Source organism: Gordonia sp. CPCC 205515 (assembly GCF_048537925.1).
Taxonomy (GTDB): Bacteria; Actinomycetota; Actinomycetes; order Mycobacteriales; family Mycobacteriaceae; genus Gordonia.
Genome location: NZ_JBCLVJ010000005.1, coordinates 113,479 through 171,149, shown reverse-complemented (window position 1 = coordinate 171,149; position 57,671 = coordinate 113,479). Strand labels below are relative to the sequence as shown.

Below are 57,671 nucleotides of genomic sequence, written 5' to 3'. Positions count from 1 at the left end.
CCGAGGTACTGCGGGCCACGGTTACCGGGCCGGAGCTTGCCGAACCACGCCGCGACCTCCACCAATCCGAGCATGAAGACCGCAGCGGGACGGGCGATCTCCTCGTCGGGACGCGGCAGCATCTGCCCGGCGATCAGCTGACTTCCGTTCCCGAAGGCGCGTCGGACCGAGCTGATCCAGTCGGGTTCGGGCAGGCAGTCGGCGTCGGTGCGGGCCAGGTGCGTCGCGCCGTGGGCGATGGCGTACCGCATCCCGGTGTCGGCGGCGGCCCCGGTCCCCTTCTCGGATTCGGTGATCACCGCGATCGACATCTCGGGGTGCGCGGCGATGAAGTCGGCGATGATCGCGGCGGTCCGGTCGGTGGATGCGTTGTCGACGATCACCGTGTCGAAGTCCCGATCAGCCTGCGTAGCAAGGGACTCCAGGACCCCTCCGATCCAGTTCTGCTCGTTGAACGCCGGGATCACCACCGACAGCGTCATCCGGTCACCGCCAGTGCGTCGACGCCGCCGATCTCGTCGATCCAGCTCCGCAACCGGGCGATTCCCTCATCGCGGGTGACGGTCGGGCGGAATCCGAGGTCGCGGCGTGCGGCGGTGTTGTCGTAGGTGGCCGAGCGGGTCAGCAGCGCCAGCGTGTAGCGCGACACCGGAGGTGTGCGGTCGGCCGCCAACACCGGCAACCGCCACACCAGTTCGGCGATGCGGGCGGCGACGGTCACCGCGGGTAGCGGGAGGTGTGGGCCGGGTGGCGGCAGGTCGAAGCGTCCGGCGATGTCCCGCAGCATCGGCCAGATGTCGACTGGCTCGGTGTCGGCGATGAAATAGGCTCGGCCGGAAACGGTCTCGCCGGGTGCATCGAGTGCGGCGACGGCCGCGTCGACACAGTGGTCGAGGTAGCAGAGTGAGGCGAGAACCGGATGTCCCGGATCGAGATCGGGGAACCGCCGGTGAGCAAGCCGGTCGAGGACGATCGCGATGGGTCCACGGCGATCACCCGGCCCCCACACGGCGCGCGGGCGCAGCGCACAGCAGGTCATCGTCGAATCATGCTGGAGCACCAGCTGTTCGGCAGCAGCCTTGGTGGCGCAGTAGTGGTTGAAGAAGGTGTGCGGGTAGGGCAGGGACTCGTCGATGTCGTAGTGGTCCCCACCGTCGGGTGCCATCAACGCGCTCGGCGACGAGACAAACACGAAGCGCTGCACCGCGGATGCGGCGGCGGCCGCCAGCAGGCTGCGGGTGCCGTCGACGTTGACCCGCTGATAGTCCGCGGCCGGTCCGGCATCGCCGAGGTGAGCGGCGGCATGAAAGACGGCCTCGACGCCCGTGACCGCGGGCAGCAGCGTCGCGGGCTCGGTCAGGTCACCGATCGCGATCTCCGCGCCCCGCTGGCGAAGTGACTGCACGCGTGCGGTTTCCGGGTTTCGGACGAGTACTCGCACCGGGCGGGCGGCGGCGAGGAGCCGATCGGCCACCGCTCCCCCGACGAAGCCGGTCGCGCCGGTCACCAGTACGGTCACCGCGAATCCAGGGAAGGGCGCGTGTAGGTCATGGCCGCCGCTTCGGGTCCACCGCCGGCGGCGACGAGGGTGATCCGGTCGAGGCCACTGTCCCGCGCGGCGAGGAGACCGAGCACCGCACCACAGGTGTGGACCGAGCCATCTACGCGCACAACCTGTTCTGCGGTGATGTCGACATCCGCGGGTACCGCGGCAAACACCGCAGGCGTACGTTCCCCACGCGAGAGGACATCGTCGACGAGCGGTTGCAGCACGGTGGACGCGGTGGGTTCGACGACGATCGTGCGCCGTCCCGCAGGACCGACCTCCGGAATCCGTGCGAAGCCGACCGGAGCGGCCTGCTCCGCCGACGCGGTCATCAGTGCGCCCAATGTGCCTGTCCCCCGGCCGATGAGGACGGCGGCGCCGGTCGGGGTGTAGGGAAAGTCGGGCGACCGATCGGCAGCGTCCCCGCCGGGGTGGGCGTCGGCGGCGGTGATGAGCACCGTCGATGCGCCGGTCGCGAGCAGTGCGCCGCCGACCGACATCGCGGTGAGCACGCCGCAGGCGCCGTTCATCAGGTCGAAGGAATACAGGTGGTGGTCGCCGGGGCGGTAGTCGAGGCCGATGCCGATCTTCTTCTGAATCAGTGCGGCCACTGCGGGTTCCACGATGTTGTCGTCGCGGTAGACCCCGACGTGGATCAGCACGTCGACGGTGTCGACGCCGGCGTCGGCCATCGCGGCCCGGCCGGCCCGTGCCGCAAGGTCGATCGCAGAGGTACCGTCGTCGACCACTGCCAGACCCAGTACGGCAACGTCATCCACGGCGGACCGGGTCTGTCCCCGCATGATCACCGGCGCGGTCATCGTGCCACCTCCTGCTCGACGAGGTCATGCATCGTGGTCGAGATGAATCCGCCGACCACGCCGCTCGCGGCGGGGATCAGCAGTACGCGGGAGCCGGGTCGGATCTCCTTGTCCCGCAGATACTTTGCCAGCACCAGCAGATGGGAGGTGGACGCGGTGTTCGCGTATTCGTCGAGGACGTTGAGGTGGGGTGGCATGGGCGTGCCGAACTCGCGTTCGGCGATCGTCTGGACGAACGCGATGCCGGGCGCACTGACCTGGTGATGCACCATCACGTCGTAGCCCTCGTCGGCGAAGGTGCTGCCGCGGTCGGCGAGGAAGTCCCGGTGCCGGTTCATCCACAGCAGATAGCGCGACTCGTTGTGCATGACGCGGTTGTCGGTGTAGAGCGCCACGCCGGGCCGTTGATCGCTCGGCATGCCCAGACATGCCTCGGCGAACTCGGCGGCGGTGAACAGTTCGATGTACTCGATGCGGTCGGCGGGGTCGACGGAGACGTCCAGGATGGCCGCCGACGCCGCGTCGCCGACGGTCAGCGACGCGAACTGCGGGTCGTAGGGCAGGGTGATCTCGGCGATCGCGGTCTCGCTGATCGGGGTGATGTCCTCACCGCTGACCACCAGGCCGGTGCGCACTGCGCCGCTGCGGATCATCGCGTCGAGCACCTTGATCCCGGTGAGCACACCGGCACACGCGTTGGTGATGTCGAAATGCAGTGCGGCGGTGGCACCGATCTCCTGGCAGATCCGCAACGCCAGCGACGGTTCCAGGGTGAAGCAACCGGGTTCGACGGTGCGAGTGATGGAACAGGAGATCACCACGTCGAGATCGGCGGCCCCGTACCGGGAGCCGTTCAACGCGTCGTCGGCCGCCCGGAGTGCCAAGTCCAACGACGACGTGCCGGCCACCCGGCGCGAGTGAATACCGGTGATCGCCTCGATGTCGAGGGAGACCTCGTCGGGGAGGCGACCGAGCAGCTCGTTGGTCGACACCGCACGCTCGGGCACGTAGGCGCCGATCGATTCGATCCGGGAGAAATCGGTCATGGGGTCAACGTACTCATCGGGATCGTCGTTGAGATGAGTATTTCCCGCCATTTCGGCCAAGCATGTTCACTCAGATGACACGGACGGGACCAATGCTCGCGGCCGCGCGAGGAACAGTTCCCGGAAGTGATTGCGCACCACCGTGACGGTCGGGCAGTCGCAGCGGGCGGCGACGCCGACGGCGTCGATGCCGTGGCGGCGGCACAGCGCGATCGCGCGGGGCAGGTGGAAGTCCTGGGTGACGATGACCGCGCGGTCGAGACCGTACACCGAGCGGGCGCGGGCGCAACTGTCGTCGGTATCCATCCCGTCGGGGTCGTCGACGATCGCCGCCGCGGGCACGCCGTGCGCCTGCAGATAGTCGCGCATCACCGCGGGCTCATTGCCCGCCTCCGCAGAGCCATTGCCGGAGTTGATGATTCGCGTGACATGGCCGGATCGGTATAGGTCGATGGCGGTGTCGAGTCGCCCGCGGACGTAGTCACCGGGGACGCCGTCGTCGACCAGGGAGCCTAGAACGAGTGCGGTGGAGTGGGGCGGGACGTCGTCGGGTGCCAGTTCCCGTCCGGACGCCGAGACGTACACCCAGGTGGCCGCGATCGTCACGATCAGTTCAAGACCGACCAGTGCGATCAGCAGCAGTCGGGAGAGCAGATGCACCGCCCCAACATACGTAGGTCATTGGTCACGTTCTTGGGGAATCGCTGCTGCGATCACAGCTTGCGGCCGATACTGGACGGATGGATTACATGCCGGTCACCTCGTCGATGTTTCTCATCGCCGAAACACGAGAACAACCGATGCACGTCGGCGGCCTGCAACTGTTCATCCCACGGGAGGGCCAGACCGCGCACGAGCTCGCCGAGGAGATCTTCGCCAACTTCCACGCGTGCAAGAACGTCCGCAAGCTGTTCCGCAAACGACCCGCACCGCCGGCGTCGCTGCTGGGCAACTTCGCCTGGACCTACGACGACGAGATCGATTTCGACTATCACGTGCGGCGCACGGTGTTACCGCAACCGGGACGTGTGCGTGAACTGTTGCGCTACGTGTCGCTCAATCACGGCGCCCTGCTCGACCGCACCCGGCCGATGTGGGAACTACACGTCATCGAAGGCCTCGCGGACGGTCGCGTCGCGCTGTACAGCAAGATCCACCACTCGCTGATGGATGGCGTATCTGCGCTGCGGCTGCTGGAGAACTCGTTGTCGCGCGATCCGGAGGACCGCACCGGCACGGCCATGTGGGATCCGGCGTTGCGTCGTAAGCGGAAGCCGGCGCCGCCGTCGTCGGGTCGCCGTGTGCCCATCGTGTCGAATGTCACAAAGCTGGCCGGACAGACCATCAACGTCGCCGGGCAACTCGTCGGAACAGGCCCGGCCATCGCCAAGATCGCCTGGACAGCGGTCACCGACGACGACTTCACCTCGCCGTTCGTCCCGGCGCCGACCACTCTGCTGAACGGATCCATCGGCAGCGCCCGCCGGTTCGCCGCCCAGCAGTGGGAACGGGAACGCCTGCGCGCCGTCGCCGCGGAACTCGGCATCACGCTCAACGACGTCATCGTCGCGATGTGCTCGGGCGCGCTACGGGCCTATCTCATCGATCAGGATGCGCTGCCCGACGCGCCGCTTCTCGCAGCGGTTCCCGTCTCGACCCGCACCGACGACTCCGATGAAGGCAACTCGGTCACCCTGGTCCTGGCCAACATGGCGACCGATCAGCCCGATCCGGAACGTCGGCTGGCGACGATCGTGGCGTCGACCCGCAAGTCGAAGCAGGTCATCCGCGGCCTGAGTCCGCTGCAGGCGCTGATGTACGGCGCGGCGTCGGCCGCCCCGCTCGCCCTGGCGACCGTGCCGGGCTTCGTCAATTTCACCCCACCGCAGTTCAATCTGTTCATCAGCAACGTGCCCGGCCCGACCGATCACCTGTACTGGAACGGCGCCCGCCTCGACGGCTCCTACCCGGTGTCCATCGCGATGGAGGGCTTGGCGCTCAACGTCACGGTGACCTCGACCGGCGACCAGATCAATTTCGGTCTGATCGGCGCGCGCAAGGAGCTGCCGAGCATGCAGCGTCTCCTCACCCATCTCGACACCGCGCTGGAAGAACTCGAGAAAGTAGCCGGGATCACAGCCTGACGGCACATTCTGACTCGCTAGTAAGTTACTCGCGAGTATCATTCTGATCAGCGTCGCCCGGCCTGCGTCTAGTTAGGTCAGCCTTGGCAGCGCCGAAGAGCCGTGAGGAATTACGGTTACCTTCAAGCACACGTCGACCTTGCGCATCTCAGCCCTGCGTTAACCACCACGGTCGGCGAGGAGACCAGAGAGGGGCCGGGACGCCGTGAATGCCACGACGATCGCCATCGGCACGATAGCTGCGGTCATCAGCCTGTTCTGTTGGGCATTGTTCCTTCGCGGGGTCTGGACCATGGTCCGGGCCATCGGGCAGGGTCAACGCGTCGACAGCTCACGCTTCTGGCCCTTCGTCCCCCGCATGTGGACGATGCTCAAAGAGTTCATCGCGCACACCCGGATGGCGAAATTCCGCACGGTCGGGTGGGCCCACTGGCTGGTGATGGTCGGCTTCCTTCTCGGATTCATCCTGTGGTTCGAGGCATACGGACAGATCTTCGATCCGCACTTCCACTGGCCGATCATCGGCGCCTGGAACATCTACATCCTCGCCGACGAACTTCTCGGCCTGGGCACCGTGATCGGCATCATCGCGCTGATGATCATCCGCCAGCTCAATCACCCCCGGGTGCCCGAGCGGTTGTCGCGCTTCTCCGGGTCCCGGTTCGGTGCCGCCTACTTCGTCGAGTGGGTCGTCCTGCTCGAGGGCCTGGGCATGATCTTCGTCAAGACCTTCAAGATCGCCTCGGGCATCGAGGATCCGCCGATCTGGACGTCGTTCTTCACCCACTACCTCGCTCAGCTCTTCGAGGGCTGCTCGGAGTACTGGGTCACCGGCGCTGCAGTCGTGAAGCTGATGAGCGGCATGATCTGGCTGGCCGTCGTCGGCAGTCACATCGACTGGGGTGTCGCCTGGCACCGGTTCGCCGCGTTCTTCAACATCTACTTCAAGCGTGAGCAGGACGGCGGGGTCGCGCTCGGCGCCGCCAAGCCGATGATGAGCAACGGCAAGGTCCTCGACATGGAGACCGCCGACCCGGACGTCGACGCGTTCGGCGCGGGCAAGGCCGAGGACTTCTCCTGGAAGGCCTGGCTGGACTTCACCACCTGCACTGAGTGTGGCCGCTGCCAGTCGCAGTGTCCGGCGTGGAACACCGGTAAGCCGCTGAGCCCCAAGCTGCTCATCATGTCGCTGCGCGATCACGCGCAGGCCAAGGCCCCGTACCTGATCGCCGGCGGCCGTAAGGACATGGGCGGCGACGAGGTCGGTCTGGTCGACGCCGACGGCAACGTGCTCGACGACAAGCTCAACGCCATCCCGGCCGCCGCGCGCGCCGAGGCCGGCCGCCGGCTCGTCGGCGAGAGCGCAGGCACCGGTGCGATCGAGGACGGCGAACTGGGCGCGGTCATCGACACCGAGACGCTGTGGTCGTGCACCACCTGCGGCGCCTGCGTCGAGCAGTGCCCCGTCGACATCGAGCACGTCGACCACATCATCGACATGCGCCGCTACCAGGTGCTCATCGAGTCGGACTTCCCGTCCGAGCTCGCGGGCATGTTCAAGAACCTGGAGAACAAGGGCAACCCGTGGGGCCAGAACGCCTCGGCCCGCACCAACTGGATCGACGAAGTCGACATCGACATCCCGGTGTTCGGTAAGGACGTCGAGTCGTTCGAAGGCTTCGAGTACCTCTTCTGGGTCGGTTGCGCCGGCGCCTACGAGGACCGTGCGAAGAAGACCACCAAGGCCGTCGCCGAACTCCTCGACGTCGCCGCGGTGAACTTCCTGGTCCTCGGTGAGGGCGAGACCTGTACCGGCGACTCGGCTCGCCGTGCGGGCAACGAGTTCCTGTTCCAGATGCTGGCGCAGCAGAACATCGAGATGTTCAACGAGGTGTTCTCCACCGCTCCCGAGCAGCGCAAGAAGATCGTCGTCACCTGTGCGCACTGCTTCAACGCGCTCGGCAACGAGTACCCGCAGGTCGGCGGCAAGTACGAGGTCGTGCACCACACGCAGCTGCTCAACCGCCTGGTGCGGGAGAAGCGCCTGGTGCCGGTCGCGCCGATCGGCGAGGGCGTCACCTATCACGACCCGTGCTACCTCGGACGCCACAACCAGGTCTACGACGCCCCGCGCGAACTGATGGGCGCCTCCGGGTCGACGCTGACCGAGATGCCGCGGCACGGCGAACGGTCCATGTGCTGCGGCGCCGGTGGTGCGCGCATGTGGATGGAAGAGCAGATCGGTAAGCGCATCAACCTCGACCGGGTCGACGAGGCGCTGGACACCCTGTCCGGGGTCACGCAGGAGACCAAGAAGGTCGCCACCGGCTGCCCGTTCTGCCGCGTGATGCTCACCGACGGTGTCACCGCACGCACGGCAAGGACCGAGGACGAAGGCAAGATCGAGGTCGTCGACGTCGCGCAGTTGCTGCTCGAATCGGTCAGGCGCGGCCTCCCCGAGGTCGATCGCGGTGGGCGCCACCTGTATCCGGCCGCGGTGCCGGCCGAGGAGCCCGAGCCGGAGCCGGCAGCCGCCGAGGAGGCAGCACCTGCTGCGGCAGCAGCCGCGACGGCCACCGCCACCGAGGCGAAGCCCAAGGTGGGCCTCGGGATGAAGGGCGGCAAGAAGCCCGGTGGTGCGGCCAAGACTGCAGCAACCGCCGCACCTGCCGAAGCCCCGGCGGAGGACAAGAAGCCCGCCGCCAAGGGCTTTGGCATGAAGGGCGGCAAGAAGCCGGGTGCGGCCAAGACGGCCGAGCCCGATGCGCCCGCTGCCGAAGCCGCCGCGCCGGCTGAGGAAAAGAAGCCCGCAGCCAAGGGCTTCGGGATGAAGGGCGGCAAGAAGCCGGGCGCCGCCAAGGCAGCGCCGGCACCTGCCACCGAAGAGTCGTCGGAGGAAGTCGAGGCCGCAGCCTCGTCGGCTGAGCCCGTCGAAGAGAAGAAGCCGGCCGCCAAGGGCTTCGGTATGGGCAGCGCGAAGCGTCCGGGCATGAAGAAGCCGAACGCGGCGGCTCCGCAGGCCGGGGTCACCGCTCCGGCGGAGAGCCAGGTCGACGAGTCGGAGAGCGACGCCGGTGCGGCGGCCACCGTGGACACCGCGTCGTCGGCTGTCTCGGTGACCGAAGAAAAGCCTGCGAAGGCAAAGGGATTCGGCATGGCCGCAGGCAAGAAGCGGCCCGGCGGCGCAGGTGCGGCGAAGAAGCCGGCTGAGGCAACTTCGCCGGCTGAGACTGTCGAAGCCCCAGCGGAGCCGGCCGAAGCCGCGGCGGAGTCGGCCGAAGCCTCGGTCGATGAGGCACCTGCGGCGGCGGTGACCGAGGAAAAGCCTGCGAAGGCAAAGGGTTTCGGCATGGCCGCGGGCAAGAAGCGGCCGGGTGGCGCAGGTGCGGCGAAGAAGCCGACTGCAAGTGCGCCTGAGCCGGAGCCCACGCCCGAACCCGAACCCGAACCCGAGGTGCCCGCCGAGCCCGAAACCGCCTCTGCGAGCGAAGAGGCAACCCCGGCCGCCGACGACACCCCGTCGCCAAACGGTTCCTCGGCGCGCACGATCGGCGAAACCGGTGCGGCCAAGGCCAAGGGGTTCGGCATCGCGGCCGGCAAGAAGCGGCCGGGACACAGCTAGCCGTCGAAAATCGATTTGCGGCCTGCTGTCACAATTGAACTCGTGAGTAGACCGTACGTATCGCACCTGAACCAGAACCTCAAGCCACTCGAGCAGTCACTGAAGCTGCAGAACGTGTGCTACGAGATCCGGGGACCGGTGCACGCGCACGCGTCGCGCCTCGAATCCGAGGGGCACCGGATCATGAAGCTGAACATCGGCAATCCGGCGCTCTTCGGCTTCGAGGCGCCCGACGTCATCATGCGCGACATGATCCACGCGCTCCCCTACTCGCAGGGGTACTCGGAATCGGCGGGTGTGCTGTCCGCGCGCCGGTCTGTGGTGACCCGCTACGAACTCATCCCCGATTTCCCGTACTTCGACGTCGACGACGTGATCCTGGGCAACGGTGTGTCCGAGCTGATCACCATGACCATGCAGGCGTTGCTCAACGACGGCGACGAAGTCCTGATCCCGGCCCCCGACTACCCGTTGTGGACCGCCATGACATCGCTGTCCGGCGGTCGCCCCGTGCACTACCGGTGCGACGAGGACAACGGCTGGAATCCCGACATCGAGGACATCGCCAACAAGATCACCAGCCGTACCAAGGCGATCGTGATCATCAACCCGAACAACCCGACCGGCGCGGTCTACTCCCGCGAGGTCCTGCAGAAGCTCGTCGACCTGGCGCGCGAACACTCGCTACTGATCCTCGCCGACGAGATCTACGACAAGATCCTCTACGACGACGCCGAGCACGTGAATGTCGCATCGCTGGCGCCGGATCTGTTGTGCCTTACGTTCAACGGACTGTCGAAGGCCTACCGGGTGTGCGGATATCGCGCAGGGTGGCTGGTCCTGACGGGACCGAAGGACCACGCACGCGGCTTCATCGAAGGTCTCGGCATCCTCGCGTCAACCCGCTTGTGCGCCAACGTTCCCGGGCAGCATGCGATTCAGGTCGCCCTCGGCGGCTACCAGAGCATCGACGCCCTCGTCGCGCCCGGCGGCCGACTCTACGAACAGCGAAACGTGACCTGGGAGAAACTGAACGAGATCCCCGGTGTCTCGTGTGTGAAACCGATGGGGGCGTTGTACGCCTTCCCGCACCTCGATCCCGAGGTTCACGAAATCCACAACGACGAACTGTTCGTCCAGGACCTGCTGCTGCAGGAGAAGATCCTCGTCGTGCAGGGCACCGGCTTCAACCTGACCGACCACAACCACTTCCGCATCGTGACGCTGCCGTGGTCACGGGATCTCGGTGTCGCCGTCGAACGGATCGGGAACTTCCTCTCGTCGTATCGGCAGTGACATTCGGACTTCCATCCGTTATCGTCACAACATTCGTTGTCACATGAGGATGGGTGGGTCCGATGGTGAAGTGGGAGAAGCGCTACGTCGACTCGGGTGATGTACGGCTGGCGGTGTTTCGCCTGGTCACGGGTGATCGGGCCACACCAGGGACGCGTCCTGCGGTAGTCCTGGTGCACGGCTGGCCCGACTCCCATCACCTGTGGACCCAGGTGGCGCCGCTGCTCGCCGGCGCGTTCGACGTGTATGCCTACGACACCCGCGGTTACGGCGAGAGTGACAGCCCGTCGGGCGTCGAGGCCTACCGGCTCGACCACCTGGCGCGAGATCTGTTCGCGGTCATCGACGCGGTCGGTGGGGGTCGACAGGCGCATGTGATCGCCCACGATTGGGGATCGATCCAGGCGTGGGAGGCGGTGACCACGCCCGACGCCGAGGCGCGCATCGCATCGTTCGTGTCGGTGTCGGGTCCGAATCTCGATTACGCCGACGAATGGGTCCGCGAGCAGTGGCACCCGCCCACCGCGCGCAAGGTTCGCGACTACTTCGTCCAGCAGCTGCACATGGGTTACACGCGGCTGTTCCGCATTCCGGGGCTCTCCGACGTGCTGGTGCCCGCGACAATGTCGCCGGGCCGGTGGACCCGGTTCGTGGCCCTCACCGAACGCATGGACCGATCGCGGGTCGTCGTGGGTCCGACGTTCCGCCGGGATGTGCGATCGGGCCTGCGGTACTACCGTGCCAATCTGAGCCGACGTCGTCGACCGCCGAACCTGCGGCCGACGAAGATCCCGGTGCTCGAGTTGATCAATACCCGCGACATCGCTCTGCGGCCACCACTCTTCGCGCACACTGCCCGACACGCCGCGGTCCACGCGCGACGCGATTCCCGCACCGGACACTGGTTGCCGCTGGCCCACCCCGAGTATCTGGCGGACTGCGCAACCGAATTCATCCGCACCCACAGCGACCTCGACGGAAACCCCGATGTCCGCGCCCAGGCCTGACGCGACCGATCCGGGTCCGGTCGAACTGCACGCGCGCAACGTCACCTTCGACTGGACCGGCACTCCGCTGCACTGGATTCCCGGGCACCCGGTGGCGTCCAACTTCATCAGCGTGCTGAATCTGCTTCTGCCCGAGGGAGAACGGTGGTTTGTCGCCACCTACAACGAGGCGCTTCCGCTGGTGGCCGACGACGAACTCGCCGCCACCATGCGCGGTTTCATCGGTCAGGAGGCCATGCACGCCGAGGCCCACGACCACGTGTTGTGGGAGTTCCTCGATAGCAACGGGATCGATCCGCGGCCGTTCCAGCAACAGATGGAGTGGATCTTCCGAAAACTGGTGGGACCCATGGACGGCGGCACACCGGAAGCCCGCCGCAAGCACCTCATCGAACGCCTGTGGTTGATCGCGGCGCTCGAACACTACACCGCGATCCTCGGTGACTTCGCCCTCAACAGCACGTGGTTCGACATCGGTGCCGATCCACGGATGGCCGATCTGTTCACCTGGCACGGCGCGGAAGAGGTCGAACACCGGGCGGTCGCCCACGACGTGGCCGTCTATTTCGGCGACAGCTACCTACGGCGCGGGCGTGCCATGCTGCTGGTGCTGCCCATGCTGCTCAGCCTCATCCACCGCGGCTACCGCTACGTGATGATCAACGATCCGACGGTGTCCCACAACTGGTTTGCTCGTCGTCGGGAGTATCGACGCGGCGTGCGGGCGGGAGTATTGCCGCGGATGACCGATGTCGTGCTGGCCAGTTTCAGCTACTTCCGCCCGGGCTTCCACCCCGACGAGATCGGTAGCACCGCACAGGCGGTCGCCTACCTCGCGTCGTCGCCCGCGGCACGCAACGCCGACTGACAGGCGAGACGATGAACCAACGCGCACATCCACATTCGACCGCACTCACCGCGCCACCGCCCCATCTCTATGGCCGGTGGCGGCACGACCCGTACCTGATGGTGTGGACCGGGCTCTCGAAGATGTGGTGGCCGTTCTGGCGCGTGATGTCGCCGCTGCACCCGACAGCCGCCGACGACGGTGTGACCGTGGTCGAGGTGATCGACCGGGAAATGGTGGCCGGCGACGAGAACGTCGTCGCGCTGACGCTCGCCGCACCCGACCGGTCCGTGCTCGAACGATGGTATCCGGGAGCACATCTCGACCTGCTGCTGCCGTCGGGCCGAATGCGCGAGTATTCGTTGTGCGGCGATCCCGCCGATCCGCACACCTATCGCATCGCGGTCCGTCGGATTCCGGACGGTGGCGGCGGTTCGGTCGAGGTACACGACACCATCGGGGTCGGCGATCAGATCCGTATCAAGGGTCCGCGCAACGCTTTTCCGTTCACCGCACCCGGATTCGGCTCACCGGCGCGGTCGATCCGCTTCATCGCCGCCGGTATCGGGATCACGCCGATCCTGCCGATGCTCGCCGCCGCCGACCGCCTCGGACTCGACTGGTCGATGATCTATACCGGCCGCACCCTCGACTCCATCCCGTTCCGCTCCGAGGTGGCTCGGTACGGGGATCGGGTGCGCATCCGGACCGACGACGATGCAGGGCTTCCGTCGATGAAAGATCTTCTGGGACCGGTGGATTCGTCCACCGGGCAGGCGCCCGCGGGATTGGCGGTGTATTGCTGCGGGCCCGTGCCGATGTTGGAGGCGCTGCGTAAGCATCTCGGCGATCGTCCCGACATCGAACTGCACTACGAGCGGTTCAGCCCGCCACCGGTCCACGACGGCTCGCCGTTCGAGGTGGTCCTCGCGTCGACAGGGCAACGGATTTCGGTGGCGGCCGACGAGACGACGCTCGCCGCGATCCGGCGGGAACTACCGTCGGTGCCGTATTCGTGCCGCCAGGGATTCTGCGGCACCTGCAAGGTGCGGTCGCTCGCCGGCGCGGTCGATCACCGCGACAACATCCTCACCGAGCCCGAACGGGCCGACGGTTACCTGCTGACCTGCGTATCCCGCTGCGCCGGAAACGAACTCGTCGTAGAACTCTAGAGGTCGATGACCAACGACTCGCTCGCCGCCCGCGACACACAGGGGAGCATGTAGCCGTCGGCGCGTTCGTGGTCGGTGAGCACCGAGTCGGCGTGGTCGACCTCGCCGTCGAGGACTCGCACCTTGCAGGTGCCGCAGAATCCTTGCCGGCATGAGTAGGTGACCGACGGGATCTCGCGGGCCACCGCGTGCAGCATCGATTCGTCGGCGCCGACCTGGGTGCGTTGGCCGCTGGAGCCGAGGACGACGGTGAACTCTCGGCCACCGGTGACCGGGATGCCGAAGCGTTCGAAGTGCACCTCGGCGCCGGTCGAGGTCTTCTCGAGTTCAGCCAGCAGACCGTCGGTCAGGACCGGCGGACCGCAGAAGTAGACGGCCGCGTCGGGTCGGATGTCGGCGACAAGATCGGCGGCACTGGGCAATCCGTGCACGTCGTCGGTACGCAGGTGGACGCGGTCGCCGTAGGCGGCGAGCCGGTCGCGGTACGCGGCGGAGGCGACGGTCCGACTCAGGTAGGTCAGCGACCAGGAGACGCCGAAGCGCTCGGCGGTCTCGATCATCGGCAGGATCGGCGTGATGCCGATGCCACCGGCGATGAAATGCAGATGCCGTGCGGCAGAACCGTGTCCGGGCAGCGCGAGCGGAAAAGCGTTGAGCGGACGGGTGATCCGCACAACGTCGCCCACCTGGAGGGTGTGCACCTCGGCGGAGGCGCCGTCGGCGGAGAGTCGTCGGACAGCGATCCGGTAGGCGGCGGTGTCCCCGGGATGCCCACACAGCGAGTACTCGCGGATCCGCCCGGACGGCAGCATCAGCCGCAGGTGCGCGCCGGCCGTCCAGTCGGGCAGGGTGTCCTCGGGGTGGTGCGGCGCGAAGGCGAGTTCGACGACGCTGCCGTCCGCGGCGACCGAGGTGCGTTCCACCACCGCCACGTCGATCGTCGACGACTCGGGCTTGCGCATCTCGTAACGGAGCACCCGTTCCCAGATCGGCATCCACGCGCCGAGCAGCCACCGCGTGGAGACCATCGAGTAGTCCACGCGCTGTGCACCGTAGAGGTGTTCGGGGGCGGGGCGTCGGCCGAACACCGACTTACGCGCGTTCACAGCGCGGCCCTCGCCGCCGGCGACGATGCGAGGTACGCGACCGCCTGGGCGGTCGACCCGAAGTCGTCGGGTCGGTATCCCGGCTTGAGGTAGCCGATCAGCGACGTGAGGATCTCGAACCCGGGCACCAGCCCGGCCTTGGAGTCGGCGTAACCGGCCCGCCACAGGGCGACCTCCGATTTCGGCGCCTCCGGATCGTGATGGTTGATGAAGTGGGTGCCGCGGACCAGCAGCGAGAACAACAGCGGAAAGGCTCCCACCATCGCCCACACCCGACGGAAGTAGCTGTCGCCGAAGTACGTCGCGACGTCGTGCGCGACCGAGCGGTGCTCGACCTCCTCGGCGCCGTGCCAGCGGTAGAGGTCGCACAGCACTGGGTCGGCGCCGGCGTCATCCCAGTCGTTGTTGAGCGCGAAGTGCCCGAAGACGGCGGTGAAGTGCTCGACGGCCGCGATGATCCACAGTCGGGCGATCAGGCGCTTGCGGCGGCGACGCGCCGAGAGCTCCGGACGCGGACCGAGGACTCGCCGGAAGACCCAGTGCACCTGCCGCGCGAAGGGCGCGGGGTCGACGCCGTTGTCACGCAGAAATCCCCATTGCACGCCGTCGTGGACGCTGGAGTGTTTGGCCTCCTGGCCGATGAACCCGCGCATCGCCTCGCGCAGTTCGTCGTCCTCGACGTACGGGAGTGCCTCGTCGAAGGCCTCGACGAACCATCGCTCCCCCTCCGGCAGGACCAGGTTGAGGGAACTGATGAAGTTGGAGGCAACCGGGTGCCCGGGGATCCAATGCAGCGGGGTACCGCTGCAATCGAAACTGACGTTCCGCGGTCGGATCGCCACCTGGCCGGGGTCGCCCGCGGCCTCACTGAGGGACATCGCTGCTCTGCTCCACTGACATCGTTGAGCGCGGTCCCCGAACCGCACATCACCTGAACTGATGGACTTCAGAGTCCATCTCGTTCATCACCTTCATCGTTACTGCCGTCTACCTGTACCACCCCGATCGGGGGGTGGGACAACTCGCAATCCCCGTTCCTTCCGCCTTTCCTTCCATGACGTGGGACACCATGCCATACGGGTGTAACGAACACCACACGATTCGATGGCGGGGACGGCACGTCGATGGGCTCCTCGCGCAGTAGCCACAGCGCGGCGACGGCGGCCACCGCGGTGACCACAACCGCTGCCCAGACCGCGTGATGCAACCCTGTCATGAACACGTCCTGCACCGCGGTGCGGATCGCGTCCGCCACCCCGGCCGGAGCGCGTTCGGCGACCGCGACCCCACCCATCACCGACTGTTGCGCGATCTCGGTGACGGTGCGCGGGACACCGAGGTCGCCGAGTCGGCTCCCGACGCCGGTCACATAGGCCGAGGTGAGGATGGAACCGAGCACCGCGACACCCAGCGTGCCGCCGATCTCGCGGGTGGTGTCGTTGACCGCCGAACCCGCACCGGCCTGCTCAGGTCGCAAGGCGTTCATGATGACGTGGGTGCACGGACCGGAGATGCAGGCCAGGCCGGCCGCCATCAGCGACATCGACCACACGATCAATCCCCAGTAGGTCGACGACGATGTGGAGAATTCCACCAGGGCGAAACCGGCGGACATCAATGCCGCGCCGCCTGCGGTCACCATCCGGGGTCCGAAGCGGTTGGACAGCACCATCGCGACCGGCGACAGCACGGCCATGACGATGGCGAACGGCAGCGTCCGCACCCCGGCGTCGAGCGGCCCGTAGCCCTTGACCGCCTGGAAGAACTGGGTGATCAGGAAGATGAAGCCGAACAGGGCGAAGAACGCGACGCTGATCATGGTGGCCGCGGTGGCGAAGTGCCGGTTGGTGAACAGTCGGACGTCGAGGATCGGGTGGTCGGTGGTGAGTTGCCGCCGCACAAAGAGGACGAGCAGCAGGCCGGCGAGCACCAGGCCACCGATGGTTCGCACCGAGACCCAGCCGACGTTCGGGGCTTCGATGACGCTGAAGGTCAGCAGCCCCAACGTCAGGATCGACAGCACCAGGCCGGGGAGGTCGAAGCGGCCGACATGCTCGGGTCGCGTGGATGGGACGACGGCGAGGATCGCCGCGAGGGCGACGGCACCGATCGGCACATTGACCCAGAACACGGATGTCCAAGAGAAGTGTTCCAGCAGCCACCCGCCGAGCACCGGGCCGATCGCCACCGCGACGCCGGAGACCGCCGCCCAGATCCCTACGGCGGCGGCGCGCTGCCGAGGTTCGGTGAAGATCGTGGTGACCAACGCCAGGGTGGCCGGAAAGACCAGTGCCGCAAAGACTCCCAATCCGGCGCGGGCGGCGATGAGTTGGTCGAGGCCGCCGGCGAGGGCGGCCAGGATCGAGACTCCGACGAAGCCGACGATGCCCACGCCGAGCATGCGCCGGTGACCGAAACGGTCACCGAGGTAGCCGCCGGTGAGCAGCAGCCCGGCGAAGGCGAGGGTGTAGGCGTCGACGATCCACTGCAGCCCGGAGATCCCGGCGTCGAGATCGTGGGCCATCGTCGGCAGCGCGACGTTGACGATCGTGTTGTCGACCATCACGAGCAATTCGGCAAAGCACAGGGCGGCCAGCGCCACCCAGGGATTGCGGGTCAAACGATTCATGGCGAGCCTCCAGGGGCACCGTACGTATAGGACACTGATCTACAGTTATAGAACATTGTTCTTCTTCAGTAGAACACCGTGCCAGTAGGCTGTCAATATGTCTCCCGCGCGATCGACCACCCGCACTCCGGCCACCGAGGTCCGCTCCTCGCTGATCACCGCGGGCCGTCGACTTCTCGAACGCGAGGGCGCCGCCGCCCTGACGGTGCGCGCCGTCGCGACCGAGGCCGGGGTCGCGCCGATGGGGGTCTACAACCATTTCGACGGCAAGGTCGGGCTACTCAACGCGGTGGTCACCGATGGTTTCACCGAGTTCGCCCGGATGATCGCAGTGACCGACGCCGACCCGACCGAGCGGCTGCTGAGCAGTGGGCGGCGTTATCGCGAGTTCGCGCTCGCCAACCCGACTCTCTATCAATTGATGTTCTCGGTGGAGTGCGAGCCGGACATCGACGCCGCCTCCGACGCCTTCGGCGAACTCGTCGAGATCGTGCGCTACGGGCAGGCCGCCGGCACGATCCGTGTCGGCGATGCCGCCGAGATCGCCGCACAGGTCTGGGCGGGCGTGCATGGCGCGGTGTCGCTGGAACTCGCGTCGACGTATCCGCCGATCGTGGACGCGACCCGCGTCTATACCGAGTTACTCGACCTCATCGCTCGGGGCATCAGGCCATGACGCACGCCCCGCATCTGCGAGAATGTCGCGATGACTGAGTACCGGATCGACGATCTGGCGCGCGCCGCGGGCACCACGACCCGCAACGTGCGCGGCTACCAGGACCGCGGACTCCTCCCCCGCCCGGTCCGCCGGGGCCGCATCGCGATCTACACCGACGCGCACCTCGCACGCCTCAAGGTCATCAACGATCTGCTGCGTCGTGGCTTCACCATCCGCCACATCGCCGACTTCCTGACCGGCATGCAGCGCGGCGACGACCTTGCCGACGTGCTCGGGCTGGATGAGCTGGTGTCCGAGCCGTGGTCGACCGCGACCTCGACCACGATGTCGGCCGACGACCTCAAGGACCTGCTGAACTCGGGCAACCCCGCGCATTTCGAGCGGCTGATCGAGTTCGGACTGATCGCACCGAAGGGCGAGGGCAAGCACCCGGACAAGTACACGATCCTCGACCAGGAGACGGTGTCGGCCTACGGGCGACTGGTGAAGCTGGGCCTGCCGCTGAGCGGCATCCTCGACGTCCACGGGAAACTCGACGCGGAGATGGCCGCCGTTGCCAAGACGGTGATCTCGGCCGGGCGACGCGCTATCACCGAGGGCCACACCGACGGCTGGCTACCCCAAACTCAGGCCGAATCCGATTGGGCGACAGAGCTTCTCCGCGAGATGCGGCAGGCCGGGTCGGTGTCGGCGCACAACGCGCTCGACCGTGCTCTCGATCGCGACCTGGCCCGCCAGCTCGACGACTATCTGCGTCGATCGGCCGGGTCTTCGGGATCAGCCGGGTCCGCCGGGTAGCCGCGGGATCACGATCGGCGGCAGACCAGGGATCGGGTTGGGCACCGACCGGACGCGCGGCGGGGCCGGAGCCGGTCGGGGTCGGTTCTGCGGTTGTTGCGCGCCTCCGCCACCGCCGCCGCCAGTTGTCGTGTCCTGGGTGGTCACCGGAGGGGGTGGCGGGGTGTAGCGCACGGCCGGCACCTGCGCTGCGGCCAACGCGGCCGGATCGGCGAAGGTGGTCGGCGCAGCGACAGCCGGCACCGAGGTCGGTATCGAGGTCGGTGCCGACGAAGGCGCCGACGTTGAGGGGAACAGGCCGGCCGTCGGGGTCTCGGGAGCGTCGTCGTCGCCGGACATGGCCAGCGCGGTGGCGGTGCCGACCGCGATGATGGCTGCCGCGATGGCCGCCATGGCAAGGATCAGACGACCCGGGCGGCGGCGCGGGGTGGTCGTGGATCGCTGGGTGAGTGGGACGACCGGTTCCGGGTCGGCCGGCGCGTCGTCGGGTTTCGTCTCGGCGGCGCTCGAGCGGAGGGGCTTTGCGGACGCCGACGCGGCTGCGGCGGTCGCCGCGACGGGAGCTGCAGCTGCGGATGCGGGCTCGGCGAACTCGGGCGGCAGGTAGCTGGGTTCGTCGTCGTCGCGGACCGGGTGGTCGGCGGGGGCGTGCGACACGACCACCGGCAGGTGCAGGTCGCGCTCGAGGACCTTGTCGAGGCCGGGCCAGTCCTCATTGTCGTAGCCGAGGTAGACCGAGGCGGCCGAGAACTCCTTGCCCATCTCCCGCAGGGTGCGCGCGAGTTGGTCGGCGGCCGGTGCGGTGGCCTCGTCGAGGTCGCGCTGGGCGACGCGGAAGAATTGCACTTCGCCGTGGCCCATCACGAAGGTGCCGTCGGTGGAGGCGAGCTTTTCCCGCCCGCGGCCGGCCAGGTCGCGCAGTTCGTTCCACCAGACATCGTTGCCCGGTGCCTCGACCCGGCCGATACGGACGAGGTGTTCGGCGAGTGCCTGGTCCAGGGCTCGCGGATGGATCGCCCACAGCACGCGCTGGTCGACGATGTCCCCTTCGTCGGGGTCGACCGCAGAGATGAGGAGCCCGTCGTCGGCAAGGTCGACGAGCAGGAAGAACTTGTCGGCCGGCACTCCACTGGCGAGTTGCCGTCCGGCGATATCGGCCAAGCGCGTGGAATCCACGATTGATCACGACTCCCCGAGTGCGCTTACGGACATTCGGGGTACCAAACTAGCACGCTGTCCACCGGATCGCACCGGACCGCCGAGAGCGTGGTAGCGCCATCCGGCTGACCGCCAGGTCGTGGCGTCGAGGCAGCGGCGACCGTCGACGATGACACGATCGCGCACGACGTCGGCGAGTTCGTCGGGTGTCATGTGGACGAACTCGGCCCACTCGGTCGCGACCATCACCGCGTCCGCATCGGTGCACGCCTCGGTCACGTTCTGCGCGTAGGCGAGCATCGGGAACATCCGCCGGGAGTTGACCGCCGCCTTCGGGTCGAACACGGTGACCGACGCGCCCCGCAGTGCGAGCTGGCCGGCGACGTTGAGCGCAGGGGAATCGCGGACGTCGTCGCTCTCCGGCTTGAACGCGGCTCCCAGGACGGCGATGTTGACGCCGAGGACGTCGCCGCCGCAGGCATCGGACATGAGGTCGACCATGGCGGTCCGCCGGCGCATGTTGATGGAGTCGACCTCGCGCAGGAAGCCCACCGCGTCGGACGCACCCACCTCGGCGGCCCGGGCCATGAACCCGCGGATGTCCTTGGGCAGGCAGCCGCCGCCGAAGCCCAAGCCGGCGTTGAGGAATCGTCGGCCGATGCGCTGGTCGTAGCCGATGGCGTCGGCGAGGGTGGAGACGTCGGCGTCGACGACCTCGCAGATCTCGCTCATGGCGTTGATGAACGAGATCTTGGTGGCGAGAAAGGCGTTCGCTGAGACCTTCACCAATTCGGCGGTGGCCCAGTCGGTTCGGATGAACGGGACGCCGGTGTCGAGGATCTCTCGATAGACCTCGGCGACCACCTGTTCTGCCGATCCGGACTTGTCGGCGGGATTCGTGCCCAGGACAAGGCGATCCGGTTCCAGGGTGTCCTCGACGGCGAACCCTTCCCGCAGGAACTCGGGATTCCAGGCGAGTTCGACGGTGGAGCCGGGTGCGGCGAGGACCGAGATACGTTGAGCCAGTGCGGCTGCAGTGCCGACCGGCACGGTCGACTTGCCGATGATGAGGTGGTTTCCGCGAAGGAGCGGGGTCAGGGCGTCGACGGCGGATTCGACGTGGGAGACGTCGGCGGCGTAACTGCGCGTCTGCTGCGGAGTGCCGACCCCGAGGAAATGCACTGCGGCAAACGATGCGACCTCGCGGTAGTCGGTGGTGAATCGGAGGCGATCGGCGGAGATGTTGCGCCGCAACACGTCTGCGAGACCGGGCTCGAAGAACGGCACCTCACCGGACTGCAGTAGCGCGACCTTGTCGGCATCGACGTCGATCCCGAGGACGTCGTGCCCGAGTTCGGCCATGCAGGCGGCGTGGGTCGCACCGAGGTATCCGCATCCGATCACCGTGAGCTTCATGTCTCGATGGGTACGCGCGGTTTCCTGCGGTGCCGCAACGACGACGTTGCCCGGGGTTTAGGACTGGGTGAAGTTCAGATACGCCTTCGACGGCGTGGGCCCGCGTTGGCCCTGATACTTGGAGCCGACAGCGGCGCTGCCGTACGGGTGCTCGGCCGGGCTGGAGAGCCGGATGAGGCAGAGCTGTCCGATCTTCATGCCGGGCCACAGGGTGATCGGCAGGTTCGCCACGTTCGACAACTCCAGCGTGATGTGGCCGGAGAACCCGGGATCGATGAAACCCGCGGTGGAGTGCGTCAGCAGTCCAAGCCGTCCGAGCGACGATTTGCCTTCCAGTCGGCCGGCGAGGTCGTCGGGCAGGCTGCACACCTCGAGGGTGGAGCCGAGCACGAACTCCCCCGGATGCAGCACGAACGGCTCCCCCTCGGTCGGTTCGACGAGGGTGGTCAGTTCGTCTTGTCGTTGCGCCGGGTCGATGTGGGTGTACCGGGTGTTGTTGAACACGCGGAACAGGCTGTCGAGCCGGACGTCGATACTCGACGGCTGGACCAGCGCCGGGTCGAACGGCTCGACGGACAAGCGGCCGTCGGCGATCTCGGTGCGGATGTCGCGGTCGGAGAGCAGCACGTCCCCGAGGTTATCGGACGGCGCCGGGCCTACCGCGTTCAGCGGAACGTTTCAGGCGGCGATCGGCTCCTCGGTGTGTTCAGTGGCGTCGGCGGCGTCGGCTTTCAGCGCCCAGATGGCGTAGAGGACCTCGGTGGCGTACCCGAGTTTCAGGCGACCGCCGCCGACCGGGGCCGGTGCATACGGGTCGATGCTCTGATCCGGTTCCCATCCGCCAGGCGCGTGGGTGTCAGGCGCGATGTCGATCACCGATCCGCTCGGCCGGTGGAAACTGAACCGCTGTTTGCCCAGGGCTTTGATGCCGAACTCGCCGCGATGCAACGCCCGATGATGGGTGGAGCACAACAGGATCAGGTTGTCGGGCTCGGTCGACCCCTGCTGCCCCCACGGGACCACGTGATGCACATGGAGATGCCGCGTGCGTCCACACCCGGGGTGGGCACACCCCTGATCGCGCATCGTCACGATCCGGATCAGCGCGGCGGTCGGTACCCGACGCTTGCGCCCGTACTTGAGGACCGCACCCTTGCGGTTACTGCGCACCTCCCGCAACACCGCGGCACAGGAGGCCTCCTCGACCTCGACGTCGGCGAGCACCGGCCCGTGGTCCAAGTGCGGGTCGGTCGCGATCGGCTGGTCGTCGATGTCCTCCCAGTCCTTGGCGTGGGTGTGGACCAAGATCTCCGCACCCGGCGCGGTCTCCGGGATCTCTACCGCGGTGTGCAGGGTGTCTGCCATCGCCACCACCGCTGGCGCGATGTCGGTCGGTACTCCGCGCCACAGGTCCCGCTGTTCATGGAGGTCTGCATCTGGTGCTTCGGCGTCTGGCGCTTTGGGTTCGCCGTTCTCGTCGGGTGCGTGCAGCGCGTTCAGCGGAACGTCGTCGTCGCCGGCGATGCGGGTGCGTTCGTACTCCGAGCGCACCACCGCGGCCAGAAACCGTGCACCATCCAGCGGCGACAGGCGCAGTGACACCCTCAGCGAACCGTCGAGCTTCCACTCCCACCGACCACTGGACTCGATCAGCTCGGTGACGCCGTCGCCCTGCCCGCGGTCGATGTCTCGCATCGACTTGACCAGCCGCTCGACCTGTTCGGCCGTCGCCGACAAGGCGAAGTTCAGCAACTGCTGCTCGCGATCAGGGGTGGCGACCCGGGTCAGCGCCCGCACCTTGGAGTAGGTGACCCGCCCCTGACCGAATGCCTCCTGCAGGACCGGCAACTCCGCCAGTGCGTGAGCGACACGAACATGGTCCTGGGCAGTGCGCAGCGACATGCCCACCCGCCACGACAACCAGTGCGCGCAACTGCGGATGCCTTCTCCGCTCCAACCGTGCCGGTCGTCGAAGGCGACCAGCAGCTGCAGGAACCGCGCGGTCATCGCCGCCAACTGCCCGGCGTAGCCGACCACCCGGTCCCTTAGCTGGTCATCGGACAAGTCGCCGATCGGGGTGTCATCGAACAGACTCGCCCCGGCTACTTCGCTTGAATCTTTTGCGCCACCAACCGAATCCAACGACACAACAGTCATCGCAACCCCCCGACAGGTCAGAACCAACTGGACTACCTGCAGGTTATCGCGGGGTACCGACAAAAACGTTCCGCTGAACGCAGCCGATGGGATCGACACCGCGGCCGCGTTCCGCTGAACGCGTTTGCTACTCTGGCCGTCGCGAGGTCGCGAGGTCTCGCACGCCGATGTAGTTCAATGGCAGAACATCAGCTTCCCAAGCTGAATACGCGGGTTCGATTCCCGTCATCGGCTCCCCATGCCGATCTGGAGTGTCGCGAGTCACGGGTGAGCGTTGCGCTTGTTCAGCCAGACCTGCGGGTTGATTGCGTTGCCCTTCTTGTCCCGAACCTCGTAGTGCAGGTGGGGACCAGTGGACTGGCCGCGGTTACCGACGGTGCCGATCTGCTGGCCAGCGATGACCTTCTGGCCGGCGCGCACGAAGCTCCGGTCGACGTGGCCGAAGATGCCGGTCGTGCCGTCATCCTGCCGAACCCGGATCCACTGGCCGAAGCCTGACGCCGGCCCGGACTCGAGGACGACTCCATCTGTCACTGCATAGACGGGAGTCCCGATCTTGTTGGCGATGTCGACGCCTTTGTGGCTGGCGTTCCAACGAGGACCGAAACCCGAGGTGACGGTGCCCTTGGTCGGAGCAACGGCGCGGCCGGGACCGAGCCGGGGCGCAAACAGGTGCGGCGGAATGATGCCGCGCGCCAGATCGTCGAGTTGCGGCGGAAGGGTCAGATTCACCGGCGCGTTGGGCACTGCGGGAGCGGGCTGCGCCGTCGCGTGGGCTGCGCCGCCAACGGACAGTCCGATGGCGCCGACGAAGGCTGTGAGTGCACCGGCCTTGATCCTGCGAGTGACGCGCGGCTTCGATTCGTAAGTGGTCAGTTGGTGTCGTGGCACGTCGATGTCCATTTCGTATTTGGTAACAATTCGGTATCGGCAAGGACACGGCGAGGCTACACGCCGACGCGCGGCCGAGCCAGCGAGAGGCGCCGGAACGTGAGGGGGCTCACCCGCAACGCGGGGGAGCGACTCGTATTTACGATCGGGCTGAAATGGCAGTTGGGCTTCTAGCCCAGAACTTCCGGCAAGCGGCCGGTGAGCACGTGCAGTATCCTGCACCGGCACGATGGATTTGGTTTACGAAGTACACGACCTGATAGGAGCACCCGAATGGGTTCTGTCGCTCTCGACCTCGCTGGCACTTGGCTGGAAATGATTGTCAACGTTCTCAAGCTCCCGATTGACCTGGGAAGTAGCATCTGACACCGAGCGCACCGTAATTGGCTGACTTCGCTTCCCGTCGTCGGCCCAGCTGAAAGCCCTGGTCAAAGGAATCTGACCAGGGCTTTCGTGCTGCTCGAGCACACACTGGGGCGCGTCACCCGGTTGTCGCGGCGTACACCACCAAAGCAACCCCATTGCTGAACGACCGCGCATTCAGCAGCGACAGTTTCGACACCTCGAAGCCCTCGGGAAAGAGCCGACGCCCCCTCCCCTGCACCGTGGGATAGACGAACAGACGGTACTCGTCGACGAGGCCGGCGCTGATCAAGGTGTGGGTCAGCGTGATGCTGCCGGTGACGACGATGTCCTTGCCGTCACGCTGCTTGAGCGCACGAACCTCATCGAGCACGTCCCCGCTCAGGATCGTCGAGTTCTGCCACTGAGGTTCGGTCATCGTCGACGACACGACGTACTTGTCCACGGTGTTCAGGTAGTCGGTGACACCGGTCTTGTCGTTCTCCTGTTCGGGCCAGTAGCCGCGGAAGTCCTCGAACGTCTGGCGACCGACCAACAGCGCGTCGGCCTCCCGGTCTTGTCGGTGGCTCTCCTCCAGGAGATCTGGGGCTTCTTCGGTCGGGTCGAACCAGGTGGTGAGCATCTCGATCGAGCCGTCGAGCGTCATATTCTGCGTCACAACGAGTTTGCGCATCATTCTCCTCCGTACGTGCTTGCACTCGTACAGAGACAGACCACCTCAGCGCCGGAAGATCATCGGAGCCCCGACCCAGCCGCTCGCTGCTTCCGCAACTGAATCGCCTTGTCGACGCCCACGAACGCCGGAGTGATCAGCGACAGGCCGAACACGGTCAGCCACTGGCCACCGCTGAGGGACACGGTGTCGAGCAGGCGTTGCAGCATGCCGAGTTCGACGGCGGCCCAGGTGAGGATCCAGCCGGCGATGAGCCACCCGAAGTACGGGAACATCGGTTGCGACCACGGCACCTGACGCTCGCGCCGCATCACCACACCCAGGTTCACGCCGGTGAGCGCGACCACCGCGAAGGCCATGGTCATCGAAACGGACCCGTGGTCCGCGGACGGCTCGTCGGGTCCCCACTGCAGGAGCGCCAGCGCCGTGACGGCGACCAGGAAACCGCTGATGACCCACCGCACGATCTGCGGGCCGACGACGATTCGGGTGCCCGGGGGACGCGGCGGTCGCTGCATGACGCCCGGGTCGGACACGTCGACGATGAGGCCGACCACCACGGTCACGACGACGAACAGCTTGCAGAACAGCAACTGCATCGGCAGCATCGCGACACCGCCGTTGACGTTGAAGATCGTCGCGTACACCATCAGCTGGAGCACCGACGACAGAATGGTCAGCTGCAGCCGGATGTAGGTCGAGATGCGGCGGTAGATGTCGCGCCCGAGTTCCACCGCGCGCACCAGGGTGGCGAAGTTGTCGTCGGTGAGCACGATCTTGGCGGCCTGCTTGGAGACCTCCGACCCGCTACCCATCGCCACGCCGATGTCGGCCTGTTTGAGGGCAGCGGCGTCGTTGACCGCGTCACCGGTCATGGCGACCACGTCGCCGTCCTCCTGCATCAGCCGCGCCAGCCGCAGCTTGTCCTCGGGTGCGACCCGGCCGAAGACGTGGAGTTGCGGTAGTTGGGTTTTCACGTCGTCGTCGCTGAGTTTCTGCAGTTCGGTGCCGGTGATGACGCCCGGTCCGAGGCCGAGTTGGTCGGCGATGGCGCGGGCGGTGATGGTGTGGTCGCCGGTGATCATCCGGACGTCGATGCCGGCGCCGAGCGCGGTGTGCACCGCGTCGGTCGCCTCGGTCCGCAGCGGATCGATGATGCCGACGAGCCCGACGAGGACGAGATCGGTGACCGCGGCCATCGGATCGGCGGTCGCCGACGCCATGGCCGAATCGTCGAGACTCTTCGCGGCAAACGCCAGGACCCGCAAGCCCTTCTCGGATAGCTCCCGGTTCGCGTCGAGGATCTGCTGACGCATCTCGTCAATCGGCACGACTTCGCCGAGTCGCAGTGCGCCGCTGCAGCGGTCGAGGACCACGTCGGGGCCGCCCTTGACGACCACCAGGTGCGGCTGCGCGATGATCGTGCCGGTCAGCGACGCCGGTCGGTCATGGAAGGTCGCCATGAACTTGTAGTCGGAATCGAACGGGACCTCGGTCACGCGGGGAATCGACCGGCGGGTGACCTCGGCGTCGACGCCCATCTTCGCGGCGAGCACCACGAGCGCGGCCTCGGTCGGGTCGCCGATCACCGAACCGTCGTCGCCGACCGTGGCATCCGAACAGAGCGCCAATCCCAGCGCCAGCGGCGTGAAGTCAGGGGTGACACCGGCGGCACCGAGGATCGCGCCGGTCTTCGAGTAGCCGGAACCCTCGACCCGGTACCACTGGTCGCCGGCGTACAGCGAGGTGACGGTCATCGCGTTCATCGTGAGCGTGCCGGTCTTGTCCGAGTTGATCACCGTGGTGCCGCCGAGCGTCTCGACGTCGGCCAACGACTTGACCACCGCCTTCTGCTCGGCGAGATGCTGTGCGCCCGAGGACAACATCGTCTGCACGAAGGTCGGCAATCCGGTCGGGATCGACGCGATGGCGGTCGAGATGCAGAGCAGCGCCAGGGTTTCGCCGTTCTGTCCGCGGATGAGTCCCACGACGCCGATGATGGCGACCGCACCCCAGGCGAGGAATCCGAAAACCTTGGTCAAGCCGTCGAGTTCGAGTTGCAGCGGCGACTTCGTCCGCTTGGTCGCGGTGACCATGTCGGCGATGCGACCCATCTGGGTCGCGGCGCCGGTGGCCGTCACCACAAAGACCGCCGATCCTCGGGTGACCTGAGTGTTCTGGAAGACCATGTTCGTCCGGTCGCCGAGTGCGGTGTCGCCGCCGGTGATGATGGCCGGGTCCTTGGCCACCGGAGCACTCTCACCGGTGAGCGCGGCCTCCTGCACCTCGAGGGTCGCCGACGTGATCAGACGGCCGTCGGCCGGGACGAGATCACCCGCTTCGACCAACACGACGTCACCGGGAACGAGGTCGGCCGCCGGTACCTCCGCCACCTGCCCGCCACGACGCACCCGCGCACGCGGAACCTGCAGGCTGGACAGCGCGTCAACACTGGCCTGCGCCTTCATCTCCTGCCGGGTGCCCATCACCACGTTGAACACCACGAGGAACGCCACGACGAAGCCCGTCGCGAACTGGCCGATCGCGAAGGCGGCGACCGCGACGATGAGCAGCATGATGTTCATCGGGTTGGTCAGCTGGCCACGCGAGACCGCCCAGATGCTGGGTGGCGGCTCAGCGGTCACCTCGTTGGGTCCGTAGGTCTTCAGCCGGACGGCGGCGTCGACGGTGGCCAGACCGACGTTCGGGTCGACATCGGCATCGGCGGCGACGTCGGTCGCGCTGCGCAGATGCGCATCGTCGAACTTCCGCATCTCGGTGGTGCTGGTCATGCTTCACGTCCCCTGCTCGTGGATCTAACTATTGCGATAATCATGCCCGATGCCTGACGAACCACGCGCCCTATCTCCGACTATCGACGGCACATGTATCTGCAAGGAAGCGGCGAGTAGCCTGTGAGCTTGCTACCAATTCACGAATGCTGTTGTCGTACATCGTTATTGATAAAACTCGCGGTTTCCGACTTCGGGCGAAACCGGCAATCACGCCTCCCAGATAAGAAGCGGCACAGAATATCTCGAGCATCCTGAGAACAGGAAAAGAAATCGAATGCTTCGCTAACGAACGGCCCTATTCTCGTCTTCAGGGGGAATCAACAAGAACAGAAGGTCATCTCATGAAAAAAGTCATCACCATCGGTGCAGGTTTCCTGATCGCGGCCGGCGTCACCACCGCCGGCTTGGCACTCGAATCCGGCACCGCGAGTGCCGCGCCGGTTGCACCCTGCACGATGAGTCTCGGCAACGGGCAGTACGCACCCTGTCCGCCCGCAGCGCACGACAAAGACACCTCGCCCTACGGCCCCGATGATGTGGTCGCCGGCGAGTTCCCGACTGCCATCACCGGAACCCAGGCGATCGTTTAGGGCGTGTCCGATGAGGCAATTTCACGATTCGGCGATGGCGGTGAGGTTTCCCGGGCACTCTCGACTTGAGGACGTTCGGATACGAGGAGGAGCACTTGAGTACCACCGCTTGGATCATCATCGCGGTCGTCATCGTCGTCATCGTGCTGATCGTGGCCGCGTTTCTCATGCGGCAACGCACAGCCCGGCGACGCGCGGAAGCCCAGAACATCCGCGAGAACGCGGAAGAGAAGGTGTCAGATCTTCGGCATCGGGAGGCCCGGGCCGAAGAATCTGAGGCGTTGGCGCGCAAGGCGCAGGCCGAGTCCGATGCGAAGGCCGCCGAGGCCAAGCGGCTCAACGAGCAGGCGCGGGTCCATCAGGGACAGGCAGTCGAGTCGCGGGAGGACATCGAGAACGAGTTCGCGCGGGCGGACAAGATCGATCCCGATGTCGGCAGGGACGGAACGCGTCGTGGCGCCGACGAGCCGATCGCCGAAGACCGCACAGGCGTTCAGCAGGACCGCGAACCGCCACCAGAAACCCGCTGAGCCGAGCCGACGGAACTCTGGTCGCTACCCCAACCGCTTCAGCGTGCCGGGGACGACGCCCGGTCCGCCGTCGGCGGCCAGCGCCAGCACCTCGTTGAAACCGTCGACGAGGCATTCGGCGAAGAGCTCCGGCTCGGTGATCGACGCGGCATCGTGATTGATGCCCAGGCAGGCAATCCCGTTGTGGGTGATCAACGTGGCCATCACGGCACAGCCGGGTAGCGGCCCGAAGGGGAACATCCGCTCGACCTTCGCCCCCGCCACATAGGTGTCCCACGGAATGCCCGGCACGTTGCTCGCCTGCAGATCGTTTTGGCTTGTGGCACCGCTGAATTGGGCGATGACCTGGCCGGGCAACCAGGCGAGCACCGGGCCGAGGGTGTTGAAGACATCGACGGCCGGTTCGGTTCGGGCGGCGCGGACCTGCTCCCGCACGGTCAGCACCCGCTCGAACGGGTCGGCGATGCCGATCGGCCCCGCCAGTCGTCCGACCGCAATCCTGTTGCCGCCCACCGGATCATCGGGTTTGCGGACCGAAATCGGAATACACACCGGCATGGTCTCGATCTCGGTGCCGAGTTTCTCGTGATACAACCGGAATCCGCCGATCAACCCACCCAGGTAGACGTCGTTGATCGACGCCCGCATCGCGGTGGCCGCGGCCTTGAGATCGGTGAACGGTACCTCGAAGGCGCTGAATCGCCATGAGAGACTGCGCTCTTTCATCAGAGGCGATCCCGGTGGGCTCACCAAGCCCGCCACCCGCGGTAGCGATCGACCGTAGCGGAGCGTCTGGCTCAGCGCAGTCCTCGGATGGATCAGCGACCGAACCGCACGGAAGGCGGTGTCGACCTGGCCCGGAATGCTCTGGACCTCGTCGATCACCTGCCGGCGGAGGGTGTCGATGGCCGAGATGTGGTCCGGTGCGGGCCGGGGCGGCTGCGGCTTGTCCGGCATCGGCTCGCGGGTACGCGAATGTAGTTGGGCCAGCACCATGATCGCCGCCATGCCGTCGGTGAGGGCGTGATGCGACTTGAGGAAGTAGGCGGCCTTGCCGTCGGGCAGTCCCTCGATGAGCGTGCCCTCCCACGGCGGGCGTTCGGGATCGAGCGCGGTCATCGCGATCTGCTCGCACGTGGCCAGCAGTTCGCGCATCGATCCGTCGCCACCGAGCCGTATCCGGCGGACGTGGTAGTGCAGGTCGAAGTCGGGATCGATCGCCCAACTCGGCGTACCGGTGCCGAACGGTGAGTCGATGACGCGTTGCTGAAAGCGTGGCGCCATCCGGCTCGCCCACTCGTGGGCGGCCATCAGCCGGTCCCAATCCGGTGCGCAGTCATAGATTTCCAGCACGCTGATGGTGCTGCGGAGTCGTCGATCGAACCCGCCGCGCCACATGATGGTGTCGACGGCGCTCATGTAGGGATCGTTGGCCACGTCCAGCGGCTTGTCCGTGCTCATATCCAGTTCTCCGTCGATCGGGTCATGCGGCCGTCCTCGAAGGACTCCACCGGCCAGTCGGCCAGGGTGGTGATGAACATCTGACGTACCTCCTCGGCGTGCTCGCCCATCTCGTCGGCCTGCCAGCCGGAGGTGTCGACCGGTGGCAGCACCTTGACCTCGACGGTACCGGGCTTGATCAGTTGACTTCCCCGCCACATCAATTCGCCGGTGTTGCGCAGCACGATGGGGACGATCGGCACCCCCGCCTGGCTCGCGATGTGGAAGGGCCCCTTCTTGAACTGTGCGATCCGCGGGGTCGGAGAACGGGTGCCCTCCGGCGCGACCACCAGCGACATGCCTTCGTTGCGCAGCTTGTCCACGGCGGGTGCCATCTGCTCGATTGCCTTGTCCGTGTTGGCCCGATCGATGAAGACCAGTCCGGCGGCGTCGAGGATCTGGCCGAGCACCGGAACCCGCTTGATCTCCTTCTTCGCCACGCCGGTGGCGTCCCGGTGTATCAGCCGGATCAGCACGGGCATATCGAGTTTCGACTGGTGATTGAACACGAACACGCACGGCCGGGCCGACGTCAGGTATTCCTCGCCGTCGATCACGCGGACCTCGACGCCCGCCAGGGTGAGCCCCAGATCGTTGCCGACCGGCAGTGCCTTTTCCGCGAATTTCGGGTCGAGGGTCAACACGCTGCCGGCCACACCGACCGCGGCGGAACCGATGAACGACCCATAGAACGCTCCGGTGCGGGCCAGGCTGACGAGCGGATTGGCCGACGGGTTGCGCAGGTCGATGATCGGCCACCCCCGCGCCTGCGCTTCCGCTCGCATCACCCGACCCGGCGACACGGCCGCCGGCCGCCCGACCGACTCCAGGTACGGAATGTCCTCGTCGCCGTCGCTGTAGCCGAAAGACGCATCGAGATCCATCTCGTATTCGCGGGCCAAAGTTCTTACGGCGGCAGCCTTTCCGGGTCCCCACAGCGGACGGCCGATGACCTTGCCGGTGATGATCCCGTCGATGACCTCCACGTCGGTGGCCAGGGCGTGATCGGCCTCGATCTCCCGGGCGATCGGCTCGATCTGGAATCGTGTGGCCGACGAGGCGATCACGATACGATGCCCCATCTCCTTGTGCGCGCGGATGATCTGCCACATCTGCGGACGCAGTTTCGCCGCGGTCTCGTACTTGAAGAGCCGGTTGCCGAACTCGAGCATCTCCGAGTACGGCTTGCCCGCGAAGACAGGCTTGGTGGCCTCGAGTACCTCGGCGTAATCCTGCTCCGACTCGACGCCGCGCAGCGCGATGAGCAGGGTGCCGGCCAGCTCGCCCATCCCGAAGTCCATGCTGCGCAACCGGGATCGGACGATCGCACTGGCCGAGAATCCGTCGATGAGGGTGCCGTCGTAGTCGAAGAACGCGCCGACCTTCTTGCCGGTGGGCGCCGAACGGATGTCCCGCAATCGGTCGGTGAAGGCGCTCATGCGATCGCCTCCGCATGCTCGGCCTCTACAGAGGCGATGCGCGCCAAACGTTCTCGCATGACCTCGATTTCTGCAAGCCACGCCCGCCGTCCGGCCAGGGCCTCGTTGTCGGTGCCGATCAGGCCGCGGTTCTCGGCGAGCTGATAGGCGGCGTCGTACAACTCTTTTGACACCGAATCACGGGACCGCACAAAACCTTGCAGCGCCAACTGCTGCCCCAGTCCGAGGCAGTCGGTGAGCACGTCGTCCTTGGACCGTTCGTACGGACCGAGACTCACGAGCCGTTCGGCGACCACCAGCTGGGCGTCGAAGAACGGCTGCAAGGTGCGTCGCGCCAGCAGTGCCCCGGCGTGCTCGCGCAGGATGCGTTCGATCCGCGCGGGGGTGCGTTCGGTGAGCTCGCGCCACTGCGTGTCGAGGAGATCGATCTCGGCGCCGAGGTCGTGGAGGAATTCATCCTTGGCCGGGAAGAAGAACTCGAACTTCAGCAGATCACGGATACGCAGCGCTTCCTGTTGCGCGGCCGAGAACAGGTCGCCGTCAACAGCATCGAGATCCCCGTCGGCGGCCGCCAGCATCGCGAGTTCGACGATGGAGCGATCGACGAAGTGATGCAGTGCCCCGTTGCGGTAGTAGGCGGCGATCGTGTGGTTGCCCGGCGCGATCGACCAGACCGTGTCGGGGCCGCCGTCGAACTTCGACAACACACCGGCCTGGGTCAACACGCGCAACGTGTTTCGCAGTCCGGTGCCCTGACACAGCGCCCGATCGGGGCCGGGTAGGTGCCGCTGGTCGATGTAGTCGAGCAGCGGCACCAGGATCTCCTCGATCTCCGTTGCCGTGTACGCGCGGTCCCGGGCGCCGAGCAACGCAAATCCGGCGAGCGACGTCGCCGAGATCGGGGTGGCGTCGTTGATGCCGTCCATCACCTTGAACGCCACCTTCTCCAGCCGCGAGCGCCCTTCGCCGGCATCGGCGAGGGACTTGCGCAGCGAGAACGGTTCACCGAACCGGACGCGCGCCTCACCCATGTATTCGCGTTGCTGCCGAGCGTAATTGAGCAACCACTTGACTCCCTCGGGCTTCTTCTTCGCGCCCGCCAACTCGGCGGCCACCGCCCCGATCTCCTGCAACTGGTCGTAGACGATCGCGGTGGGTACCACCAACACATCGGCCTCATCGACCTGGTCGAGGGCGTCGACGACGTAGGCGAGCAGCCCGAGCATCGGTTTGCGCAGCTTCCCCGTCCGACTCCGTCCGCCCTCGATGTACCACTCGAGGTTGAATCGCTTCTCGACGATGAACGCCAGGTAGGACCGCATCGCGAACTTGTAGACCGGGTCCTTGCCGAACTTGCGGCGGATGAAGATCATGCCTGCCCGACGTCCGATCGGACCGACCGGCCAGAACGAGAGGTTGTTGCCGCCGAGCACCAGGTTCGGGGGAAAGTTCTCATGCCGCAACACTTCCGCGAGCACCAACGGGTCGACGTAAGAGCGGTGCGACGGCAGGAAGACCAGGCTGCAGGACTTGTTCTTCTCCCGCAGATCGGCCAGCGTGTCGAGGTCGACCGACACCGACCAGGTGCGTTCGTGCAGGTTGCTGAAGATGGAGGTGAACACGTCGTCCATCAGGCGGCTCTGCGTCGCGACGAATGCCGACATCTTCTCGGTGGCGTCGGCGACCACGTCGGCAGCCGGCCGGCCGAGTTCGGCGGCCAGCTTGGCGGCGTTGGTCTGGAACCGCGCCGACGAGCTGATCTGGTCGGCCACCAACCGCGGCACCTTATAGCGATCGCCGACGATCTGCCGCTCGGCGCGCTCGGCCGACAGCGACGCCTGCACCGCCACGAAGGAGCTGAACGGCTCGCCCTCGGCGAACTCCTTGGCGAACCGCTCCCGCAGATCGGCCACCGTCGCCGGCTCACCGGCCACCACGCGCGCCCGGTCCGGATACCGTTTCTTCAACGACGATTGTCGCCACGCCGGTGGACGGCGCGGATTGGACAGCACCAGCACGTCGGCCAGCGATACCCGGCGCTCACCCTTGCGCATCGGCGGCAGCCACACCACCCGCGCCGGGATCAGTTCGGTCTCGACATGGAGGTCGTCGGCGGCGAGTTCGTTGACGGGACGTACCGTCGCCGTCGGATGCGCCTGCGCCGCCCACTCCGTGACCGCCTGCAGTTCACATGCTGTGCGCACTTCGGCCAGCACCATCGAGTCACCCACGCCGTACCACCTCTCCTGTCTGCAAGGGCCATTGTCGCGCGGGACGACGATGAAAATGCCGGGTTCGCCGATCCGGACCCAATACGATCGCGATATGAGCGCAGACGCCGATCGCACCAGAGCCGCCATCGATGATGCCGTCGGTGAGATCTTCACCGACCTTGTCGAATGGCGCCACCACCTGCACGCGAATCCGGAACTGTCCAACCGCGAGGTCAACACCGAGACCTTCATCGTCGAACGACTCACCGCCGCCGGCGTCGACGAGATCCATCAGGGCATCGCCGGGCACGGGGTGGTCGCGATCCTGCGCGGTGGCCGGGACGGCGACCGGATGGCCGCGCTGCGCGCCGACACCGACGGCCTGCCGGTGAAGGAGGTCTCCGGGGTGCCGTTCGCGTCGACAGTCGTCGACGAGGACTATCCGGGCGGTCCGTACCCGGTCGCGCACGCCTGCGGTCACGACTGCCACACCGCCACGGTGCTCGCCGCCGCCCGGGTCCTCGCGTCGGTGCGCGACGACCTGCCCGGTTCGGTGATGTTCATCTTCCAGCCGGCCGAGGAGGGACCGCCGGTCGACGAGACCGGTGGTGCGCAGGCCATGGTCGACACCGGGATCTTCGCGTCGTCGACGCCGTCGATGGTGTTCGGCATGCACGTGACGCCGTTCCCGAAGGGCACCGTCGGGGTCCACGTCGGCAACGCGTTCGCGGCGTCCTGCCTGGTGAAGGTGACCGTCGAGGGCAAGCAGGTACACGGGTCCACGCCGTGGTATGGCGTCGACCCGTATCCGGTTGCCGCACAGATCATCTCCGGCAGTGCTCAGCTCTACCGGCAGGTGCCGGCGACCAACGCCATCACCGTGTCCTTCGGGCATCTGGAGGATGTGGGTCGGTTCAACATCATCGGCGCGACGGTGACGATGTGGGGCACCATCCGCTGCCTGGATGCCGGGGACATGTCGGTGGTGCAGAACCATCTACGCCGGCTGGTGGAGAACACGGCGGAGGCGTTCGGAGCCACCGCGACCGTCGAGTTCCTCCAGGATGTGCCGCCGGTGACCAACACCCCCGAATGGGTCGAGGAGATCCGCCCGATGATCGAACGTGTCGTCGGTGCCGAGCGGGTCGTCGACGCACCGGCCGCGCTCGGCTACGACGACATGTCGGTGTTCGTCCGGGATTTCGGTGGTGCGTACTTCACCTACGGCGTACAGGACACCGTGTTCACCGCCACCGACATCGCACCCGAGGAGGGTGGCCGGGGCATGGCGATGAACCACAACCCCGGCTTCTACGCCGACGACGAAGCGCTACGCGACTACCTGCGCATCTTTGCGCACGTCGCCTTCGAGCATCTGACCGCCGGTCAGTAGCGTTCCGGCACCCGGGTGATCGAGGAATCGGGCTCGTGGTCGGGGCTGACCTTGCGCTTGGGGAGGGTGATGTCGGGTGCCGCGAGCGGGGTGTACGGCACCTGGTCGAGTAAGTGCCGAATGATGTTGAGCCGTCCGCGTTTCTTGTCGTCGTTGTGCGCGATGTGCCACGGTGCCCAACCGGTGTCGGTGTAGCGGAACATGTCGTCGCGGGCATCGGTGTAATCGTCCCAGCGGGCGTAGGATTCGACGTCCATCGGCGAGAGCTTCCAGTACTTGCGCGGGTCGGTGAGCCTGCTCTCGAGCCGTGCGGTCTGCTGGTCCTCGCTGACCTCGAGCCAGTACTTGATGAGGATGATCCCGGACCGCACCATCGCCCGCTCGAACTCCGGTGCATCGCTGAGGAATTGCTTCGCCTGCTCCTCGGTGCAGAAGCCCATGACCCGTTCCACACCGGTACGGTTGTACCAACTGCGGTCGAAGATGATCACTTCGCCGCCCGCCGGGAAGTGCTCCACGTAGCGCTGCAGGAACATCTGCGACTTCTGCCGCTCGGTCGGCGTGGGCAGCGCGACGACCCGGAACACCCGGGGGCTCACGCGTTCAGTGAGCGCCTTGATCACCCCGCCCTTGCCGGCAGTGTCGCGGCCTTCGAACACCACGACGATCTTGGCCCCGGTGGAGCGCACCCACTCCTGCATCGCGACGAGTTCGGCGTGCAGGCCCTTGAGTTCCTTGCGGTATTCTTTGTTCTTCATCAACGGCTTTGGCGCGGAATCGGTCTCGACCGAGGCACGCTTCTGCTGCTTCGAGTGCTTACCGTGCGACTTCTTGGATTTCTTGCCCACGCACCGACTTTACGCCAGTCACGGTCGGGTCAGGGACGCATCGATGGCCAACAGTTGTTCGGGTCGGACGTCGCGGAGCACCGCCAGTGTCGCGGTCACCGCGAGATCGCAGGCCGCGTCGATGTCCGCACCATCGACGATCAGTGCGCGGTAGGCGATATCCAGGCTCATCCCGATCATCAGTGACGCCAGGGTATCGGCGCTCGCCGCGATGTTCGCGCCCCGCGTCGCATAGTTCTCCCGCAGGCGGGCCGCCACGCGCGGCTCGAGCGTGGCGTAGAGCCGGCGGCCGGGATCCTCGGCTTCCTGCCGGTGCGCCAGCAGGACCCGCAGCCCTTCCGGATTCCGGCGGGCGTATTCGAAGGTCGCTTCCACCGAATGACGGGCGCGTGCGCCGAACGGCATGTCGAGACCTTCGTCGTAGGCGGCGAACATCCACGCGGCGAACTCGTCGAGTTCCCGCACGATGACCCGCTCCAACAGCTCATCCCGGGAACCGAAGTGTGCGTACAGGGTCACCCGGGTGGTGCCGGCGTGCTCGGCGATCATGTCCATCGTCACGCGCTCGCCGCCCTGTTCGGCGACGACGGCCCGCGCGGCGTCGAGCAACTCGGCGTCGGTCGGCCGGTTGCGCGTATTGAGCTTGCGTTTGCGTCGCCCACTGGGGTCGGCTGCTCCGGACTTGGCCACGCTGTCTCCTCCGGTGTCGCGCTACGGCATGGGTCTACGACTCGGACAGGTGCCCGATCCGGCCGAAGTAGGCATCCTCGACGGTATCGCGCCGGTCCCGCAGTTCGCGCGCCGAGCCGGTCAGTGCGACGCGGCCGTGGTGCAGGACGATGGCCGTGTCGGCGATGCCGAGTGCCAGGTCGATGTGTTGTTCCACCAGGACAACGGCCATCTGCTGGTCGTCGGCGATGGCCCGCAGGCGCGGCAGCAGATCCTGGACCGCGATCGGGGACAAGCCCAGACTGAGTTCGTCGATCAGCAGCACCGACGGTCGGGTGAGCAGGGCCTTGGCCAGCGCCAGCATCTGCTGTTCTCCGCCGGACAGGTTGCCACAGCGGCGGCTCCGGAGATCGCGGAGCCGGGGGAAGTGGTCGTAGACGGAGTCGATGCTGCCGCCGCCCTTGCGTTTGGCCAGCCGCAGGTTGTCGGCGACCGACAGTCGGTGGAACACACCCCGGTTGTCCGGCACGAGGGTGATGCCGCGGCGCGCGTTGCGTTCTACGCGGCCGTCGATCGGTTCGCCGAGCGCGGTGACCGTGCCGGACATGAGCGGTAACGCACCGACGGCGGCCAACAGTGTGGTGGTCTTGCCTGCGCCGTTCGGACCGAGAAGGGCGAGGATTTCGCCGGCCCGGACCGAGGCGGAGAAGTTGCGGACCGCGGGAACCCCGCCGTAGCCGACGGTGATGTCGTCGATCGAGAGAACCGAGGTGTCGGGTGTGGTGGTCATGTCAGCCCTTCTCCACTGCGTCGGCCTGGACTTCGGCGCTGCCGAGATAGGCGGCGATGACTGCCGGATCGTCCTGGATCTCGGCCGGCGACCCGGCGGCGATGACCTTGCCGAAGTCCAGGACATAGAGCCGGTCGCAGACGTCGAGCACGAGCGACATGTCGTGGTCGATCAGCAGGATGCCGATCCCATCGGCGGCGATTCGCCGCAATTCCCCGCCGAATTCCCGACTTTCGTGGGTGTCGAGACCGGCTGCAGGCTCATCGAGGAGTACCACCCGGGTGCCGCCGACCAGCGCCCGCGCGACACCGGCGAGTTTCTGTTGCCCGAGGGTGAGTTCGCCGGGGCGTCGGTCGGCGACGTCGGTCAATCCGACCTTCGCCAGCGCGTCCTCGACCACTCCGGCCGGCGGCGGTGAGCCGGTGAACACGTCGAAGAACAGGGCCCGCAGCCCGACGCGCTGCACCGCGACCGCCAGATTCTGTGCAATTGTCAAGTCGGCGAACAGCTCTCCCGCCTGCCACGTACGGGCCATCCCGGCGTTGCGGAGGCGGTGCGGGCTCTTGCGGTCGACTCGCGCACCGTCGAGCAGGACCTGCCCGGACGAACGGGTGAAGCCGGTGACCGCGTCGACGAACGTGGTCTTGCCGGCACCGTTGGGGCCGATCAGGCCGACGATCTCGCCGGCGCCGACCGCGATGTCGATGTCCGCGTTGGCGGTGACACCGCCGTAGCGGACCGAGAGTCCGTGGGTTTGCAGGAGGAGTGCGACGTTCTCAGACATGGGCGCTGGTCTCCGAATTCGATTGCGCGATACCCGGTTCAGCCTGCTGGTCGGGCGGGTCCGCTCGATGGGAGCGGATCTTGTCGACGAGTTCGGAGACCGCGCCGGTGACGCCGACGGGGTTCATCACCGCCATCAGCAGCAGCCCACCGGCGGCGATCAGGTCGTAGTACTCGCCGAGGTTGAGGGTCTGGTTGAGGAACACATAGCCGACGCCGAGGGGTCCGATGACGCCGGCGAGGAAAGCGCCTGCGACCGAGGTGATTCCGCCTACGTAGGTCATCGCGAGCAGGGTGAGTCCGATCATCACGGTGAACGAGCCTGCCGAGAGTTGACCGCGGCTGTAGCCGATCAGGCATCCACCGATCCCCGCGAGGAACGCCGACAGCGCGAAGCCGAGCAGTTTGGTGGAGGCGACGTTGATACCGACCGAGGCGGCAGCGCGTTCGTTGGACCGAACGGCGAGGAACGATCGTCCGGTCGATCCGGCCATGAACCGCATGACCGCGAGCGTGGCGATGACGACCACCACCAGCACCATGATGGCGAATCGGAGGGTCACCAGGTTGGTACCGTCACGAACCCCGAGGTCGAGACCGAACAGGGTGGGGTCCTCGATGAGATTGCCTTCGAAGGCGGTGATCTCGGGATTGGCGAACACGAAACTCTGAATCGCCACCGCGGCCGCCAGGGTGACCACCGCGAGTTGCGCGCCACGTATCCGCAACGCGGGCACGCCGACCAGGATGCCGAGGAAGGTGGCGATCAGTGCGGCAAAGAAGATGCTGAACGGGAACGGGATATGCCAGTTGACCGTGAGTTTCGACAGCGCGAAACCGGCGGTACCGGCAAAGGCCATGGACGCCAGCGAGATCTGGCCGAGGTAACCGGTCAGCAGGACCAGCGACAGCGCGATGAGCGAGAGGATGATCGAGGTGACGACGCCGAATCGCCAGGTCCCCGAGGTGAATACGATGGCAGCGACCACCACTGCAAGGACAGCCACGATCGGGACCACCCGCAGCCGGGGGATGCGCACCTCCGGCATCTTCACCTCACCGAGCGAACCCCGGGACGGGATACGGCCGCCGAACGCGAACAGTGCGATGACCACGATGAGGAACGGCAGCGCGTCGCCGAGTCCGGCCTGCGCCCACTCCGGCCACCAGTCCTTGGTGGTCAGCCAGGTGATCACCGCCTGGAACGATCCAAGTACCAAACCTGCGGCACAGGCGATTCCGAAGGACGAGAGACGTCCGACGAGGGCCACCGCGAGCGCCGGGATGACGTAGAAGGTGTAGCTGGTGACGTTGAGTCCGATAGTGAAGGCGGCCAGGATGACGATCAGTCCGGTGGCCGCGCCGGTCAGCGCCCAGACGATCGCGGCGAGGCGGTCGGGCGAGTAACCGGTGAGGCGCGCGGCCAGTTCGTCCTCGGACCCGGCGCGGGTGGCCACACCCAGCGTCGTCAACCGGAAGTAGGCCCAGAACATGACCGCGATCAGGATGGCGACGCCCGCGAGGATCAGGTCGGAGACGTTGATGACCGCTCCGGCGAAGTCGATCGTGGTGTCCGGCAGAATCGCGAGAGCAAAGAGATTCTCTGTGTCGAAACGCAATTGGACGAGTGCCTGCACGAACAGCATCAGGCCGACGGAGGCCACCACCTGGGCGAGGACCGGCGCCCGACGTAGCGGCCGAAAGACGAGCAGGTGCGCGGCGAGCGACCAGATCACCGCGTAGACCACACCGATGACAATGGCCAACACCATCGGGGTGGGGTGGGCTTCACTGCCGAGCGGTATCGACCCGATCGGTAGCACCAGGGTGCCGTCGGTCCGCAGGGCCGCAACGACATACACGGCCCACAACCCGATGGCGCCCTGGGCGAAGTTGATGATGCCGGTGGCCGCGTGAACGGCGACGAGCGAGGACGCGAGGACCGCGTAGACCGCGCCGGTCGACAAACCGAGAAAGACGAATTGCAGGAACTGACCCATATTCGGGACCCAATCACGAGGCGATCGCGGTCGGCGCGATGGCGGACGACGGAAAGGAGAGATCGGGCGGTGGCCGGTCGGATCGGGATCCGGCCGGCCACCGCGAGCTCAGGGATGTAACCGCGTCACGCTATGCGGCGCCCGGGATGGCCTTGAGCACTTCCGGACTCGGTGTGATGAACCCATCGCCCACCGGCTTGGTGGTCTTGTCGGAGGTCACCTCGAACAGCAACATCTCGGTGGTGCAGTTCGGGGTGGTGGGCTTCCCGCAGGTGAGCTGCGGGCCGAGGAAACTCTGGAATCCACTGAGTCCCTTGAGCGCGGTGAGCACGTTGGGTCCGGTGAAGTCGGTTACCTTCGCCTGGTTGAGGCCGTTGACGAAGTCGGTCAGGATCGAGAACGTGCCGTAGGCATAGAAGCCACCGGTACCGCCCGCCTCGTCGATGTACTTCTGCGCGACCTTCAAGTTGCTCTTCGCCGGCTCCGGAGCCGATTCAATCGCCGGCGGTTGCCATCCCGGCGAGTAGGTCTCCGCGCCGACAGCCTGGGAGCCCATGGTGTCGATGAACTCGGTGCAAGCCGCCATGAACATCGTGCCCTTGTAGCCCACCGAACGCAGCGACTGCGCCAGCTTGGTGCAGGTGTTGTCATTGGCGGAGGTCATCAGGCCGGCTGCGTCCGGATTTCCCTCGGCGAGAGTTGTTGCCAGAGCGGTGAAGTTGGGTCCGGCCGGTGGATAGTAGACACTCTTGACGTCGATGCCGAGCTGCTTGCCGAGCGGGGCGAGCAGTCCGTCGAAGACCTGATGCGCCTGCGGCAGATCGGCATTGGCGAGCGTCAGCGACGTCTTGCCCTGCTGCTTGAGGGTCTGCATGAAGCCGACGAGGAAGGCCGCCGGCGGCGGGCCGAAATACACCCGGTTGTCGGCCGAGGCGCCGGTGGCGGTGTTGAACGGGATCTGGCCCACCAGCGGGATTTTCGCCGACGTCAGAATCGGCACCGCAGACTGCGATTCGGAGTCGTATCCGTCGATCGCGGCCACCACACCGGCTTGCACGAACTGGTTGGCACACGAGATGGTGGATTCTGGGGCCGTCTGATCGATGCCGCAGTCGACGACTTCGATGGGCCGGCCGTTGATGCCGCCGAGTTGGTTGTTGATGTAGTTGACGGCGGCATCGCGTCCGGAGGTGACGCCGCCCTGGGTGGCGGGCCCCTTCGACGGATTGAAGAGTCCGACCTTGACCGGGTCGCCGGTCGCCTTGACTCCGCTCTCCTCGGCGGCGCTCGAGTCGGCACCCGATCCCGAGCTGCTGTCGTCGCTGCTACAGGACACCACCGAGAATGCACAGGTCGCGGCGATGGCCGCCGCAACAATTCGGCCGGTTCTTCTTCGCATTCGCATTTCGCCTTCCACCGATTTGAGCACGACAGAATCAGCCCGGGTCGGGCTGCGTGGTCACGGAGATCCTCGACCGGTCACCGGGTGGCGAACGATCGGCGCAAGTCCGACATGTGACTTACGCCACTCGAAAAGTAGTCGAAGCCTTACAGGCCTGTCAAGCTGTTCTTAGGACACCAAATCAGTTGCGCGCGAACGATGCACCCGGTTCCCGGTGGGTCAGATGTCCAATTCCAGGCAACCACCCTCTGTCGCGTATGTCCGAATTAGCCTGATTTACATAGGTTTTCGATGAAAATGTTGGCCATCTCACATGCCGCCGATGCCCACATCAGGCCTCCACACACTTAGCCTGGCAAAGAAGTTGTTTTCGTTGCACTAATCAACTTTTCCGTAAAGGGGGCGGATGTTGACCAGAACCACGACCGAGCGGACACCGGCGACGCCGAGCCGTGCCGCCACGGTCCACCGGGACCTGATCCGGATCGGACGCGTGGTGCGCGCACGGTCGGGTGAGCAGAGCCTGCCCGAGGGTCAGCTCTCCGCGCTGTGGACCATCGCCGAGCACGCACCTATCCGGGCCAGCGACCTCGCCGAGCGGGAAGGTGTTGCCGGACCGACGATGTCGCGGGTCGTCGCATCGCTGGAGAAGAACGCGATGGTCGAACGCGCGACCGATCCGCACGACGGGCGGGCATGTCTACTCAAGCCCAGCGACGACGGTCTCGCCTACCTGCGCGGTTCGTCGTCCCGCAAGGCCGACGTGTTCGATCAGGCGCTCGATCATCTCGACTCGTCCGAACGCGACGCCGTGCAGCGATCGGTACGGCTACTCGCCGACACCCTCTGCCAACTCGATCCCAGCCCGACTCGATCCAGCAAGGAGGAACCTGATGCGTAATGGAGTGATCCGCGGCGAGGTCCGCCGATCCGACGGCCAGCCGATCGCCGACGCCACGGTGACCGTGATCGACCCGAGCGGGCACCAGGCCGCCCGGACGACCGGCGACGCCGGCGGAGCGTTCGTGATCGAGGTCGCCGCCGACGGGCATTACGTGCTCGTCGCCTCGGCAGCCGATCATGAACCCGCGGCGGTGACGGTGACCGTCGGCGCCGCGCCGGTCGACGCCGAGGTGGTGCTCACCTCGATGGCCACGCTCAGCGGCCTCGTCACCACGTCGGCCACCGGCGAGCCCGTCTCCAAGGCGACCGTCACGGTCGCCGACCGCACCGGTCACGTCGTCGCCAATGCCGCCAGCGGCGCAGATGGTCGATGGAACGTCGCCGGACTGTCCGATGGCAGTTACACCGTGATCGTCACCGCGGCGGGCTGCGATCCGGTCGCCGAGACCGTGACGACCAGCGGAACCTCCCGCAGCACAGTCGATGTCGTGTTGACCACGGCGGCCGAACTCGGCGGGGTGGTGACCGATGGCCACCACGGCGGCGGTGATCCGGTGACCCACAGTCAGATCGCTCTGCTCAACGATCAGGGCGAGATGGCGGCGAGCACCGTCACCGACGAGCGCGGTAGCTACTTGTTCGCCAATCTCACGCCGGGCGATTACACGGTCATCGCCAACGGCTATGCACCCGTGGCCGCGACGATCGACGTCGTCGCCGGCCGCGTGACCACACACGAATTCGTTCTCGGGGCAAGGGGGCAGGCATGAGCGGAACGATCACGGCACGCGTCACCACGTCCGGTGGACGAGCACTCGACGGCGCGGTGACCACGGTGATGTCGCAGACCGGCGAACAGTGCGCGGTTGTCCGCGCCGACGTCGAAGGGACCGTCACGGTCGGCGAACTCCCCAGCGGCACATACACGGTCGTCACGACGTCGGAGGGCTATCAGCCGAGCGCGCGGGTCGCGGTGCTCACCGGGGCCGGATCGATCGGCCTGGGTGAGATCACCCTGTCGCGGGCGGGTGGCGCACCGGTTCCCACACCCGGCCGCTGGGAGATCGACGCCGGGCACTCGGCGATCGAGATCAGCGTGCGGCACCTCGGAATCGCCACCATCCGTGGGCGTTTCGCCGACTTCTCGGGATGCCTCGAGGTCACCGACGACATCGAGCTGTCGTCGGTGGTGGCCGAGATCAAGACGGCGAGCATCGACACCGACAATTCGATGCGGGATCAGCACCTGCGCTCGAGTGCGTTCTTCGACGTCGAGCAGCACCCGATCGCCGAGTTCCGTGCGGCGCGGGTGACCCCGGCGACGGGCGAATCCTGGACCCTACCCGGCACATTGACGCTCCGCGGGACCGCTGTGCCGGTCACCCTGGACCTGTCCTATCTCGGCGAGGTCGATGACCCGTGGGGTCAGCGGCGCGCCGGATTCCGCGCAACCGGGACGTTGCGCCGTAACGACTTCGGGATCAGCTTCGACGACAAGCTGCTGACCGGTGTCGCCCAGATCGGCGGGACGGCCACGGTGTCCCTGGACATCCAGGCCGTCCGCACCGACAACTGACTTCTCCGACCTACTGACCTGAAAGGCTGACGCATGTCGAATCACGCAGTGACCGAAGCGAGTAGCGCTCCGCCACGCAGCTCGCGGCACAAATCGATCGACGAGCTCGGATCGAGCTACAAGTGGATTGCCTTGTCCAACACCACGTTGGGCATGCTGATCGCCACCATCAACTCCTCGATCGTGCTGATCGCCCTGCCCGACATCTTCAAGGGCATCAACCTCAACCCGCTCGAACCCCAGAACACCAGCTACCTGCTCTGGATGATGATGGGCTTCCTCGTCGTCACCGCGGTCCTCGTTGTCTCCTTCGGCCGCCTCGGCGACATGTACGGCCGCGCCCGCATGTACAACATGGGCTTCGCCGTGTTCACCGTGTCGTCGATCTTCCTGGCCATCACCTGGTTCGACGGACCCGCCGCCGCCATCTGGCTCATCGTCTGGCGCATCATCCAGGGCGTCGGCGGCGCCTTCCTCATGGCCAACAGTTCGGCCATCCTCACCGACGCCTTCCCCGCCAACCAACGTGGCCTGGCCATGGGCATCAACGGCGTCGCCGCCATCGCCGGCTCCTTCCTCGGCCTCCTCATCGGCGGCATCCTCGCCCCCATCCAGTGGCACTACATCTTCTTGGTCTCAGTTCCGTTCGGGGTCATCGGCACCATCTGGGCCTACTTGAAGCTGCATGATCTGAGCGAGCGGCGCGACGCGAAGATGGACTGGTGGGGCAACCTGACGTTCGCGGTGGGACTGATCGCGATCCTGATTGCGATCACGTATGGCATTCAGCCGTATGGAGATTCGAACATGGGCTGGACCAATCCCTGGGTGCTGACCGGCCTCATCGGCGGCGTCATCATGCTGGCCATCTTCGTCTACATCGAGACCAAGGTCGACAGCCCGCTGTTCGAACTGTCCCTGTTCCGCAACCGGTCGTTTGCCTTCGGCAACGCCGCCAACCTGATGGCCTCCATCGGCCGCGGCGGTCTGCAGTTCATCCTGATCATCTGGTTGCAGGGCATCTGGCTGCCCCAGCACGGCTACGACTACTCCCGCACCCCACTGTGGGCCGGCATCTACATGGTCCCCATGACCATCGGCTTCCTGCTGTCCGCACCGGTCTCCGGCGCGCTCTCGGACAAGCTCGGCACCAAATGGTTCACCACCACCGGCATGGTGATCACCGCCGGCACCTTTGCCGCCCTGATCGCCATGCCCGTCAACTTCGCCTACCCGGTGTTCGCGATCGTCATGTTGATCAACGGCATCGGCATGGGCCTGTTCGCCTCGCCGAACCGCGCCGAGGTGATGAACAGCCTGCCGATCACGTCTCGCGGATCGGGTGCGGGCATGATGACGACATTCCAGAACGCCGCCATGGTGCTCTCCATCGGCCTGTTCTTCTCGCTGATGATCGCCGGACTCTCGTCGCACCTGCCCGATGCAATGTTCAGCGGTTTGACCAGCAACGGACTTCCGTCCGAGCAGGCAAATGCGTTGGCGCACCTGCCGACTGTCGGCATCCTGTTCGCCGCGTTCCTGGGCTACAACCCGATCCAGCAACTGCTGGCCGGACACGCCTCAGGACTGCCGCAAGCCAGCGTCGACCACTTGACCGGGTTGGACTTCTTCCCGCACCTGATCTCCGACCCGTTCTCCGACGGTCTGACCGCCTGCTTCACCTTCGCGCTGATCTGCTGCCTGCTCGGTGCGGTGTTCTCACTGTTCACCGGCGACAAGAAGTCCGCGCACGTTGCGGCTGAGCCGCTCGGGGCCGAGCTGGCGGCGGTCGCCGCCGATGCCGGGGTGGCGACGCCGAGCGAGTTGATCGACGAGTCGCGGCCGTCCACCGGTCCGCGGCATCGACTGGCGGCGGACGACACGGTGACCGACTCGGATCGTCCGCGGGTGGCCGGCCGGGTGGTGGCCGAAGATGGCTCATCTCTGCCGAATTCGGCCATCACCGTCACCGATCTGCGAGGCCACCAGACAGGCTCAACGGTGGTGCACACCGACGGGTCGTACGCGGTGCACGATCTGCCGGACGGCACCTTCACCGTCATCGCGACGGCACCCGGCCGCACACCGCGGGCGCTGACCGTGTCGGTGGCCGGTGACCTGGTGTTCCGCCGCGACTTCGTCCTGGCGGGGGGCGCCGCGCTGCGCGGCACGGTCCGCGACGCGCAGCGGCCCATTGCCGCCAATCTCGTGGTCACCGACCAATCGGGGGCGGTCATCACCCGGGCGCACGCCGACTCGGCGGGCCGCTTCGCGATTGCCGGCCTCACCGACGGTGACACGGTGGCCGTGACGGCCTCGGCACCCGGCTACCAGCCGACGAGTCAACTCGTCAGCATGGACGCAACGCGGAGTGGCGCACCCGCCGACATCGAGATCGTGCTACTGGCCACCGGCGGTGTACAGGGGACGGTGCGCACCGTCGACGGCACCCCGCTTGCCGGTGCCACGGTGTCCGCGATCGGGCCGGAGCGCACCATCGTCGCGTCGGTGACCACCGACGAGGACGGCCGCTATCGGATCGAGGGTCTCACCGATGCGGAGTTCACCATCGTGGCCAACATGTATGAGCCGGCCGCGTTGCCGGTGACGGTGCTGGCCGGCGCCCGCAACACTGTGGATGTCGGGCTGCGGGCCGCGACGTCGTGAGCCGTGCGGCGGTCACTCGCGGCTGCTGAGGGTTTCTTTCATCTTCGCGATGGCAAACCCCCAGCCCTGCGAGACCGTCGGGCGGGGCGGCACCGAGATCTCGTCGGGGTTGGTCCGCAGATCCAGCAGGTAGGGGCCGTCATGCGCCAGCGCGACGGCGACGGCGTCGGGAACATCACCGGGTCGGGTCACGGTGATCGCCTGCAGTCCCAGCGCCGTCGCCACCGCGGAGAGATCGGGATTGTCGAGTTCCGTACCGAACTCGGGCAGCCCGCTCTGCTCCTGTTCCAGCTTGACCATGCCCAGACGACCGTTGTTGAACACCACGAAGGTCACCGGCAGCCGGTAGGTCACCGCGGTTCGTAGATCGCCGAGCAGCATCATCAGTCCGCCGTCACCGCAGAAGGCGATCACCTGGCGGTCGCGGTCGAGCGCCTGCGCCCCGAGCGCTTGCGGCATCGCGTTGGCCATCGATCCGAGATTAAAGGACCCGAGAAGCCGTCGCTGACCGCGCATCTCGACGAATCGGGACAGCCACACCGTCGACATGCCGGTGTCGGTGGTGAAGATCGCGTCGTCGGTTGCGGCCGAATCGACCGCTGCGGCAACCAGTTCGGGTCGGATCAACTCGTCCGGATTGTCCAGGTGCTTGCGCAGCCGACCGACCAGCTTGGTGTCGTGATCGGGATCGACGAGACGGCGCTGGGCGGCCTGCCACACCTCGTATTCCTTGCGGTGCCCGGTGAGATGGCCAGTGTCCGCACGGCGCTCGAGCAGCGGAACCAGCTGGGCAAGGGTCTCTTTCGCGTGCCCGACCAGACCGTGGGCGACCATCGCGCGCCGGCCGATGTGTTCGGGCCGTTCGTCGAGTTGAATGACCTGCTTGTCCTGGGGCAGCCAGTCCCGGTAGGGAAAGTCGGTGCCCACCAACAACAAGGTATCCGCACTGTGCAGTGCAGCGTGCGCGGCCGGATTGCCGATGAGGCCGGTCTGACCGAGTTGGTAGGGGTTGTCCTGCTCGAGCCCCTCTTTGGCCTTGAGCGTCAGCACTATCGGTGCGCCGAGGGTTTCCGCGACCGCGAGCACCTCGTCTCGTGCCGCTCGGGCACCGTGGCCGACGAGCATGGTGACCTTGCCCCCGCTGTTCAACGCTGCCGCCGCAGTCTCGATGTCCGAGCGGGCAGCAACGGTACGACGCAGCGGTGCAACGAAATTCGTCGAGCTCTGGTCGACGTCGAGCTCACCCACGTCACCGGGCACGGTCAGCACTGCGACGCCGCGTCGGGCGAGGGCGGAGTTGACCGCCTGTTCGAGCAGAAACGGCATCTGGGAGCCGGCGGTGACGGTGGCGCGAAACACGGAGACATCCGCGAATACGGCGTCGTTGTCGACTTCCTGGAAGAAGTTGCTGCCCACATCCGAGGTCGGTACCTGCCCGCAGATCGCGAGCACCGGCGCATGGGATTTCTTCGCGTCGTAGAGCCCGTTGAGCAGATGCACGGATCCGGGTCCCACGGTGCCCATGCAGACGCCCAGCGAGTCGGTGAGTTGTGCCTGCGCGCCCGCAGCGAAGGCCGCAGCCTCCTCGTGGCGGACGCCGATCCACTCGATCCGATCGTCGGTGCGGATGGCGTCGGTGATCGGGTTGAGGGCGTCTCCCACGACTCCCCACACCTGCCGGACGCCGAGGTCGGCAAGTGCGGAAACGATGGTTTCGGCGACGGTGGTCATCGTGTTGAAGTCCTCTCAGCAGAGTGGTGCCGGGCGTTGAATCCGGCCGGCGAGAAGGAATCCGGGTCCGCCAGGTTCCAGTCGGCCCGCCACGAGTCGGGCGGTTCGGTGAGCAGCTGCCCGTCGGAGAGCCACTCGAATAGTTCGGCGTAGGAAAGCTGTTCGGTGGCTGACACACGTTTGCGCAGCAGGTGCGGCGACAGCTGGGCGGGATCGGTGACCCCCATCGACGCCATCAGTCGCATGGCCTGATCGACGGTCGCCTTCTGGTAGCGATAGGCGCGCTCGCTTTTGTCCTCGACGTCGAGGGCACGCGCCCGCTTCGGGTCCTGCGTCGCCACGCCGACCGGACACTTGTTGGTGTGGCAGCGCTGGGACTGGATGCAGCCGACCGACATCATCATGGCGCGTGCGGCGTTGGTGTAGTCCGCACCCTGGATCAGCCGCTTCACGATGTCATTGCCCGACGCCACCTTGCCACTCGCGCCGATACGAATCCGGTCCCGCAGCCCGGTTCCGACGAGAGCGTTGTGCACGGTCATCAGACCATCGGTCAGCGGCAGACCCACGTGGTCCTCGTATTCGAGTGGCGCAGCAGCGGTTCCACCCTCGGCGCCGTCGACGATGATGAAGTCCGGGGTGATGTCCTCGGCGACCATGGCCTTACAGATGGCGAGGACATCCACCCGAGACCCGACACACAGCTTGAATCCGATCGGCTTTCCCTGCGCGAGTTCCCGCAGTCGCGCGACGAATCCCACCAGTTCCCGAGGCGTGGAGAACGCCGAATGACTGGCCGGACTCACACATTTCTCGCCGGCCGGCACACCCCGGTACTTCGCGATCTCGTCGCTGACCTTGGCGGCGGGCAGCACCCCGCCGATACCCGGCTTCGCACCCTGACTGAGCTTGATCGAGATGCACTTGACCCGCTCATCGGACGCTTTCTCGGCAAATTGTTCGGGGTCGAAGTGCCCGTCGTCGGTGCGGGTTCCGAAGTAGCCGGAACCGATCTCCCAGATCACGTCGGCACCGCCGAGGTGGTACGGAGTCAAACCGCCTTCGCCCGTGTCGTGGGCGAAGCCACCTTTGCGGGCACCATTGTTCAAAGCGCGCAACGCATTTGCCGAGAGTGCCCCGAAACTCATGGACGACACGTTCAACAGCGCCATGTCATACGGTTGGGTGCAATGCGGACCGCCCACGCGGACCCGGTGCGGCTCGTCGGGCGGGTCGACCGGGGCCGTCGAGTGCACCAGGTATTCGTAGCCTGGCGCGTCGATGTCCCGTTCGGTGCCGAAAGAGAGTTCGGCGGCAGTACCTTTCGCGCGTTCGTAGATCAGGGACCGGACATCGCGATCGTACGGCCGGCCGTCGAAGTTGCGCTCGATGAAGTACTGCTGCAGTTCGGGACGTATTGCCTCGAGCAGAAACCGCATGTGCCCCAACACCGGGTAGTTGCGGAGCACCGAGTGGCGCCGCTGAAGGAGGTCGTACACACCCACTGCGGCCGCCACCGTCGCGACCACGGCCGCCACGAGCCACCACCAGGAACCGATGACAACGAGACAGATCGTGACCACCGCGAGCACGGCGAGGGCAGCCACGCCCACTATTCGAAACACGCAAACCTCCTCTTCACGACAACCCGGACATCGGGATATATGCGTGATTGCGGGGCGCCGACACGGGCTCGATCGGCGAATGAAGGAGGCTGCCTCTGTGTCGAGTGTACGGGTCCAGACACAGCAGGGGCGGGTTCTCGCGCCTACCGTGCTTGCGAGAACCCGCCCCTACTGCGGTTCAGGTCGGACCGGGCGTCGTAGCCCGGCAGCGGCCGATGATCAGGACCCGAAGTCGAGCGATCCCCACGGCTGCGGCTGCGGCTTGGGCTGCGGCTTGGGCTTGGGCTTGGGCTTCGGCTTGGATTGCGGCTTGGGTTGCGGCTTCGGCTTGGGTTGCGGCTTCTGCTCAGGATGCGGCGCCGGCCGGGTCTGCGGCGGCGCCGGCTGCTGGCGCGACCCGGAGCCCGACTCGCACGCAATGCCGTCGCCGTCGCGATCGAGCTTCGATCGGTAACCGTCCTGACCGCGATACAGCGGGGCGACCCCGGCGTCACGCGCCTCGGAGCAGTTCGAGTAATACGCCACCGGTGTTGCCTGCGGGGCCGCCATCGCGGCGGGTGCCACGGCCAGCGATCCCGCGAACAGACCACCGGCAGCAATCGCGCCGACAAGCCGAATCTTCTTCACATTCACTCCATCGTCGTCATGTGTACGCCGCCCCGACCGAACTCGATCGATCACCGCCTCGTGAACGATCCGGCATCCAGGATTGTGCATCATGAAGTGCCGTTTGACCGAATTGCGGTACTTTATCAACCAAGACTGATAAGTGTAGGTTGATCATATGTCCCAGCCCGATGCCCTCGACGTCGCGTCGCACCTGCGTATCACCGTCGGCACCCTGGTACGTCGTCTTCGGCAGCACCGCAACGCCGACGATCCGAGCGTGCCGGAGACCGCGGTCCTCGCGCGGCTCGACCGCTGCGGTCCTACGACGTCGGCAGAACTCGCCCGCCTCGAGCAGGTCACCCCGCAGTCCATGGGCGTCACCGTTGCCGCACTGCAGGGACGCGGATTTCTTGAACGCGCAGCCGACCCGAGCGACGGTCGGCGCATGCTGCTGAGTCTGACCGGTGCCGGCGCCGACGCGCTGACCGATCGACGCAACCACCGCACCCGCGCCATCGCCGACGCCATGTCGGAGACGCTCACCGACGAAGAGATCGGAGTCGTCGCGGCTGCCCTGCCACTACTCGACCGCCTGGGGAGCGCACTGTGAGCACACGACAGATCGACGGGATCGAGAGCACGCCACCACCGCCGAAGGACGACCGGTACCGCTGGGTCGCGTTGTCCAACACCACCGCAGCGGTGTTCATGTCAGCGCTGGACGGGTCGATCGTGATCATCTCGCTGCCGGCGATCTTCCGCGGCATCGGCCTCGATCCGCTCGCGCCGGAGAACATCGGCTTCCTGCTGTGGATGATCATGGGGTACCGCCTCGTCCAGGCAGTCGCGGTCACCACGCTCGGCCGACTCGGTGACATGTTCGGGCGCGTCCGGATCTACAACTTGGGGTTCGTGGTGTTCACCATCGCGTCGATCCTGTTGTCGTTCGATCCCTTTCACGCATCGGCCGCGGCAGTGTGGTTGATCGGCTGGCGCATACTGCAGGCGCTCGGCGGATCGATGCTCACCGGCAACTCCGCAGCCATCCTCACCGACGCCTTTCCCGCCGAACGCCGGGGATTCGCGTTGGGCCTCAATCAGGTTGCCGCCCTTGCGGGTCAGCTCACCGGTCTCGTCCTCGGCGGCCTGCTCGCCGCGTGGGACTGGCGAGCAGTGTTCTGGGTGAACGTCCCCGTCGGCCTGTTCTTCACAGTATGGGCCTACCGCAAACTCCGCGACAACGGTGAACGCCACCCCGGCCGAATCGACTGGTGGGGCAACGGGAGTTTCGCCATCGGGCTCTCGGCGATCCTCATCGCCATCACCATCGGCCTGCAGCCCTACGGCGGACACACCATGGGCTGGAGCAACCCGAAGGTCATCACCCTGCTCGCTGTCGGCGCGGGTCTGCTGGTCGCGTTCGTCTTCATCGAGAAACATGTCGCGGAACCGATGATCGAACTGGGGCTCTTCCGGATTCGTGCATTCACCGCCGGCAACATCGCGGCCCTGTGCGCGTCGCTGGCGCAGGGCGGACTGCAGTTCATCCTCATCATCTGGTTGCAGGGCATCTGGTTGCCGCTGCACGGCTACAACTACGAGGACACCCCACTGTGGGCCGGAATCTTCCTGCTGCCGTTGACCCTCGGCTTCTTCGTCTCCGGTCCGCTCACCGGTGCCATGTCGGATCGGTTCGGTGCCCGCGGGTTCGCGACGATGGGCATGATCGTGTTCGGGTCGAGTTTCGTCGGCCTGCTGTTCCTGCCGATCACCTTCCCGTACTGGGCTTTCGCCATCCTGATCGCGTTGAACGGGGTGGGCACGGGCATGTTCGCGGCACCGAACACGTCGTCGATCATGAGCAGCGTGCCCGCTCGCTATCGCGGAGTGGCTTCCGGCATGCGTGCCACCTTCCAGAACACCGGCACCGCCCTCTCGATCGGTGTGTTCTTCTCGCTGATGATCGTCGGGTTGTCGGAGCACCTGCCGTCGGCGATGTCGGCGGGGCTGCAGGGGCAGGGTGTTCCGGCGTCGCTGGCCGGCGATGTCGCGAACCTGCCACCCGTCGCGTCGTTGTTCTCCGCGATCCTGGGCGTCAACCCGATAGAGCATCTGCTGGCCGGGACCGGGGTGCTGCCCACGCTCACCGACGCCCAGCAGGCCACGTTGACCGGTCACAGCTTCTTCCCGCAGTTGCTGTCCGGGCCGTTCCATGACGGACTCGTCGTGGTGTTCGCGGTGTCGATCGGGTTGTCGCTGTGTGCGGCGGTGGCGTCGGCGTTGCGAGGGCCGCGAACCGCCGTTGAGCCTCTCGCCGCCAAGTGAGGCCGGCGCTACACTTGCGCCCATGGCGGCAAAACCTGACGAGGACCCCGCCTACCTCTCCGATCAACTGCTCACCTACCTCGGCAACAAGCGCGCACTGCTGGGGGTGATCGATCGAGCCGCCGCGCAGGTCCAGGAGCGGCTCGGCCGGAAGATGACGGTACTTGACGCCTTCTCCGGCAGCGGTGCGGTGTCGCGACTGCTCAAGGCCCGCTCATCGACGATCATCGCGAACGACCTCGAATCCTATGCCAGGGTGATGAGCGAGTGCTATCTGGCGAACCGCGGCGAGGTCGATCTCGACGAAATCACCTATCTGGTAGGCGAGTTCACCTCGAAGGTCGAGTCCGGATACCGCGTCGACGGTTTCATCGAAGAGCTGTACGCCCCGACCGACGACACGGACATCCAACCCGGGGAACGTGTCTTCTACACCGTCGACAACGCTCGCCGCCTCGACGCCTACGCGTCCCTGATCCACTCCCTCGATGAGCGCATCAAACCATTTCTGTTGGCGCCGTTGCTGTCTGCGGCATCGGTACACGCCAACACGTCGGGGGTGTTCAAGGGGTTCTACAAGGATCGCTCGACCGGCGTCGGGCGGTTCGGCGGTTCCGGCGGGGATGCGTTGCTGCGCATCCTCGGTACCATCACGCCGGCGGTACCTGTCCTGAGTCGGTACGACGCGGATCGGGTTGTCCTGCAGATCGATGCCAACGATCTGCCCGGCCGCATCGGCCACGTTGACCTCGCCTACCTCGATCCGCCGTACAACCAGCATCCGTACGGGTCGAATTACTTCATGCTCAACCTGATTGCCGATTACCGACGGCCGACGCAGATGAGTGCGGTGTCCGGGATTCCCGTCGACTGGAATCGGTCCGGGTACAACGTGCGCCGCGAATCACCGCAACTGATGCGGGCGCTCGTCGAGGACCTCGACGCGTCATTCCTGCTCGTGTCGTTCAACGACGAAGGCTACATCTCCCCCGCCGAGATGACCGACATCCTGTCCGCCGTCGGCACGGTAACCGAATTCCGAGAGCGCTACAACACTTTTCGCGGCAGCCGAAACCTCCGCGGCCGTGCCACGCACGTGACCGAACATCTCTTCCTCGTCGAAAGGCACTGATGCACATCGGAATGACGATGCCCGTGATGGAACCCGACCTCGACGCCGCACTGCTGCAGATCTGGGCGCAGGGCATCGACGACGGTCCGTTCTCCTCGGCGTGCTGGGGTGAACGTATCGCCTTCGACAACCCAGACTGCCTCACTCTCCTCGGCGCACTCGCGGCGTGGACCGACCGTGTCCGGTTGGTGACCACCGTCGTCGTACCGCAACTCCATGACCCGGTGCTGCTGGCGAAGTCGCTGGCCACCGGCGACATGCTCAGTGACGGCCGGCTGACCGTGGGCCTGGGGATCGGCGGTCGGCACGAGGACTATCACGCCGTCGGCGCGGATACGACGCGGCAGAACATGCGAACCCTCGCCGAGAGTGCCGCCACGATGCGCCGGGTGTGGGCCGGTGAGAAGCTCACCGATTCGGTCTTGCCCGTCGGGCCACCCAGCGTTCAGCCCGGCGGACCCGAATTACATGTCGGCACAACGGGTCCGCGGACCATCCGCAGCGCCGCGGCGTGGGCATCGGGGGTGGCCGGGGTGACGCTGGATCTCGACCTGACCAAGCAGCGCGAACTGTTCGACATTGCCCGCGACGCGTGGACCGAAGCCCGAAAACCGCAGCCGCACTTGGCCACGTCGTTCTGGTTCGCACTCGGCGAGGGCGACGGTCCGCGCGAGCAGATGCACCGACATCTGCGGCACTACATGAATTGGATTCCGGCGGAGTTCGTCGATGCGATGGCTCCGACCACCGGCTTCGCCGGCACGGAGGAGGAACTCACGGAAGTGTTGCGGGGGTTCGCCGGGATCGGCACCGACGAGGTGCAGTTGATCCCGACGAGTAGCGACCCGGACCAACTGCGCCGGGCGGTGGAGGTCGCGGCCGAGTTCTCTTCGTGAAGCCTGGGCGACTATCGCCCGAATCGGCCCACCGAGACTGTCGGACCTGCCCGATAGACTGATGGATTCCGGGTCTTTCGGGACGCGAAAAGTATTCGTGCACAGTCGATTTTGATGCTTCAATTCCATTGCCTCGAACGTGTGTGCGAGTAGAATTGAGGTATGCCCTCCACCACCGCTCCCACACCCGCCGACCTCCTCGCCACCGCCCGCGAGCTGACCGTCACCGGACTGACCCGACGCCAGGCCTTCGACACCACCCGCGCGATCATCGACCTGTCCAACACCCTCGGACACTTGCTGAGTGTGTGTGCCGCAGAGATGGACCGCCTCGGGGTGGCCACCCAATGCGGTGGGAAGATCAAACCCTTGCTCATCGAGATGGGATTGGCACCCTCGGTGGCCGACCGAGTCCTACGCATCGGCCGCGGTCTCCCGGCCATGCAGTTGCTCCCCGGGTATGCCGAGGACGGGGTCTTCCCGATCGAACACCTCGACGCCATCGTCGCCGGACTGGGCCACGTCGAGCGCCGTGCGCTGGACGGTCTGTGCGACGAAGAGAAGCGAGAGGTGGAATCGGCGCTGATCGCCCAAGCCGCCTCCGGCGCCACCCCCACCGAGATCACGGATAAGGCCCGGGCGCTGGGCAATGAGTACGCCACGGAAACCGGTGGGCTGCCCGCGGCCGAGGACCACACCCTCAACGAACTCACGTTGAGCAAGGTCGACGGCCGGGTGCGCATTCGGGGGGGACGTCGACATCGTGACCGGGGAGAAGTTGATGGGCGCCATCAGTTCACTGTCGAAGAAACGGCCCGAGCCGGACGGGTCGGAGGATTCACGGTCGACCGCCCGGCGTCAGAGCGATGCGCTCGACCTGATCGTGGATGCGGCTGCGGCCACATCCGCAAGGCGATCATCATCCGGGACCAGTGCTGCATCAAGTGCGGGGCACCCGCCCGCTGGGGCCACGCGCATCATCGGCTGTTCTGGAGTGAGGGAGGTCCGACCGACCTCGACAACGGATGCCTCCTCTGCCCGTCATGTCACGCCGACGTTCACCACCTGGGCTGGGACAGCATCATGGGCGCCGACGGACACCCCTGGCTCATCCCGCCGGCATCGAGAGATCCACGACGACAACCCATCCCGGCCTACAACCGGCGCACCATGAGCCTTGACGATCGGAGTGCCGCGTGAGGGTTTCGACACGCCCCTCCTTCGTCGGGGCTGCTCAACCAGCGGAGAGCTCAGCACATTTCCCGCGCACCCGACCACCATCGGGACCGCGCACGATCTTTGACAACAAAATAGTGATCCCCCGGGGCCACCCCCTGCCGTCGATGTCTCACATTGAGACGTTGGCACGCTCAACCGCGGGCCGGACGCTCCTAAGGTCACGGTAGACGGTGTGACAGCCACCACGCCGCGAGAGAGGATGCGTGATGTACACCAAGGACGGGAACAGCTTTTTCATCGTCGATGCCCACATCGCACTGTGGGATGGTCGGCCGGAGAATCAACGCAACATCCACGGCAAACAGTTCATCGACTGCTTCTATGACTATCACCGAAATCTGTCGCCGGAGTCCGAGGTATGGAGCTACGAGGACTACCTCTATCAGGGTGGCGACCGGCTGATGAAGGATCTGTTCGAGGATGGTTACGTCGACCACGCGATCTTCCAACCCGCCTATCTCGGCGAGTTCTACTACAAGGGGTTCGGACAGACCGCGGAGGCGTCGGAGCTGGCGAAGAAGCATCCCGACAAGCTGACGTACAACCATTGCTTCGATCCGCGCAACGGTGAGGTCGGGCTGGATCAGCTGCGTCTCGACGCGGAGAAGTACAACCTGCAGGGCGTCAAGCTCTACACCGCCGAGT

48 protein-coding genes and 1 tRNA gene (2 of these 49 only partly in view) are annotated in these 57,671 nt (G+C 66.3%); 22 read left to right on the top strand and 27 right to left on the bottom strand.

The window, feature by feature from the left end:
- The 5 genes from AAFP30_RS08125 to AAFP30_RS08105 form a co-directional block, all read right to left on the bottom strand.
- Positions 1 to 482, bottom strand: partial view of a glycosyltransferase family 2 protein gene (locus AAFP30_RS08125; RefSeq protein ID WP_419229368.1) — the 5' portion only. 268 nt of this gene lie to the left of the window's left edge; the window shows 482 of its 750 coding nt (coding positions 1-482); the start codon lies at positions 480 to 482; its stop codon lies off the left edge, out of view.
- Positions 479 to 1,519, bottom strand: coding sequence for an NAD-dependent epimerase/dehydratase family protein (locus tag AAFP30_RS08120; protein ID WP_419229367.1), 1,041 nt, complete (start codon positions 1,517 to 1,519; stop codon positions 479 to 481). Before AAFP30_RS08120 ends, AAFP30_RS08125 begins: the two co-directional genes overlap by 4 nt.
- Positions 1,516 to 2,367 (bottom strand): hypothetical protein, encoded by an 852-nt coding sequence (locus AAFP30_RS08115; protein WP_419229366.1) that lies wholly within the window; start codon positions 2,365 to 2,367, stop codon positions 1,516 to 1,518. Before AAFP30_RS08115 ends, AAFP30_RS08120 begins: the two co-directional genes overlap by 4 nt.
- Entirely contained in the window at positions 2,364 to 3,413 is a 1,050-nt protein-coding gene (locus AAFP30_RS08110) for a 3-oxoacyl-ACP synthase III family protein (RefSeq protein ID WP_419229365.1), read from the bottom strand. Before AAFP30_RS08110 ends, AAFP30_RS08115 begins: the two co-directional genes overlap by 4 nt.
- A 66-nt stretch (positions 3,414 to 3,479) precedes the next feature.
- On the bottom strand, positions 3,480 to 4,073 hold the full coding sequence (locus tag AAFP30_RS08105; RefSeq protein ID WP_419229364.1) for a SanA/YdcF family protein: 594 nt from the start codon (positions 4,071 to 4,073) through the stop codon (positions 3,480 to 3,482).
- 80 nt (positions 4,074 to 4,153) lie between these two features.
- Between AAFP30_RS08105 and AAFP30_RS08100 the strand changes: the two genes are divergently transcribed.
- The 6 genes from AAFP30_RS08100 (at position 4,154) to AAFP30_RS08075 (ending at position 13,501) form a co-directional block, all read left to right on the top strand.
- Positions 4,154 to 5,557, top strand: a complete 1,404-nt coding sequence (locus tag AAFP30_RS08100; RefSeq protein WP_419229363.1) for a WS/DGAT/MGAT family O-acyltransferase — start codon at positions 4,154 to 4,156, stop codon at positions 5,555 to 5,557.
- A gap of 205 nt (positions 5,558 to 5,762) precedes the next feature.
- On the top strand, positions 5,763 to 9,179 hold the full coding sequence (locus tag AAFP30_RS08095) for a heterodisulfide reductase-related iron-sulfur binding cluster (protein WP_419229362.1): 3,417 nt from the start codon (positions 5,763 to 5,765) through the stop codon (positions 9,177 to 9,179).
- Positions 9,180 to 9,221: 42 nt separating this feature from the next.
- Entirely contained in the window at positions 9,222 to 10,475 is a 1,254-nt protein-coding gene (locus AAFP30_RS08090; protein ID WP_419229361.1) for a pyridoxal phosphate-dependent aminotransferase, read from the top strand.
- Positions 10,476 to 10,537: 62 nt separating this feature from the next.
- A complete protein-coding gene (locus AAFP30_RS08085) occupies positions 10,538 to 11,482 on the top strand; it encodes an alpha/beta fold hydrolase (protein ID WP_419229360.1) in 945 nt (314 codons plus the stop codon).
- Positions 11,463 to 12,350 carry a metal-dependent hydrolase gene (locus AAFP30_RS08080; RefSeq protein ID WP_419229359.1) on the top strand — a complete coding sequence of 296 codons (888 nt, stop codon included), beginning with the start codon at positions 11,463 to 11,465 and terminating at the stop codon, positions 12,348 to 12,350. Before AAFP30_RS08085 ends, AAFP30_RS08080 begins: the two co-directional genes overlap by 20 nt.
- A gap of 11 nt (positions 12,351 to 12,361) precedes the next feature.
- Positions 12,362 to 13,501, top strand: a complete 1,140-nt coding sequence (locus tag AAFP30_RS08075; protein WP_419229358.1) for a PDR/VanB family oxidoreductase — start codon at positions 12,362 to 12,364, stop codon at positions 13,499 to 13,501.
- On the opposite strand, the gene AAFP30_RS08070 is transcribed toward AAFP30_RS08075, so the two are convergent.
- The 3 genes from AAFP30_RS08070 to AAFP30_RS08060 form a co-directional block, all read right to left on the bottom strand.
- On the bottom strand, positions 13,498 to 14,607 hold the full coding sequence (locus tag AAFP30_RS08070; protein WP_419229357.1) for a PDR/VanB family oxidoreductase: 1,110 nt from the start codon (positions 14,605 to 14,607) through the stop codon (positions 13,498 to 13,500). The two genes, AAFP30_RS08075 and AAFP30_RS08070, sit on opposite strands and share 4 nt — an antisense overlap.
- Positions 14,604 to 15,485: a metal-dependent hydrolase gene (locus tag AAFP30_RS08065; RefSeq protein ID WP_419229356.1), complete on the bottom strand. Its 882-nt coding sequence runs from the start codon at positions 15,483 to 15,485 to the stop codon at positions 14,604 to 14,606. Before AAFP30_RS08065 ends, AAFP30_RS08070 begins: the two co-directional genes overlap by 4 nt.
- 68 nt (positions 15,486 to 15,553) lie before the next feature.
- Positions 15,554 to 17,236 (bottom strand): MFS transporter, encoded by a 1,683-nt coding sequence (locus AAFP30_RS08060; protein ID WP_419229355.1) that lies wholly within the window; start codon positions 17,234 to 17,236, stop codon positions 15,554 to 15,556.
- Between the two features lie 97 nt (positions 17,237 to 17,333).
- Between AAFP30_RS08060 and AAFP30_RS08055 the strand changes: the two genes are divergently transcribed.
- Both AAFP30_RS08055 and AAFP30_RS08050 read left to right on the top strand, forming a co-directional pair.
- The gene (locus tag AAFP30_RS08055; RefSeq protein ID WP_419229353.1) at positions 17,334 to 17,912 is read left to right on the top strand and encodes a TetR/AcrR family transcriptional regulator; all 579 of its coding nucleotides are present in this window, start codon (positions 17,334 to 17,336) and stop codon (positions 17,910 to 17,912) included.
- Between the two features lie 30 nt (positions 17,913 to 17,942).
- On the top strand, positions 17,943 to 18,713 hold the full coding sequence (locus AAFP30_RS08050) for a MerR family transcriptional regulator (protein WP_419229352.1): 771 nt from the start codon (positions 17,943 to 17,945) through the stop codon (positions 18,711 to 18,713).
- Here the strand turns inward: AAFP30_RS08050 and AAFP30_RS08045 are convergent.
- From AAFP30_RS08045 to AAFP30_RS08030, 4 genes are read right to left on the bottom strand one after another with little or no spacing between them, the layout of a single operon-like run.
- A complete protein-coding gene (locus tag AAFP30_RS08045; protein WP_419229351.1) occupies positions 18,693 to 19,889 on the bottom strand; it encodes a hypothetical protein in 1,197 nt (398 codons plus the stop codon). The two genes, AAFP30_RS08050 and AAFP30_RS08045, sit on opposite strands and share 21 nt — an antisense overlap.
- 6 nt (positions 19,890 to 19,895) lie before the next feature.
- Positions 19,896 to 21,287, bottom strand: coding sequence for a UDP-glucose dehydrogenase family protein (locus tag AAFP30_RS08040; protein ID WP_419229350.1), 1,392 nt, complete (start codon positions 21,285 to 21,287; stop codon positions 19,896 to 19,898).
- Between the two features lie 57 nt (positions 21,288 to 21,344).
- Positions 21,345 to 21,914, bottom strand: a complete 570-nt coding sequence (gene dcd / locus AAFP30_RS08035; RefSeq protein WP_419229349.1) for a dCTP deaminase — start codon at positions 21,912 to 21,914, stop codon at positions 21,345 to 21,347.
- 51 nt (positions 21,915 to 21,965) lie between these two features.
- On the bottom strand, positions 21,966 to 23,444 hold the full coding sequence (locus AAFP30_RS08030) for a DUF222 domain-containing protein (protein ID WP_419229347.1): 1,479 nt from the start codon (positions 23,442 to 23,444) through the stop codon (positions 21,966 to 21,968).
- A 163-nt stretch (positions 23,445 to 23,607) separates the two neighbouring features.
- On the opposite strand from AAFP30_RS08030, the gene AAFP30_RS08025 reads away from it, so the two are divergent.
- Positions 23,608 to 23,678: transfer RNA gene (locus AAFP30_RS08025), tRNA-Gly, on the top strand.
- 27 nt (positions 23,679 to 23,705) lie between these two features.
- Here AAFP30_RS08025 and AAFP30_RS08020 read toward each other — a convergent pair.
- The 3 genes from AAFP30_RS08020 to AAFP30_RS08010 form a co-directional block, all read right to left on the bottom strand.
- Complete coding sequence (locus tag AAFP30_RS08020; protein ID WP_419229346.1) at positions 23,706 to 24,347, bottom strand: M23 family metallopeptidase; 642 nt, start codon at positions 24,345 to 24,347, stop codon at positions 23,706 to 23,708.
- 469 nt (positions 24,348 to 24,816) lie between these two features.
- Positions 24,817 to 25,371 carry a dihydrofolate reductase family protein gene (locus AAFP30_RS08015; RefSeq protein WP_419229345.1) on the bottom strand — a complete coding sequence of 185 codons (555 nt, stop codon included), beginning with the start codon at positions 25,369 to 25,371 and terminating at the stop codon, positions 24,817 to 24,819.
- Positions 25,372 to 25,430: 59 nt separating this feature from the next.
- Positions 25,431 to 28,163 (bottom strand): cation-translocating P-type ATPase, encoded by a 2,733-nt coding sequence (locus AAFP30_RS08010; RefSeq protein WP_419229344.1) that lies wholly within the window; start codon positions 28,161 to 28,163, stop codon positions 25,431 to 25,433.
- 344 nt (positions 28,164 to 28,507) lie between these two features.
- Here AAFP30_RS08010 and AAFP30_RS08005 point away from each other — a divergent pair, with 344 nt between their 5' ends.
- Positions 28,508 to 28,756: a hypothetical protein gene (locus AAFP30_RS08005; protein WP_419229342.1), complete on the top strand. Its 249-nt coding sequence runs from the start codon at positions 28,508 to 28,510 to the stop codon at positions 28,754 to 28,756.
- Between the two features lie 95 nt (positions 28,757 to 28,851).
- Positions 28,852 to 29,286, top strand: a complete 435-nt coding sequence (locus AAFP30_RS08000) for a hypothetical protein (RefSeq protein WP_419229341.1) — start codon at positions 28,852 to 28,854, stop codon at positions 29,284 to 29,286.
- Between the two features lie 24 nt (positions 29,287 to 29,310).
- On the opposite strand, the gene AAFP30_RS07995 is transcribed toward AAFP30_RS08000, so the two are convergent.
- Genes AAFP30_RS07995 through AAFP30_RS07985 form a run of 3 tightly spaced genes read right to left on the bottom strand, consistent with a single transcriptional unit; the run spans position 29,311 to position 34,444 of the window.
- The gene (locus AAFP30_RS07995) at positions 29,311 to 30,747 is read right to left on the bottom strand and encodes a wax ester/triacylglycerol synthase domain-containing protein (RefSeq protein WP_419229340.1); all 1,437 of its coding nucleotides are present in this window, start codon (positions 30,745 to 30,747) and stop codon (positions 29,311 to 29,313) included.
- Positions 30,744 to 32,225: an HAD-IB family hydrolase gene (locus AAFP30_RS07990; RefSeq protein ID WP_419229339.1), complete on the bottom strand. Its 1,482-nt coding sequence runs from the start codon at positions 32,223 to 32,225 to the stop codon at positions 30,744 to 30,746. Before AAFP30_RS07990 ends, AAFP30_RS07995 begins: the two co-directional genes overlap by 4 nt.
- On the bottom strand, positions 32,222 to 34,444 hold the full coding sequence (locus AAFP30_RS07985; RefSeq protein ID WP_419229473.1) for a glycerol-3-phosphate 1-O-acyltransferase: 2,223 nt from the start codon (positions 34,442 to 34,444) through the stop codon (positions 32,222 to 32,224). Before AAFP30_RS07985 ends, AAFP30_RS07990 begins: the two co-directional genes overlap by 4 nt.
- A gap of 106 nt (positions 34,445 to 34,550) precedes the next feature.
- On the opposite strand from AAFP30_RS07985, the gene AAFP30_RS07980 reads away from it, so the two are divergent.
- Entirely contained in the window at positions 34,551 to 35,831 is a 1,281-nt protein-coding gene (locus AAFP30_RS07980; protein WP_419229338.1) for a M20 metallopeptidase family protein, read from the top strand.
- On the opposite strand, the gene ppk2 is transcribed toward AAFP30_RS07980, so the two are convergent.
- The 6 genes from ppk2 to AAFP30_RS07950 form a co-directional block, all read right to left on the bottom strand.
- On the bottom strand, positions 35,825 to 36,679 hold the full coding sequence (gene ppk2, locus AAFP30_RS07975) for a polyphosphate kinase 2 (RefSeq protein ID WP_419229337.1): 855 nt from the start codon (positions 36,677 to 36,679) through the stop codon (positions 35,825 to 35,827). The two genes, AAFP30_RS07980 and ppk2, sit on opposite strands and share 7 nt — an antisense overlap.
- 18 nt (positions 36,680 to 36,697) lie before the next feature.
- Positions 36,698 to 37,369: a TetR/AcrR family transcriptional regulator gene (locus AAFP30_RS07970; protein ID WP_419229336.1), complete on the bottom strand. Its 672-nt coding sequence runs from the start codon at positions 37,367 to 37,369 to the stop codon at positions 36,698 to 36,700.
- Between the two features lie 34 nt (positions 37,370 to 37,403).
- Positions 37,404 to 38,138 (bottom strand): ABC transporter ATP-binding protein, encoded by a 735-nt coding sequence (locus AAFP30_RS07965; RefSeq protein ID WP_419229335.1) that lies wholly within the window; start codon positions 38,136 to 38,138, stop codon positions 37,404 to 37,406.
- Between the two features lies 1 nt (position 38,139).
- The gene (locus tag AAFP30_RS07960; protein ID WP_419229333.1) at positions 38,140 to 38,922 is read right to left on the bottom strand and encodes an ABC transporter ATP-binding protein; all 783 of its coding nucleotides are present in this window, start codon (positions 38,920 to 38,922) and stop codon (positions 38,140 to 38,142) included.
- Positions 38,915 to 40,921, bottom strand: a complete 2,007-nt coding sequence (locus AAFP30_RS07955) for an ABC transporter permease (protein WP_419229332.1) — start codon at positions 40,919 to 40,921, stop codon at positions 38,915 to 38,917. The genes AAFP30_RS07960 and AAFP30_RS07955 overlap by 8 nt, the downstream gene beginning before the upstream one ends.
- A gap of 130 nt (positions 40,922 to 41,051) precedes the next feature.
- Complete coding sequence (locus AAFP30_RS07950) at positions 41,052 to 42,320, bottom strand: ABC transporter substrate-binding protein (RefSeq protein ID WP_419229331.1); 1,269 nt, start codon at positions 42,318 to 42,320, stop codon at positions 41,052 to 41,054.
- A 409-nt stretch (positions 42,321 to 42,729) separates the two neighbouring features.
- Here AAFP30_RS07950 and AAFP30_RS07945 point away from each other — a divergent pair, with 409 nt between their 5' ends.
- The 4 genes from AAFP30_RS07945 to AAFP30_RS07930 are packed head-to-tail and all read left to right on the top strand — an operon-like array spanning position 42,730 to position 47,469.
- Positions 42,730 to 43,224 carry a MarR family winged helix-turn-helix transcriptional regulator gene (locus AAFP30_RS07945; RefSeq protein ID WP_419229330.1) on the top strand — a complete coding sequence of 165 codons (495 nt, stop codon included), beginning with the start codon at positions 42,730 to 42,732 and terminating at the stop codon, positions 43,222 to 43,224.
- Positions 43,217 to 43,996: a carboxypeptidase regulatory-like domain-containing protein gene (locus tag AAFP30_RS07940; RefSeq protein WP_419229328.1), complete on the top strand. Its 780-nt coding sequence runs from the start codon at positions 43,217 to 43,219 to the stop codon at positions 43,994 to 43,996. Before AAFP30_RS07945 ends, AAFP30_RS07940 begins: the two co-directional genes overlap by 8 nt.
- Positions 43,993 to 44,802: a YceI family protein gene (locus tag AAFP30_RS07935; RefSeq protein ID WP_419229327.1), complete on the top strand. Its 810-nt coding sequence runs from the start codon at positions 43,993 to 43,995 to the stop codon at positions 44,800 to 44,802. Before AAFP30_RS07940 ends, AAFP30_RS07935 begins: the two co-directional genes overlap by 4 nt.
- Positions 44,803 to 44,835: 33 nt before the next feature.
- Positions 44,836 to 47,469: an MFS transporter gene (locus tag AAFP30_RS07930; protein WP_419229326.1), complete on the top strand. Its 2,634-nt coding sequence runs from the start codon at positions 44,836 to 44,838 to the stop codon at positions 47,467 to 47,469.
- A 12-nt stretch (positions 47,470 to 47,481) separates the two neighbouring features.
- Here the strand turns inward: AAFP30_RS07930 and AAFP30_RS07925 are convergent, their stop codons facing one another.
- The 3 genes from AAFP30_RS07925 to AAFP30_RS07915 form a co-directional block, all read right to left on the bottom strand.
- Positions 47,482 to 49,200, bottom strand: a complete 1,719-nt coding sequence (locus AAFP30_RS07925; protein ID WP_419229325.1) for a thiamine pyrophosphate-dependent enzyme — start codon at positions 49,198 to 49,200, stop codon at positions 47,482 to 47,484.
- Positions 49,197 to 50,825, bottom strand: coding sequence for an FMN-binding glutamate synthase family protein (locus AAFP30_RS07920; protein WP_419229324.1), 1,629 nt, complete (start codon positions 50,823 to 50,825; stop codon positions 49,197 to 49,199). Before AAFP30_RS07920 ends, AAFP30_RS07925 begins: the two co-directional genes overlap by 4 nt.
- Positions 50,826 to 51,044: 219 nt before the next feature.
- Positions 51,045 to 51,452: an excalibur calcium-binding domain-containing protein gene (locus tag AAFP30_RS07915; RefSeq protein ID WP_419229323.1), complete on the bottom strand. Its 408-nt coding sequence runs from the start codon at positions 51,450 to 51,452 to the stop codon at positions 51,045 to 51,047.
- A gap of 157 nt (positions 51,453 to 51,609) precedes the next feature.
- Between AAFP30_RS07915 and AAFP30_RS07910 the strand changes: the two genes are divergently transcribed.
- The 6 genes from AAFP30_RS07910 to AAFP30_RS07885 form a co-directional block, all read left to right on the top strand.
- The gene (locus AAFP30_RS07910; protein WP_419229322.1) at positions 51,610 to 52,044 is read left to right on the top strand and encodes a MarR family winged helix-turn-helix transcriptional regulator; all 435 of its coding nucleotides are present in this window, start codon (positions 51,610 to 51,612) and stop codon (positions 52,042 to 52,044) included.
- The gene (locus AAFP30_RS07905; RefSeq protein ID WP_419229321.1) at positions 52,041 to 53,759 is read left to right on the top strand and encodes an MFS transporter; all 1,719 of its coding nucleotides are present in this window, start codon (positions 52,041 to 52,043) and stop codon (positions 53,757 to 53,759) included. Before AAFP30_RS07910 ends, AAFP30_RS07905 begins: the two co-directional genes overlap by 4 nt.
- A 22-nt stretch (positions 53,760 to 53,781) precedes the next feature.
- Positions 53,782 to 54,891 (top strand): DNA adenine methylase, encoded by a 1,110-nt coding sequence (locus AAFP30_RS07900; protein ID WP_419229320.1) that lies wholly within the window; start codon positions 53,782 to 53,784, stop codon positions 54,889 to 54,891.
- Positions 54,891 to 55,787 carry an LLM class flavin-dependent oxidoreductase gene (locus AAFP30_RS07895; RefSeq protein WP_419229319.1) on the top strand — a complete coding sequence of 299 codons (897 nt, stop codon included), beginning with the start codon at positions 54,891 to 54,893 and terminating at the stop codon, positions 55,785 to 55,787. Before AAFP30_RS07900 ends, AAFP30_RS07895 begins: the two co-directional genes overlap by 1 nt.
- A 162-nt stretch (positions 55,788 to 55,949) precedes the next feature.
- Positions 55,950 to 56,987: an HNH endonuclease gene (locus AAFP30_RS07890; RefSeq protein ID WP_419229318.1), complete on the top strand. Its 1,038-nt coding sequence runs from the start codon at positions 55,950 to 55,952 to the stop codon at positions 56,985 to 56,987.
- Between the two features lie 245 nt (positions 56,988 to 57,232).
- Positions 57,233 to 57,671, top strand: partial view of an amidohydrolase family protein gene (locus tag AAFP30_RS07885; protein ID WP_419229317.1) — the start only. Its footprint extends 599 nt past the window's final position; 439 of the gene's 1,038 nt are visible here — the first part of the coding sequence; its start codon is at positions 57,233 to 57,235; its stop codon lies off the right edge, out of view.

What these genes read in the sequence shown, in the direction of transcription:
- AAFP30_RS07995 (WP_419229340.1), bottom strand. Translation starts at nt 30,747, where the DNA reads ATGAGCACGGACAAGCCGCTGGACGTGGCCAACGATCCCTACATGAGC.
- AAFP30_RS08005 (WP_419229342.1), top strand. Translation starts at nt 28,508, where the DNA reads ATGAAAAAAGTCATCACCATCGGTGCAGGTTTCCTGATCGCGGCCGGC.
- AAFP30_RS08065 (WP_419229356.1), bottom strand. Translation starts at nt 15,485, where the DNA reads ATGTCCCTCAGTGAGGCCGCGGGCGACCCCGGCCAGGTGGCGATCCGA.
- AAFP30_RS07900 (WP_419229320.1), top strand. Translation starts at nt 53,782, where the DNA reads ATGGCGGCAAAACCTGACGAGGACCCCGCCTACCTCTCCGATCAACTG.
- AAFP30_RS07895 (WP_419229319.1), top strand. Translation starts at nt 54,891, where the DNA reads ATGCACATCGGAATGACGATGCCCGTGATGGAACCCGACCTCGACGCC.
- AAFP30_RS08080 (WP_419229359.1), top strand. Translation starts at nt 11,463, where the DNA reads ATGTCCGCGCCCAGGCCTGACGCGACCGATCCGGGTCCGGTCGAACTG.
- AAFP30_RS07935 (WP_419229327.1), top strand. Translation starts at nt 43,993, where the DNA reads ATGAGCGGAACGATCACGGCACGCGTCACCACGTCCGGTGGACGAGCA.
- AAFP30_RS08020 (WP_419229346.1), bottom strand. Translation starts at nt 24,347, where the DNA reads ATGGACATCGACGTGCCACGACACCAACTGACCACTTACGAATCGAAG.
- AAFP30_RS08085 (WP_419229360.1), top strand. Translation starts at nt 10,538, where the DNA reads ATGGTGAAGTGGGAGAAGCGCTACGTCGACTCGGGTGATGTACGGCTG.
- AAFP30_RS07940 (WP_419229328.1), top strand. Translation starts at nt 43,217, where the DNA reads ATGCGTAATGGAGTGATCCGCGGCGAGGTCCGCCGATCCGACGGCCAG.
- AAFP30_RS08075 (WP_419229358.1), top strand. Translation starts at nt 12,362, where the DNA reads ATGAACCAACGCGCACATCCACATTCGACCGCACTCACCGCGCCACCG.
- AAFP30_RS07980 (WP_419229338.1), top strand. Translation starts at nt 34,551, where the DNA reads ATGAGCGCAGACGCCGATCGCACCAGAGCCGCCATCGATGATGCCGTC.
- AAFP30_RS08015 (WP_419229345.1), bottom strand. Translation starts at nt 25,371, where the DNA reads ATGCGCAAACTCGTTGTGACGCAGAATATGACGCTCGACGGCTCGATC.
- AAFP30_RS08115 (WP_419229366.1), bottom strand. Translation starts at nt 2,367, where the DNA reads ATGACCGCGCCGGTGATCATGCGGGGACAGACCCGGTCCGCCGTGGAT.
- AAFP30_RS07985 (WP_419229473.1), bottom strand. Translation starts at nt 34,444, where the DNA reads ATGGTGCTGGCCGAAGTGCGCACAGCATGTGAACTGCAGGCGGTCACG.
- AAFP30_RS08010 (WP_419229344.1), bottom strand. Translation starts at nt 28,163, where the DNA reads ATGACCAGCACCACCGAGATGCGGAAGTTCGACGATGCGCATCTGCGC.
- AAFP30_RS08060 (WP_419229355.1), bottom strand. Translation starts at nt 17,236, where the DNA reads ATGAATCGTTTGACCCGCAATCCCTGGGTGGCGCTGGCCGCCCTGTGC.
- AAFP30_RS07990 (WP_419229339.1), bottom strand. Translation starts at nt 32,225, where the DNA reads ATGAGCGCCTTCACCGACCGATTGCGGGACATCCGTTCGGCGCCCACC.
- AAFP30_RS07955 (WP_419229332.1), bottom strand. Translation starts at nt 40,921, where the DNA reads ATGGGTCAGTTCCTGCAATTCGTCTTTCTCGGTTTGTCGACCGGCGCG.
- AAFP30_RS07965 (WP_419229335.1), bottom strand. Translation starts at nt 38,138, where the DNA reads ATGACCACCACACCCGACACCTCGGTTCTCTCGATCGACGACATCACC.
- AAFP30_RS07910 (WP_419229322.1), top strand. Translation starts at nt 51,610, where the DNA reads ATGTCCCAGCCCGATGCCCTCGACGTCGCGTCGCACCTGCGTATCACC.
- AAFP30_RS07890 (WP_419229318.1), top strand. Translation starts at nt 55,950, where the DNA reads ATGCCCTCCACCACCGCTCCCACACCCGCCGACCTCCTCGCCACCGCC.
- AAFP30_RS08040 (WP_419229350.1), bottom strand. Translation starts at nt 21,287, where the DNA reads ATGAAGCTCACGGTGATCGGATGCGGATACCTCGGTGCGACCCACGCC.
- AAFP30_RS08110 (WP_419229365.1), bottom strand. Translation starts at nt 3,413, where the DNA reads ATGACCGATTTCTCCCGGATCGAATCGATCGGCGCCTACGTGCCCGAG.
- AAFP30_RS08055 (WP_419229353.1), top strand. Translation starts at nt 17,334, where the DNA reads ATGTCTCCCGCGCGATCGACCACCCGCACTCCGGCCACCGAGGTCCGC.
- AAFP30_RS08030 (WP_419229347.1), bottom strand. Translation starts at nt 23,444, where the DNA reads ATGACTGTTGTGTCGTTGGATTCGGTTGGTGGCGCAAAAGATTCAAGC.
- AAFP30_RS07925 (WP_419229325.1), bottom strand. Translation starts at nt 49,200, where the DNA reads ATGACCACCGTCGCCGAAACCATCGTTTCCGCACTTGCCGACCTCGGC.
- AAFP30_RS07950 (WP_419229331.1), bottom strand. Translation starts at nt 42,320, where the DNA reads ATGCGAAGAAGAACCGGCCGAATTGTTGCGGCGGCCATCGCCGCGACC.
- AAFP30_RS08050 (WP_419229352.1), top strand. Translation starts at nt 17,943, where the DNA reads ATGACTGAGTACCGGATCGACGATCTGGCGCGCGCCGCGGGCACCACG.
- AAFP30_RS07945 (WP_419229330.1), top strand. Translation starts at nt 42,730, where the DNA reads ATGTTGACCAGAACCACGACCGAGCGGACACCGGCGACGCCGAGCCGT.
- AAFP30_RS07930 (WP_419229326.1), top strand. Translation starts at nt 44,836, where the DNA reads ATGTCGAATCACGCAGTGACCGAAGCGAGTAGCGCTCCGCCACGCAGC.
- AAFP30_RS08100 (WP_419229363.1), top strand. Translation starts at nt 4,154, where the DNA reads ATGGATTACATGCCGGTCACCTCGTCGATGTTTCTCATCGCCGAAACA.
- AAFP30_RS07960 (WP_419229333.1), bottom strand. Translation starts at nt 38,922, where the DNA reads ATGTCTGAGAACGTCGCACTCCTCCTGCAAACCCACGGACTCTCGGTC.